The organism is Paenibacillus ginsengihumi DSM 21568, from assembly GCF_000380965.1.
Taxonomy (GTDB): domain Bacteria; phylum Bacillota; class Bacilli; order Paenibacillales; family NBRC-103111; genus Paenibacillus_G; species Paenibacillus_G ginsengihumi.
In genome coordinates this window covers 1-57,671 of sequence record NZ_KB905567.1, presented here as the reverse complement: position 1 = coordinate 57,671, position 57,671 = coordinate 1, and the positions used below count along the sequence as shown (strand labels likewise).

Genomic DNA, 57,671 nt, shown 5'->3' with positions numbered 1-57,671 from the left:
GACGCTGGCAACGATTACGCTGCAGAACTACTTCCGGATGTACCGCAAACTGGCCGGCATGACCGGCACAGCCAAGACGGAAGAGGAGGAGTTCAAGAAAATCTACGGCCTGGACGTCATCGTCGTTCCGACGAACAAACCGATGATCCGGCAAGATTTGCCCGATGTCGTATACAAATCGATCGGCAGCAAATTCCGCGCGGTCGTAAACGAGATCGTCGAGCGGCATAAGAAGGGTCAGCCGGTGCTCGTCGGTACGGTATCGATCGAGAACTCCGAACGCCTGTCCGATATGCTGAAGAAGAAAGGCATTCCGCACAAGGTATTGAACGCGAAGTATCACGCCGAAGAAGCGGAGATTATATCCCGCGCGGGGCAGCGCGGAGCGGTGACGATCGCGACCAACATGGCCGGACGCGGTACGGACATTATGCTGGGCGAAGGGGTCGCGGAACTCGGCGGGCTGCATATTATAGGTACGGAGCGGCATGAGAGCCGCCGGATCGATAACCAGCTGCGCGGCCGTGCCGGCCGGCAAGGGGACCCGGGCTCGTCGCAATTCTATCTTTCCCTTGAGGACGAATTGATGCGCCGTTTCGGGGCCGAGAACATCATGGGCATGATGGACCGTCTCGGCTTCGAAGAGGATCAGGAGATCGAGAGCAAGCTCATTACCAAAGCGATCGAATCGGCCCAGAAGCGGGTGGAAGGCAACAACTTTGACGTGCGGAAGATCGTCCTGCAGTACGACGACGTGATGAACCAGCAGCGGGAGATCATTTACAAGCAGCGCAAAGAGGTTATCGAGTCGGAGAACATCCGCGATATCGTGCTTGGCATGATTTTGCCGGTTGTGGAACGGATTGTGACGGCTCACTGTCCGGACGATCTCGTACCGGAAGAATGGGATTTGCAGGCGATCGTCGATTACGCCAACCGCACGTTCCTGCGCGACGGCCAATTGACTGTCGAAGAGATCGAGCGCAAGGAAAAGGACGAGATCATCAATTATCTCCAGGATCTGGTCCGGAACCTGTACGAAGAGCGCGAGAAGCAGATTGGCGAGCCGTTCATGCGGGAATTCGAGAAGGTCGTGCTGCTGCGGGCCGTCGATTCCAAATGGATGGATCATATCGATGCGATGGATCAGCTTCGCCAAGGCATTCACCTTCGCGCATACGGCGGTACCGATCCGCTTCGCGAATATCAGTTCGAGGGCTATGAGATGTTCCAGGAGATGGTTCAGAGCATCCAGGAAGAAGTGGCCACTTATGTCATGAGGGCGCATGTGGAAACCAATCTCGTTCGCGAATCGGTAACGGATAATCAGGCGATTACCACCAACGGCGAACCGGCGCCGAAGCGGCCGGTGCAAGCCAAGGAGCAGATCGGCCGCAACGATCTGTGCCCGTGCGGCAGCGGCAAGAAGTATAAGCTATGCCACGGCGGTCAAGGGTAATAATTGTTCAATCTGAAAATATATCGACGAGGTGTATAAGACATGTTGGATCCAGAAGTAAAGCGCGATTTGCAAGAAACGGCCAAGCGTTTGGCTGAGCTTAGGGGGTCTCTTTGACTTAGATCTGAAGCTGGAGCAGATTGCGGATTTCGACGAGAAAATGGCGGCTCCCGATTTCTGGGACGACAATGAACGGGCCCAGAAGGTGATTGCCGAAGCCAATGCGGTCAAGAGCGTCGTCGACCAATTCCAAAGTCTGCAATCGGAGTACGACGATCTCGAGGTGATGGTCGAGCTCATGCAGGAGGAGCAGGATGAGAGCATGTCCGGCGAGATCGCAGGCGGCATCAAAGCGCTCGTCTCGAAGCTCGAATCCTTCGAGCTGCAGCTGCTGCTCAACCAGCCGTACGACCGGCTCAACGCCATTCTGGAGCTGCACCCGGGCGCTGGCGGCACCGAGTCCCAGGACTGGGCCGAAATGCTGCTGCGCATGTACCGCCGCTGGGCAGAGCAGCATGATTATAAAGTCGAGGTGCTCGACTACTTGCCGGGCGACGAAGCCGGAGTCAAGAGCGTTACCCTCTCGATCAAAGGCTACAACGCTTACGGTTATTTGAAGGCGGAGAAGGGCGTGCACCGCTTGGTGCGCATCTCCCCGTTCGACGCCTCGGGCCGCAGACATACGTCGTTCGTCTCGTGCGACGTCATGCCGGAGATTGACGACGATGTGGAGATCGAGATCCGCACCGAGGATCTGAAGATCGATACTTACCGTTCCAGCGGCGCCGGCGGCCAGCACATCAATACGACCGATTCGGCCGTGCGGATTACCCACATTCCGACCGGCGTCGTCGTCAGCTGTCAGACGGAGCGTTCCCAGATCAAAAACCGGGAGCGTGCGATGAAGATGCTCCGCTCCAAGCTCTACGAGAGGAAGATCGAGGAACAGCAGAAGCATCTGGCCGAAATCCGCGGCGAAGTATCCGATATCGCTTGGGGGAACCAGATTCGCTCTTACGTCTTCCATCCATACAGCATGGTGAAGGATCATCGCACGAACGCCGAGACGGGCAACATCAGCGCTGTGATGGACGGAGATCTGGATATGTTTATCGATGCCTATTTGAGAGCCCAGGTAGCCAAACCTGCGCAGAACAAGGAAGCCTGATTCGTCCGCTCGCGTCGCCGCCCAAATAATTTCAAGGCGCTAAGCTCATCCTACATTTGACGGTGTTGTACGGACCCGGCAAGTGTAGGATTTTTTTGTGGGAGAGGCGGATGGATGATGAAGGAAGCGGCGCTCGGCAAGCGACGAGGCAAGGCGGCGGCAAGGCGCGGGACGACTGCCAGAGGAAGCGGGAGAAAGGCAGGGAGTAATGCGGCAATCGAGTATGGACTGCTTCTGCTCGGTTCGCTGCTTGTGGCGATCAGCTTCAATATATTCCTCAACCCGAACGAGGTGGCGTCCGGAGGCGTGTCCGGCATCAGCATTATTGTCCGGCAGCTGCTGGGGATTGAACCGGCCGTTACCCAATGGGCGCTGAATATACCGCTGTTTATCGCCGGAACGTGGCTGCTTGGCAAACATTTCGGCATCAAGACGCTGATCGGCTCGATCGTATTGCCGCTGTTCGTATGGTTCACGCGCGGACTGCCGCCATTGACGGACAACTTGCTGCTGGCGAGTATTTACGGGGGAATGCTGATCGGCCTCGGGCTCGGCCTCGTTTTTCGCGGGAGAGGATCGACCGGCGGACTGGACTTGGCCGCGCAAATCGTCCATAAATACACGGGAATCAGCCTTGGCTTATGCGTCGCCATGCTTGACGGGATGGTCATCTTGACGGCGGCATTCGTGTTCTCGCCGGAGAAGGCGCTGTTCGCGCTGATCGGGTTGTTCGTCACGAGCAAGACGATCAATATCGTCCAGCTCGGAATGGCCTATTCGAAGGTGGCTTTTATTATATCGGATCGGGCCGAGGCGATTCGCGAGGTCATTTTGTACGAGCTGGACCGCGGCTTGACGTCGCTGCGCGCCACCGGCGGCTTCACCGGCGAAGACCGGACAGTGCTGATGGTCGTCGTAGGGCAAACGGAAGTCAGCCGGTTAAAAGACTTGGTGCGGCGCACCGATCCCGGAGCGTTCGTCATCCTGAGCGATACGAACGAGGTGCTGGGCGAAGGCTTCAAGCGATACGGAACCGCATAAAAGCGCATCGCGCGCCGATTCGTCGCCTCATGTGCCGGGAGAGGGCCAGCATGAACGCCGGAGCTCAGAGACCGGCTAAAAAAAGATTGAATTCAAGCCGCGTTTTAGGTACATTCAAGACGACGGCATTTATCAAGATGAAGCAGTGAATCGGGCGGCTGGCCGGCGGCCCTTGAGACAGCGCGGCGACAGACTGCGGGGCCGGTTCCGAAGCAGCGCCCGGGCGGCGGGAATATCGGAAATATTCGGACAGGCCAGGACGGCCTGGGGAAAAATCCATTGAATTAATATACCGTCAGATGTATAATAATGCATAGTTTCATGTGGAGGGACGGCTATGTCTACGAAAATAAGAGCGGCCATTATCGGCTCAACGGGCTACGGCGGGGTGGAGTTGATCCGCCTTCTGCTGACGCATCCGCAGGTGGAGATTGCATCTGTCGTATCTTCATCCAGCGCAGGGGCGCCGATCGCCGCAGGTTTTCCGCATTTGAATCAGATCGTTACGGACCGCCTGGATGGGGTCGATGTCGGCCTGCTGAAGGAGAAGGCAGATGTCGTATTTTTGGCGACGCCTCACGGCGTCAGCGCCGAGATGGCGCCGAAGCTGCTCGATGCCGGTCTGAAGGTGATCGATCTGTCCGGCGATTTCCGGTTAAGCAGCGGAGAGGTATACGAACAATGGTATAAGCATAAGCCGGCTGATGCCGCCTATTTGAATAAAGCCGTATACGGGCTCGCCGAGGTATTCGGAGATGAAGTGCGAGGACGCGATTTTATCTCCAACCCCGGCTGCTATCCGACCGCAACGCTGCTCGGCCTGGTGCCGATGCTGGCGAGCGGCTGGGCCGATCCGAAATCGATCATCGTCGATGCCAAATCGGGTGTATCCGGTGCGGGACGGGGACTCAGCCTGACGAGCCATTATGCGGAGATCAACGAGAACTTTAAGGCTTACAAGGTCAACAAGCACCAGCATACGCCGGAAATCGAGCAGGTGCTTAGCCGGGTAGCGGGGCAGGATGTGGTCGTGACGTTCACCACGCATCTGGTGCCGATGACGCGCGGCATCCTGTGCACGATGTATATGAATCTGCAGGAAGCCCGCAGCGAGGAAGAGATTTGGGGCGCTTACCGCTCGTACTATGAAGGACGCCGCTTCGTGCGGATTCGCGAGCGCGGCGTCTATCCGGCGACGAAGGAAGTGTACGGCTCCAACTATTGCGACATCGGTCTCTCTCTCGATGAGAGAACCGGCCGTCTGACGGTGATTTCGGTCATCGACAATCTGGTTAAGGGCGCCGCCGGGCAAGCGGTGCAAAATTTGAATCTGATGATGGGCTGGGATGAAGCGGCAGGGCTGGCCTTCAGCCCGGTGTATCCCTGATTATGCGAGCGGAAGGAACGGGTGAGGTTGACGATGACGGCCTTGGGGAATGAAGGGTATGTAGTAGTGGAGGGCGGTTCGGTAACGACGCCAGCGGGATTTCGGGCCGGCGGCTTGCACTGCGGCTTGAAAAAGACGGAGCGGCACGATCTCGGCGTCATCGTCTGCGACGTTCCGGCCCAGGCGGCGGGCGTATATACGCTGAACCAATTCCAGGCAGCGCCGCTGGCCGTGACGAAGGAAAGCATCGGCGCGGAAGGCAAGCTGCAGGTTATGCTAGTTAACAGCGGCAACGCCAACGCCTGCACGGGAAAGCAGGGAGAGGACGACGCGCGGGCGATGCGGGCTGCGGCGGCGCGCGCTTTCGGAGTAGCAGAGCATTATGTCGGCGTCACCTCGACGGGCGTCATCGGCGAGCTGCTCCCGATGGAGAAGGTGCTCTCCGGCATCGAGCGGCTGCCGGCCGAGGTGAGCAGCGAAGGCGGGGATGACTTCTGCCAGGCGATTTTGACGACAGACCTGGTCAAGAAGGAAGTATGCGTCCGTCTGAATGTGAACGGCCGCCCCGTACATATCGCCGGCGCAGCCAAAGGTTCGGGGATGATTCACCCGAACATGGCGACGATGCTCGGCTTTATGACGACGGATGCCGATATCGAGAGCTCCGTGCTGCAAGGGCTGCTGAACGAAGTAACCGACTCGACGTTCAATATGATCACTGTCGATGGCGATACGAGCACCAACGATATGGTCGTCGCGATGGCCAGCGGCTTGGCCGGCAGCGGCCGTCTGACGCCCGAGCATGCGGACTGGGGCTCCTTCCGCGCGGCGTTCGCGTATGTGGCCGAATATTTGGCCAAGGCGATCGCCCGGGACGGGGAAGGCGCCACCAAGCTGATCGAGGTGACGGTAGCCGGCGCGGCGTCGCGCGAAGCGGCGAGGGCCATCGCCAAGACGGTGATCGGCTCGAGCTTGGTCAAGTCGGCCTGCTTCGGCGCCGATGCGAACTGGGGGCGGATTATTGCCGCCGTCGGCCGCGCGGGTCATCCGGTGCAAACGGAGACGGTCGATATCCGGCTAGGCGACATCGTTACGCTGCAGCAGTCCCGGCCGGTCCGCTTCGACGAAGATCAGGCGGCGGCGTACTTGAAGGGCGACTTCGTGCAGATTCATATCGACCTTCATATGGGCGAGGAGACTGCCACTGCCTGGGGATGCGACCTGACGTATGATTATGTGCGCATTAATGCGGCTTACCGGACGTAAGACACAGGGCGGTTAGGCGGCAACAGGCCCGCCGGCCGCCATCCGGTCGAAATGTGAGAAATTGGGGCAAAGGGGACGCGGGCGAACGATGAATGGCCAATGTTTTGTGATGAAATGCGGCGGCAGCACGCTGGCGGCGCTGCCGGATGCGTTCTTCGACGATCTGAAGCGGCTGCAGGATGAAGGAACGATTCCGGTGATCGTTCACGGGGGAGGGCCTGCTATCTCGGACACGCTCGCCAAGCTCGGCATCGAGACGGAATTCGTGAATGGGCTGCGAAAGACGAACGAAGCGGTGCTGGATGTGGTAGAGATGGTGCTGGCCGGGCAGATCAACAAGGAGATCGTCCGAAAAATTCAGCGGAGCGGCGCCCGGGCCATCGGCTTGTCCGGCATCGACGGCCGGCTGATCGTAGCGGAGCCGGTAGCCAATGCGCATGAGGTCGGCCTCGTAGGGGATGTATCCCGCGTGAACGCCGAGCTGGTGCAGGGCGTCGTCGATATGGGCTATATCCCGGTCATTGCTCCGGTGGGCATTGACGCCGGCGGCTCTCAGCGCTACAACATTAACGCCGATACGGCGGCGGGAGCGGTAGCCTCGCAGATCGGCGTCGAACGAATGATCGTCGTGACCGACGTGCCGGGCATTTTGAAGACGGTGGACGGCCGGAAGACCGTGCTGCCTTCCGTGACCGTTAACGATATCGAACGGATGATCGCTAGCGGCGAAATTTACGGAGGCATGATTCCGAAGGTTCGCGCAGCGATCCAATGCATTCAGGGCCGTGTCCGCGAAGTCGTCATTGTCGACGGCGCGGAGCCGGGGGTGCTGAGCAAGGCGATCAAGGGGGCCGGCATCGGCACCCGGATTATCAAGGAACCATCATCGAACATATAAGGGAGTGAATGGCATGGGAGAGTCCGGCAACGCTTTGTTTCCGACATACGCGCGGTATCCGCTTCGCTTTGTGAAAGGGGAGGGCAGCCGGCTGTGGGACGACAGCGGCAAGGAATATCTGGATCTGATGTGCGGACTGGCCGTTACTAATCTTGGCCACGCGCCGAAGCGGGTCGCCGAGAAGCTGAAGCAGCAGGTCGACACGCTGTGGCATACGAGCAACCTGTTTCACATCCCCGATCAGGAGAAGCTGGCGCAGCTGCTGGTCCGCAACAGCTGCGCGGACGCCGTCTTTTTCTGCAACAGCGGCGCAGAAGCGAATGAAGCGGCCATCAAGCTGGCGCGCAGGTATTATAAGCAGGTCTTGAATCAACCCGAACGTTATGAAATTATTACCTTCCACATGTCGTTCCACGGGCGGACGCTCGCTACGTTGACGGCCACGGGCCAGGACAAAGTGAAGGATGGCTTTGCGCCGCTGCCCGAAGGCTTCGTCTATGCTCCGTACAACGATGCGGAAGCGCTGGAGCAGGCGATCGGACCGAAAACATGCGCTATTATGCTGGAGATGGTTCAAGGCGAGGGCGGCGTCAATCCGGCCGATCCGGCATTCGTTGCCAAAGCGAGAGAGCTGTGCGACCGGCACGGCCTGCTCCTCATCGTCGACGAAATTCAGACAGGCATGGGACGGACCGGCAAGCTGTTCGCTTACGAGCATTACGGCATCGAGCCGGACATCTTCACCTTGGCCAAAGGGCTTGGCAGCGGCATTCCGATCGGCGCGATGCTCGGCAAGGAGAAGCTGCGCGCCGCCTTCGGGGCGGGGAGTCACGGCTCGACGTTCGGAGGCAATTACTTGTCCGCGGCGGCGGGCATAGCGACGCTGGAGATTATGCTGGAGGAGAAGGTGGCGGAGCGCGCGGCGGAGCTGGGCAATTACATCGTCGAATCGCTGCGCAGCCGCCTTGCAGACAATCCGCTCGTATCGCAGGTGCGCGGGCTCGGCCTGCTGCTCGGCATCGAATGCAAGCAGCCGGTTGCGGAGATGATCCGGCAGCTGCAGGAGCGGGGCGTGCTTGTCGTAGCGGCAGGCCTGAACGTCATCCGGCTTGCACCGAGCCTGCTGATTGCGAAGGAAGACGTCGACCGGGGATTGGAAGCAATCTGCGCCGTTCTGGCGCAGCAAGCCGCAACCGCGGTATAATATATTCGCAAAGCTGAAATATCGATGAACGGGGACAGACGGCAGAGGCAGCGCCGGAGCACAACGCGGCGCAGGATCTTTTTGCCGTCCTCCCTTATTTGAAAGGAGCCGGTTTCATGGCGCAGACGATGCAGGATATGGAGCTTCAGCTCAAAGGACGCGACTTTATCGGTTTGGTCGACTACACTCCCGAAGAAATTCGATATTTGATCGATTTGGCCATCGAACTGAAGAAGAAGCAGCAGGCAGGAGAGACGTACCAGCCGCTCAAAGGCAAGACGCTCGGGATGATTTTCGAGAAATCGTCGACGCGTACGCGCGTTTCCTTCGAGGTAGGCATGTTCCAATTGGGCGGACACGCGCTCTTCTTGAGCAAAAACGATATTCAACTGGGCCGCGGCGAAACGGTCTGGGATACGGCGCAGACGTTGTCGCGTTACTTGGACGGCATCATGATCCGCACATTCGCGCACCGGACGGTGATCGAGCTGGCCCGCGGAGCGACGGTGCCGGTCATCAACGGTCTGACCGATTTCTCCCATCCGTGCCAGGCGCTGGCCGATTATCAGACGATTTTGGAGAAAAAAGGCCGTCTGGAAGGGCTGAAGGTGGCGTTTATCGGAGACGGCAACAATATGGTACACTCATTGATGATGGGCGCTTCCAAGCTGGGAGTTCATTTCGCCGTGGCGACGCCGAAGGGCTACGAGCCGGACAGCGAAGTGATTCAATTGTCCACGGAGGCTGCCAAGCAGAACGGCTCGACGATCTATGTCGGTTACGATGTCAAAGAGGCGGTCGCCGATGCGGATGTCATATACACGGACGTCTGGGCCAGCATGGGTCAGGAAGCCGAGCAGCGGGAGCGGGAGATCGCATTTGCTGGCTATCAGGTGAACGAGGAGCTCGTCCGCTACGCGAAGAAAGATTATTTGTTCATGCACTGCCTGCCGGCTCACCGCGGCGAGGAAGTGTCCGAGGGCGTCATCGACGGACCGAATTCGATTATTTTCGATCAGGCCGAGAACCGGCTGCACGCCCAGAAAGCGATCATGGCCGCCATCATGTAGCCTTCAGCGGGCATGAGGCGGGTCGGCGCGATTCGAAGACAAGGAGAGGAACACCCAATGGCAAAGCAAAAAATCGTCCTGGCGTATTCGGGCGGTCTCGATACGTCCATCATTCTAAAATGGCTCAAGGAAACGTACGATGCCGAGATTATCGCTTTCACGGCGGATATCGGCCAGAAGGAGGAGCTGAACGGCCTGGAGGAAAAGGCACTGGCGACCGGCGCCTCCAAAATTTACATCGACGACCTGCGCGAGGAATTCGCCCGCGACTTTATCTTCCCGATGTTCCAGGCCGGCGCGCTGTATGAAGGACAGTACCTGCTCGGAACGAGCATCGCCCGCCCGCTGATCGCCAAGCGGATGGTGGACATCGCCCGGGCCGAAGGCGCTACGGCGATCGCACACGGCGCGACCGGCAAAGGCAACGACCAGGTGCGCTTCGAGCTGACGGCTGCCGCCCTCGCTCCGGAGATCAACGTGATTGCACCTTGGCGGCTCGATGAATTCCGCGAGCAGTTCCCGGGACGCGCGGAGATGATCGCCTACGCCGAGAAGCACGGCATTCCGGTGCAGGCGTCGGCCGCCAAGCCGTACTCGATGGACCGCAACCTGCTGCATATCAGCTTCGAGAGCGGCATGCTCGAGGATCCGTGGTTCGATGCGAGCGCTCCGTCCAACAAAGACATGTACGTGCTCAGCGTCGATCCGGAGGACGCTCCGGACCAAGCGGAATATGTCGAGCTCGAGTTCGAAAAGGGCGAGTGCGTCGGCGTGAACGGCGACCGCATGTCCCCGCTGCAGGTAATGGAGAAGCTGAACGAGCTCGGCGGCAAGCACGGCATCGGCCGTGTCGACATGGTCGAGAACCGCTTTGTCGGCATGAAGAGCCGCGGCGTATACGAGACGCCGGGCGGCACCATTCTGTTCACCGCTCACCGCAAGATGGAGTCGCTCACGATGGACCGCGAAGTGATGCATCTGCGCGATTCGCTCATTCCGCGTTACGCGTCGCTGGTCTACAACGGCTTCTGGTTCGCGCCGGAGCGTCTGGCGCTGCAGGCGCTTGTCACCGAGAGCCAGAAGAACGTAACCGGCACCGTGCGCCTCAAGCTCTACAAAGGCAACGTCATCGGCGCCGGCGTCAAAAGCCCGGTCAGCTTGTACAACCCGGACATTGCGACGATGGAAGCCGATCCGACGCAAGCGTACAATCAAGGGGACGCGACCGGCTTCATCCGTCTGAACGCGCTGCGTCTGCGCGTCGGCTCGGGCGTGCAGCAGAACGCGCAGCGATAAAGCTGCTGTATAGGAATGCCGAACGGGGGGCGTTCGGCCAAGGCAGGGTTTCCCTACACGGGGAAGCCCTTCTCGCCTGTTAGGACGAATGTAACGGACCAGCGAGATCGATGGTCATCTATCTGCCGCCTGACGACCTTTCACCGAGGATGAGTAAGAACCAGGCGCAGCAGCGGCATAGCCAAGGAATCCGGTTCGCTCTCTGCGCAGGTGCGTGGATTGAAACCCACGTGCGTCGTGGATTGAAACCCATATGCGTGGACTGAAACTAGGAGCGCGGATAGAAAGGAATGCGGGTCGCTCCTCTGGCGGGAGCGTGGACAGGAAGGGAATGCGTCGCTCCTCTGGCGGGAGCGTGGACAGGAAGGGAATGCGTCGCTCCTCTCGCAGGAGCGTGGACAGGAGGAGTCTATAACGTGTCAAAGCTTTGGGGTGGCAGATTTACGAAAAAAACGGATCAGCTCGTGGAGGAATATACAGCGTCGATCCTGTTCGACAAGGAGCTTGCGGAAGAGGACATTCAGGGCAGCCTGGCGCATGTGACGATGCTGGGCAAATGCGGCATTTTGTCCGCCGACGATGTGGACAAGATCAAGGACGGGCTGCACCACGTGCAGGGGATGATACGCCGCGGCGAGCTGGAGTACAACGTGTCCGACGAGGACATTCACATGAACATCGAGAAGGCGCTGATCGACGAGGTCGGCCCGGTCGGCGGCAAGCTTCATACCGGACGCAGCCGCAACGATCAGGTGGCAACGGACATGCATCTGTGGCTGCGCAAGCGGGTCGTCGAATTCGTCGGGCTGCTGGCCAAGCTGCAGGAAGCGCTGATTGGGCAGGCCAAAAACAACCTGGACACCATCGTGCCGGGATATACGCATCTGCAGCGGGCGCAGCCGATCCTGTTCGCCCATCACCTGATGGCGTACGTCGCCATGTTCCAGCGCGACATCGAACGGCTTCAGGACAGCTACAAGCGCATCAACGTGCTGCCGCTCGGCGCGGGGGCGCTGGCCGGAACGACGTTCCCGATCGACCGCCATTTTGTCGCTGAGCAGCTCGGATTCGACGGCGTGTACGAGAATTCGCTCGATGCGGTAAGCGACCGCGATTTCATCGTGGAGTTTCTCGCCAACGCCTCGCTGATCATGACGCATCTGTCGCGGCTTAGCGAGGAATTTGTGTTGTGGTCCAGCACCGAGTTCCATTTCATCGAGCTGGACGACGCGTTCTGCACAGGCAGCAGCATTATGCCGCAGAAGAAAAATCCCGACGTCGCCGAGCTGGTGCGCGGCAAGACCGGCCGCGTGTACGGCAATCTGATCGGCCTCCTCACCGTGCTGAAGTCGCTGCCGCTCGCCTATAACAAGGATATGCAGGAAGACAAAGAAGGCATGTTCGATACGGTGCGGACGCTGCAGGGCGCACTCCAGCTGTATGCGCCGATGGTCGCCACGATGAAGGTGAACAAGGACCGGATGCGCCAGGCCGTCAATCAGGACTTCTCTAACGCGACGGATATCGCCGATTACTTGGTGAACAAAGGACTGCCGTTCCGCCAAGCGCACGAAGTCATCGGCAAAACCGTGCTGTATTGCATCCAGAACGGCAAATTTTTGCTTGATCTCAAGCTGGAGGAATTCCATCAATTCTCGAAGCTGTTTGACAAGGATATCTATGAAGTGCTTCAGCCGGAGCATGTCGTCGACGCGCGCAACGTCTACGGCGGCACGGCGGCGCCGCAGGTTGCGGCTGCCATCGACCGGGCGGAAGCGAAGCTGCAGGAGACGAACGGCTGGTTCGAGGAGTATTTCGAAAAGAGCCGTTAACTGTCCCATATAGAGTCGTGAAAGAAGCCCCGCGCTGCCTCATGCAGCTGCGGGGCTTCTTTAGCATATCGCGGCAACCGAGCATCGCCGGCATTCGCGGTTGACGGATCGAGCTGCCGGCAATGGATCGCTCGCTTCGCCAGCCATCGCCTGGTGTCCAAGCTTCAGCCTAACGCTAGCCACAGAGCTTATTTCACTCGAAACGGTCGTTTTGCCATTCTAACGCTTGTGGGTGATCTTATTCCTCATTTTTGGCTGCCAGATTCAGCGGTTCAGGCCAAATAGCGCTGCTCAGTTTCGTTACATTTTAAAAAGGGTTCGATTCATCCAAATAGCGTTTGTCGCTAGCGTTAGAAATGATAATGTGGGCGAAACATACGGAAAATGTCGCATTTTTGGCAGGATTTGTAGAGCCTCATGCCCTGGGGAGGGGCCGCGTTAACGCGGAGCTCGCAGCGCTAACGCGAAGTTTCGGGGCCGCCGGCTGAGTATCTCCTGCAGTTATCGAACCTTGGCGGCTCCGCCTTCGGCGTGACGTTGTCATGAAAGGTATGACGCCGTTAACGGAAAGTCGGTCCTTTCAGGCCGTCCTCCACGAGCGGCTTGCTCGGGGAAGGCGGGGGCTGATCGGAGCGGCCGTCCTTCCCGTCGCCGACATTGCTGGCCATTATGGTCGGCTGGGCGGCGTAGGTGTCGCGGGAGATGAGCTCAGTCGCCACGCGGACTCCGTTTTGCTTTTTGTGGCGGTACGTTTCGACGACATACCCGGGCTTGCCCCGGGTGATGAGCTGCTGCTTGCCTTGGGGCAGCTTCGGATTTCTGACGTATTTGACGGGCGGCTGCAGCGTTTCCAGCGTCTTCGACTCGATCTCGTACGCAACGTCCTGCGGCGCTTGGCCGAACAGCTTCACTGTCAGCTTCGTATCGTCGGCGTAGGTGCGGATCAGCAAGTGATGCTCCGTGCTGTTGCGGAACTTGAAATTGATGTGACCGCTGGCGAACGTCGCATCCAGCCCTAGCGGCACATAGCTGACCGGCAGCGAGTGATTGCGCCGCTCGACGACGGCGAGTCCGGCGCGCAGCACGGCATTGTACAAGGTGGAGGACACCTGGCAGATGCCGCCGCCGATGCCCGGAACGAGCTTGCCGTTCAGGATGACGGGCGCTTCCCGGAAGCCGAAGCGCTTCTCTGTCTGCTCGATGAAGGTTGCGTAGTCGAACAATTCGCCGGGCTTCAGCACGACATCCTGAATGGAAGCCGCGGTAGACTTCACGTTATGCAGCCGTCCGGCGGAGCCTGAGGCGGGTAGCGCGCTGGGCGGATAGCGGGTCGTATACTCCGCCAGCTTGCGTTCGATGCCTTGCGCTTTCAGTGTCTCTACAGTAACCGGGGGCTGCACCAGCCGCAGCGGCACGGCGACTGCGATCACCCCGCCGTCGGCGTCAGCGTCGGCCGTGTCGGAGCTGCCGGAGCTGGCAGCCTGAACCGCTTCGCCGGCGGGCGAGCCGCCATCCGGGCCGGCTTCGCCCCGGCCGAGCGGCAACCCGGCCGTCCACTCCATGGTCCCCCACCCCGGCAGCAGCCGCTCCAGCTCGCGCAGCAGCGCGGCTTCGTCGATCCGCACGGCAGGCACCTCGGGGATATAGCGAATGGTGTCGTTGGCTTCGACGACCCGCCGCGCATCGACCGGCTCCCGGGCGTACAGCGGCGCGAAAGCTTCGCGCAGCGCGGCGGCGAGCTTCGCCTCGGCGAAGCGGGCCGGCGGCGTCCAGTCGGCGCCGCGCTGTCCCCAGCGGTATATCGCCCGGCGGAGCGGCGAGCCTTCGCGCAGCGGAGCGAGCTTGGACAGCAGCTCCTGGCTCGCCAATTCGAGCCCGAGCTGTTCCAGCGTTCGCTCCGCGGTCAGCGTCTGCGGGGCGGCGGCCGGCCCGCTGACGCTTGCGGGAGCGGCGCTCAGCCGGACGCGCTCAGCCATCAGCAGCCGCTGCTTGGCGGCCAGCTGCCGCTCGAACTCGTCGATCGGCAGGCCGCCGACCGCCCAGTCGCCGACGGTGATCCCGGCCGGCAGCGTCGGCCTCGTCCCGTACCAGGCGACGGACAGCATGGCCGCTGCCGCCATGACAAGCGCTAACGCCGCCGCACGAACCCATCGGATATGTAGCTGTGGCATGGCCGAAACTCCTTTTCCGAGTAAGCTTGCGCTTTTTTCCATATATATGCGGTTTGGACGCGCATATGCAGGTTTGTCCGGAAACCGGCGAAATGTGAAAACTGTGTAGAAATTGACGGATCGATAAAGGAATTTCTTTCTTTATGTCGAAGTTATAAAGGCTAAGTCGCAGCATGCGCCTTTGCACGCGTCCCTTGCGCTGCAGTTCGCCAACATGCGACGAAGGACGGCGAAGGCGGCGGAAAATGTCGGAAATCGGTATGTCAGGCGGCAAGCACCGCTTCGATCCAAGGCTTTTTTCAACGACGATTCAGGATGTGATAATGTGATCGAAATGCAGGACGTGTGGAAGACATATGCCGACGGCACACATGCGCTGAGAGGAATCAGCGTCAAGGTAGACCGCAATGAATTCGTATATGTCGTGGGCCCGTCCGGAGCCGGCAAATCAACGTTTATGAAGCTTATGTACCGAGAGGAGCGCCCGACCAAGGGCAGCATCTTTGTGAACGGATTTAATCTGGAAAAGCTCAGGCAGCGCAAAATCCCCTATGTGCGCCGCAATATCGGCGTCATATTTCAAGATTACCGGCTGCTTCCGAAGCTGACGGTGTTCGAGAACGTCGCTTTTGCCATGGAGGTCATCGAGGCTCCGAAGAAGATCATCCGCAAGCGGGTGATGGAAGTGTTGGAGCTGGTCCGCCTGCAGGATAAGATCCATTCCTTGCCGACGCAGCTGTCCGGCGGTGAGCAGCAGCGGGTCGCCATTGCCAGAGCCATCGTCAACAATCCGTCCGTCATCGTGGCGGACGAGCCGACCGGCAATCTGGACCCGGATACGTCGTGGGAGATCATGAAGCTGATGGAAGAGATCAACTTCCGGGGCACGACGATCGTCATGGCGACGCACAACAAAGAAATCGTCAACACGATGCGCAAAAGAGTGCTGGCCATCGAGCAGGGGCAGATCACGCGCGACGAATGGAGAGGGGATTACGGCTATGAGGATTAGCACGGGAATCCGCCATCTCCGGGAAGGCAGCAAGAGCGTTATCCGCAACGGCTGGATGTCCTTTGCCTCCATCAGCTCCATTATGATTTCGCTGTTTATCCTCGGCGTCTTTCTGCTGTTGTCGCTGAATGTGAACTACCTGGCGCAGCAGATCGAGAATCAGGTGGAGATTCGCGTCTATCTGGAGCTGGGTACGACGGAAGAGATGATCGCGCAGCTGAATGGCGAGATTGCCGCCATTCCGAACGTCAAGAAGGTGCAGTTCGTCTCCAAGGAAGAGGGGCTCGTCTATTTGCGCGAGAAGCTTGGGGAGAGCGGACATGACCTGCTGGAAGGTTTCGACGGGGACAACAACCCCTTGAACGATTCGTTCACGATCGAAGTCACGGAGCCGAGAGAGGTGGCGGCCGTCGCCCAGAAGATCGGCCAGCTCAATGACGGCAAAGATCCGAAGCCGATCTATCGGGTCAGTTATGGGCAAGGAACGGTCGAGTCGATGTTCAAGGCGACGGCCATCGTGCGCAATGTCGCCTTGGTGCTTGTCGCCGGGCTGGCGCTGACGGCGATGTTCCTGATCGCCAACACCATCAAGCTGACGATCATCGCGCGCCGCAGGGAAATTTCCATCATGAAGCTCGTCGGAGCGACCAATTCATTCATTCGCTGGCCGTTCTTCATCGAAGGGGCGCTGCTGGGCATTTTCGGGTCCATCGTCCCCGTTGCGGTGCTGCTGTACGGCTACTGGCAGCTCATGCGGTCGATTCAGATCGACCTGAACCTGATGCTCATCCAGCTGCTGCCGTTCGAGGCCATCGGACTGAAGGTCGGCGGACTTTTGATCGGAATCGGCGTCATCATCGGAATTTGGGGAAGCGTGCTTTCCGTGCGCAAATTTTTGCGAGTCTGACTGTCGTTCATGCCGTTTGATTGTATAGCCACGAGCCTAGAGGAGGAACCACGTGTTGAAAAAGTCTGTTTTGCCCGTTGTATTGACCGCAGTTCTCCTGGCGACGCTGCTTGTGCCGCAGCAGGGACTGGCGCTCAGCGAATCGCAGCGAATCCAGCAGGAGCTAAGCCGGCTGAAAAATTCGGAAGCCCAGCTGAAGAAGAAGAACGCCCAGACCGAGCAGGAGCTTAACCGCATACAACAAGAAAAGCAGCAAGTGACGAACGATATCAACACGATCCTGCAGCAAATCGACACGACGAACCAAAAGCTGACTCAGCTGAATGAGCAGATCGAGAGCGAAACCGCCAATCTGGAGCAAAACGCCATTCAGCTGGAGGAAGCGGAGGAGCGGGTCGCTGCCCGCGATCAGCTGCTGCGCTCCAGAATTCGTCTGATGTACATGAACGGCGTCGTGTCCTACGCCGACGTGTTGTTCAGCTCGACGAGCTTCAGCGACTTCCTGGACCGCCTGAATGCGCTCAAGTCGATCGTTGGACAAGACAAGAAGATTTTGGAAGACAACAAGAAGGACCGCAATCTGATTGCGGAGAAGCGGGTGCAGATCGAACAGCAGCTCGAGCTGGTGAAGAATCTGTACGCCCAGACCTCCGCGATTAAGCAAGAGCTGCTGGTGAAGGAGAAGGAGAAGGAAGTCAAGATCGCCAGCCTCTCCGAACAGGAGAAGCAGCTGGAGCTTCTCAGCGAGGAAGAGGACAAGCAGTTGATGAAGCTCGCCCGCGAAACCGCGGCGGCGCAGCAGCGGCTTCGCGCGGCGAAGCAGGCGGAGGCGGCCCAAGCGGCCCGGGCGAGCGGCAAGGGCAGCAGCTCCGCTCAGCCGACAGTAGCCTTCAGCGGCGGGAAATTCGCTTACCCGCTGCCGAAAGTCGTCAATATGTCATCGGATTTCGGCAAACGTCGCGATCCTTTCACAGGCAAGACGTCAAGCCATTCCGGCATCGACCTGCCTTCGCCGGCGGGCACGGACATTTTGGCCGCGGAGGACGGATATGTGATTTTGGCCCAGTGGTGGAGCGGATACGGCAACGCCGTCATTATCGACCACGGCAACAATGTTTGGACGTTATACGGACATATCCGCAACGACGGCATCAAAGTGAAGAAAGGCGATTACGTGAAGCGGGGCCAGAAGATCGCGGAGGTCGGTTCCACAGGACGCTCCACTGGCAACCATCTTCACTTCGAAGTGCGCGTTAATGAAACTCCCGTCGATCCGAAGCCGTATCTCCGCTAAACTGCCTGTTCATATTTTCCAACGGCTTGTCGTATACTATAGAGACAAGTCTTTCAGAGTCGTGAAGAGCAGCAAAGGCGGTGTGGAATGTTTAAAGGTCGTACGGTACTGGCATTTGTGTTGTTATCGATGTTTGCCAGCAGCATTTTGACGCTGACCCTGGTGAACCCGTCCATTCTGGCGGCGGTCGGAGGAAGGGATCAGGCAGGCTCGGTCAAGTCGGGCCTGTCCAGCAAGGATTTGAACAAGATTGCCATGACCTACTCGCTTATCGAGAACAATTTTTTAACGCAGGTGGACAAGGACAAGATCGTGAACGGCGCGATCAACGGCATGCTGGCTACGTTGGACGACCCGTATACCGTCTATATGGACCAGCGGGAGGCCGAGCAGTTTAACGAAAATATCACGTCTTCGTTCCAAGGCATCGGAGCCGAGGTGACTTCGGAGGACGGCAAGGTGGTCATCGTCGCCCCGATTAAAGGATCGCCGGCGGAGAAAGCTGGCCTGCATGCCAATGACGTCATCCTGTCCGTGAACGGGGAGAAGCTCGAGGGCTTAACGCTGAACCAGGCGATCATGAAAATTCGCGGTCCGAAAGGCACGCAGGCGAAGCTGGAGGTGCTCAGGGCCGGCACGACAGAGCCGATCGAGGTGATCGTCGTCCGGGACGATATCGATGTGGAGACGGTCTATGCCGAGATGCTGCAAGGGCAAATCGGCAAAATCGAGATTCGCCAGTTCGCGAGCAATACGGCCGAGCGCTTTGCGGAGGAGCTGCAATCGCTTGAGTCGCAAGGGATGAAGGGGCTGATTATCGATGTCCGGAACGATCCGGGAGGACTGCTTCAAGAGGTCGTCGAGATCGTCGAGCCGTTCATTGCCAAGGGCAAGGGCATCGTGCAGATCGAGAACCGCCAAGGCAAGAAGGAAATGACGCCTTCGAACGGCACCGGCAAGCCGTATCCGGTCTCGGTGCTGATCAACAAAGGCAGCGCCAGCGCATCGGAGATTTTGGCCGGAGCCCTGCGCGATTCGGCGGGCAGCAAGCTGATCGGCGAGACGACGTTCGGCAAAGGCACGGTGCAGGTCACCTTCGCCAAAGAGATGGGCGACGGCAGCAATATCAAGTTGACCGTCTACAAGTGGCTCACTCCGAACGGCACATGGATCCACAAGACGGGGATCGAGCCGGACATGAAGGTGGAGCAGCCGGCTTATTTCAAAGTGGCTCCGCTCACCAAGAAGGAGACGCTGAAGCCGGATACGTCCAGCGAGGACATAAAGAACCTGCAGATTATGCTGCAGGGCCTGGGATTGCAGGTCGATCGGACGGACGGATATTTCAGTGCGCAGACTGCCAAGGCGGTCAAGGCGTTCCAGCAGGCGAATGACCTGCCCGTCACCGGAGAGGTCGACAAGGATACGGCGGCCAAGGTGGAGAAGGCGATCGTGGAAGCCATCCGCGATCCGAAGAACGATCTTCAGCTCAAAGCGGCGCTTGAATATATGCTCAGCGTAACGGGCAAGTAAGCTGCGCTGCCGCTTGGCAATTTAAGGCGTACGGCAGGAGTTTGGCCGGCCGGCGTCGAATTCAATGAGAAGGCATCACCGCCGCCCTGCGCGGGCATGCGGAAGACGCCTTCTCATTTTTGATTGTCGAAGGAGTACGCCATGAGCGCGGTTATGGAGATTGCAGCCCAGGGAGGCAGGGCCTTCCTGCACATGCTGCTGCATCCTTATTATTATGTCGGAATTCTCTTCATCCTGCTGCATTATCGGCGGCAGATCGCCTTCGAACGGAGGCTGTACGCGACCAAGCTGCACTCTCTGCCCGGGGAGACGGGCCGCACGGTGCTTTGGGGCCTGGCAGGAGGCCTCGTAGCTTCAGCGGTGATGGGGGGGGTCGGAGCGACGCTGCAGCCGGAAGCCGTATGGCTGATCTGGGGGGTGTCGCTGCTGCTGATCCTTATTCGAGTGCGATTTTTGTGCTCGGCTTATGCGGTCGGAACGATCGGCGTTCTGCAGGCGGTGTTCGGCTCCGTACCGATGCTTGGCGAATGGGCGCCGCTCGCTTGGCTCAGCAAGCCTCTGCTCGGCCTTCATATGCCCGCCATGCTGGCATTGGTTGCGATTCTCCATTTGATAGAGTCGCTGTTCGTCCGGTTTCAGGGCTCGCGCTTCGGCACGCCTATGTTCTACGAAAGCAAGCGGGGGAAGATCGTAGGCGGCTACCAGCTGCAGGGGTTCTGGCCGGTTCCGCTTGTTTTGCTCGTCCCGTATGCCGGGGGGGAGGCGCTTCCATGGACGCCTCTCTTGGGAGGCGATGGTTGGCAGCACGGCTGGGCGCTGCTCGGGCTTCCGGTGATGATCGGCTTTACCGAGTTGACGATGTCCCGGCTGCCGGCGGAGAAGGTGCGCATCAGCTCCAATCTGCTGATGGTGTATGCGGCGGCGATGCTGCTCTTCGCCTGGCTTGCCCATCTGGCGGCGGCGCTGACGCTGACCGCATCGCTAATGTGCGTGCTGCTTCATGAGGGCATTATTTGGTACAGCCGCTGGGATGAGTCCAGAAGGTCGCCGATTTACGTGCATGGCGGGAATGGGCTGAAAATATTAGGCGTGCTGCCGGGCAGTCCGGCTGAGGAGCTCGGACTTGTCGCGGGAGAAGCGATCCGCAAGGTGAACGGCGTGGCGGTGCGGACGAAGCAGGAAATGTATGAGGCGATGCAACTGAACGCCGCTTATTGCAAGCTGGAGGTCGTCAACCTTGCCGGCGAGAGCAAATTTTTGAAGCGAGCCCTGTTTTCGGGCGAGCATCATCAACTGGGCATCATTTTGGCTCCGGACGAGAATGCCCTATACTACGCGGAGTCCAGGCCGCTATCGATCTTCGCATATGTGCGCCGCCGGCTGGTAGGACTTGTGGCCAACAAACGCTCGCAGGAATCGGAAAAAGCCGCCCCCTGACCGATCAGGGGACGGCTTTTCGGGTATCGTCCATGATTTCGCGCAGCACGACGATTTCCACGCGCCGGTTTTTTTGCCGGTTGGCGTCGGAATCGTTGGGGGCAATCGGCCGGGTGTCCGCGTAGGCGGTAGATACGAACTTGTTCGGATCAAGCCCCGCGTCGTCCACGAAGTATCTCAGAACGGACAAGGAGCGGGCCTGGGACAAGCCCCAGTTGTCTTTGAAGGGCGAACCGGTCAGCACCGGCAAGTTATCCGTATGCCCTTCGATGCTGATCGAGGCGTTCAGCGTCGGGAATAGCGTAGCCAGCTGATTCAAGATCGGATACGCCTCCGGCTTCAGCTCCGCCTTGCCCAGGTCGAACAGGAACAGATCGTTCAGCGATACGGCGACCCCTCGGGGCGTGTCGCCGACCGATACGTGCCCCTGCAGGTTGTTTTGCTCGATATAGGCTTGCACCTTCTCGAGCAAATTCTCCAGCTGCCTCTCGCGTTCCAACGCCTCCTGGTCTCTGGCCGCATCCGGAGCTGTCGGCTCTGGGATCGGGCGGAGCCGATCCATAATGCCCGATCCTTGCGGCATAACGGTGTCCGCGCTCTGGAACTGGAACTTCAACGATTGCGCCAGCTCTTCGTATTTGGATTGATCGAGCTTGCTCATGGCATACATGATAATAAAGAAAATGAGCAAGAGCGTAATCAGGTCGGCATACGTGATGAGCCAGCGCTCGTGGTTGTCTGGAGTCTCCGTTCGTTTCCTACGCCTTGGCAACGGCTTCACCCGCTCCCTCCGTTGGTTTACGCTCCTGATGCAGGAAGGAATGCAGCTTTTTCTTGATCAGCTGGGGGTTCTCGCCGGCCTGAAGGGCGAGAATGCCCTCGAGCATGAGCTCCATTTCGGCGACTTGCTCTTTGCTGCGGATCTTGATCTTGCTGGCGATCGGCAAATAGATGACGTTCGCCGTACTTACGCCGTACAAGGTGGCGCAGAACGCAACGGCAATCGCCGGCCCGAGGCCCTCGGGATCGGTCAAGTTGCCCAGTACGTGAATGAGGCCCATTACCGTCCCGATGATGCCCATCGTCGGGGCGAACCCTCCGGCGGCCTCGAAGATCTTGGCCCAGCCTTCATGGTGGCGCTCCATGGAGTCTATCTCAAGCTCGAGGATTTGACGGGTTAGCTCCGGATCGGTGCCGTCGACCACCATCATCAGGCCGTCCCGGAGGAACGGGTTCGGGTGCTCCAGCGCCCGCTGCTCCAGCGCGAGCACGCCTTCCCGCCGGGCGACGGTGGCCATGTCTACAATCTCATCGATCGTTGCCCCTTGATCGCGCTTCGGCTCCTTGAAGGCCATGCTCAGCGCCTTGCCGATCTCCTTCAGCCGGGCCATCGGGAAGCTGACGATGACGGCGCCGATCGTCCCGCCGACTACAATCAGCAGAGCGGACGGCACGAACAGCGCCTCAAGGTGGCCGCCATCCCACAGGTAACCGCCGACCAAGGCGGCAATGCCTGCGATGATACCGATAATTGTTGTGATATCCACTAACGTTCCCCCTCTGAGTAATGTTGTCGATTCACTAACGGTCCCTGTATATCTGCAAAGGTAGTCCACCAAATAGAAATAAAAGGAATCTATTTGCAACGAACGGAGAAAAAAGGTATAATGGATGGGAACATTTATTCCTATGCATAACCATGCTGAAACAGCAGCGACGCGACCTCGGACGCCTATTTATTTAATCGGATTCCGAAGGGCGAAAGTTTAGAATAACGCGATCTTTTTCGGAAACGGGTGATAGGATGAACGAAGTGATCGTCAGCGACAGGAAATTCGAGCTGGTATCGGATTACAAGCCTCAGGGGGATCAGCCCCAGGCAATCGACAAGCTGGTGCAGGGCGTTCTTGCCGGCAAGAAGCATCAGACGCTGCTGGGGGCGACGGGGACAGGCAAGACGTTTACGGCGGCTCAGGTGATTGCTCGCCTGAATCGTCCGACGCTTGTGATCGCCCACAACAAGACGCTGGCCGCTCAGCTGTGCAGCGAGCTGAAGGAATTTTTTCCGAACAATGCGGTCTCGTACTTCGTAAGCTACTACGATTATTATCAGCCGGAGGCGTATATACCGTCTTCGGATACTTATATTGAGAAGGATTCCAGCATTAACGACGAGATCGATAAGCTGCGCCACTCCGCCACCAGCTCGCTGTTCGAGCGGAGGGACGTCATTATCGTCGCCAGCGTATCGTGCATCTACGGTCTCGGTTCTCCATCGGAATACCGCGATCTGGTGTTGTCGCTGCGTGTCGGCATGGAGCGCTCGCGCAACGAGATTCTCCATCGGCTGGTCGATATCCAGTATCAGCGCAACGATATCAACTTCACCCGGGGCACGTTCCGCGTGCGCGGCGACGTTGTGGAAATTTTTCCGGCCTCGCACGGGGAGCATGCGATTCGGGTCGAGCTGTTCGGCGATGAGATCGAGCGTATTACGGAGATCGATGTGCTGACCGGGGAAATTCTCGCAGAGCGGGAGCATGCGGCGATCTTCCCGGCGTCCCACTTCGTCACGCACGAGGAGAAGATGAAGCGGGCGCTGGTCAACATCGAGAGGGAGCTGGAGGAGCGGCTGGCCGAGCTGAGGGCCGAAGGCAAGCTGCTGGAGGCGCAGCGGCTCGAGCAGCGCACGCGCTATGATATCGAGATGATGCAGGAGATGGGCTTCTGCTCCGGCATCGAGAACTACTCGGGGCCGCTGACGTTCCGCGAGCGGGGCGCGACGCCTTATACGCTGTTCGATTATTTTCCGGACGATATGCTGGTGATTGTGGACGAATCCCATGCGACGCTGCCGCAAATACGCGCCATGTACAACGGCGACCGAGCTCGCAAGGAGGTGCTGGTCAACCACGGCTTTCGCCTGCCGTCAGCGCTGGATAACCGCCCTCTCCGCTTCGAGGAGTTCGAGCAGAAGATCAAGCAGATCATCTATATTTCGGCGACGCCGGGCCCTTATGAATTGGAGAAATGTCCGGAGGTCGTCGAGCAGATTATCCGTCCTACGGGGCTTGTCGATCCGGAGATCGACGTGCGGCCGACCAAAGGGCAGATCGATGACTTGCTGGCGGAGATTCAGGACCGCATCGCCAAAGACGAGCGCGTCCTGGTGACGACGCTGACCAAGAAGATGGCTGAAGATTTGACCGATTATTTCAAGGACGTTGGCATCAAGGTCCGCTATTTGCATTCGGACATCAAGACGCTGGAGCGAATGCAGATTTTGCGGGATCTTCGGCTGGGCACCTTCCACGTGCTGGTCGGGATCAACCTGCTGAGGGAAGGGCTCGACTTGCCGGAGGTATCGCTGGTCGCCATTCTGGATGCCGATAAAGAAGGCTTTCTGCGGGCCGAACGCTCGCTCATTCAGACGATCGGGCGGGCAGCGCGCAATGCGAACGGCAAGGTCATTCTGTACGCCGACAAGGTCACTGAATCGATGGACAAGGCGATCAAGGAGACGTACCGCCGCCGCGCCATCCAGATCGCTTACAACGAGAAGCACGGCATCACGCCGCAGACGATACGCAAGAAGGTGCGCGACGTCATCGAGGCGACGAAGGTCGCCGAGCAGAAGGCCGAGTATTTGGCCGAGGCGAAGATGGCGAAGATGTCGAAGAAGGACCGCTTGTCCCTGATCGAGCGGCTGGAGCAGGAGATGAAGGAAGCGGCCAAACATTTGCAGTTCGAACGCGCGGCGGAGCTGCGTGACGCGATTATGGAGCTCAAGGCAGAGCTGTAACGAAAGGAAGGTATTCCTTGTGGGCAGAGACCACATCGTCATCAAAGGCGCGAGAGCGCACAATCTGAAAAATGTCGACGTCACCATTCCCCGCGACAAATTCGTTGTCTTGACGGGGCTGAGCGGGTCGGGCAAGTCGTCCCTGGCCTTCGATACGATCTATGCCGAAGGGCAGCGGCGCTACGTGGAGTCGCTGTCTGCCTATGCCAGACAGTTTCTCGGGCAAATGGATAAGCCGGACGTCGATTCCATCGAGGGGCTGTCGCCGGCGATCTCCATCGATCAGAAGACGACGAGCCGCAACCCGCGGTCGACCGTCGGCACCGTCACGGAAATCTACGACTATCTGAGGCTGCTGTTTGCCCGCATCGGACGCCCGCACTGTCCGGAGCACAAAATCGAGATCACCTCGCAGACCGTCGAACAGATGGTAGATCGGATTATGGAATATCCCGAGCGTACGAGGCTGCAAATTTTGGCTCCCGTCGTATCCGGCCGCAAGGGAGAGCATTCGAAGCTGCTTGCCGATATCGCCAAGCAGGGTTTCGTGCGCGTGCGCGTCAACGGCGAGCTGCGCGAGCTGTCTGAGCAGATCGAGCTGGAGAAGAACAAGAAGCATAATATCGAGGTCGTTGTCGACCGGATCGTCGTCAAGAGCGATGTGGAGGCGCGGCTGGCCGATTCGCTGGAGACGGCGCTGAAGCTTGGCGAAGGCCGCGTGATCGTCGATATCATCGACCGGGAGGAGCTGCTGTTCAGCCAAAATCTGGCTTGTCCCGAATGCGGCTTCAGCATGGAGGAGCTGGCTCCCCGCATGTTTTCGTTCAACAGTCCGTTCGGCGCTTGTCCCGAATGCGACGGCCTCGGCAGCAAGATGATCGTCGACCCGGACCTGCTCGTGCCGAACCCGGGCAAGAGTATTCAGGCAGGCGCCTTTGAAGCCTGGGCCGGAAGCACGTCGAACTACTACCCGCAATTTTTGGCCGCGGTCTGCGAGCATTACGGCATCCCGCAGGACGTGCCGGTGTCCGAGCTGAGCAAGGAGCAGATGAACAAGCTGCTCTACGGTACAGGCGGGGAAAAGGTCCGGTTCAAATATGAGAACGACTTCGGCCAGCGCAAGGAAGCGATGGTCGCTTTCGAAGGCATCGTGCACAACCTGGAACGCCGATACCGAGAGACATTTTCGGACGGCATCCGCGAGCATATCGAACAGTTTATGAGCGCCAAGCCTTGCGGAAAGTGTAAAGGGCATCGGCTGAAGCCCGAGACGCTGGCCGTTACGATCGGCGACCGCAACATTGCGGATGTCACGGCGCTTTCGATCGGAGAAGCTGCGGAATGGTCGGAATCGCTGCAGCTCAGCGATCGGGAGATGCAGATCGCGCATCTGATCTTGAAAGAAATCCGGGCCCGTCTCGGCTTCCTGGTCAACGTCGGCCTCGATTACTTGACGTTAAGCCGCGCAGCGGGGACGCTGTCCGGCGGCGAAGCGCAGCGGATTCGGCTGGCGACGCAGATTGGCTCGAGTCTGATGGGCGTGCTTTATATTTTGGACGAGCCGAGCATCGGCCTGCATCAGCGGGATAACGACCGGCTGATCAAGACGCTCGAGCATATGCGCGATCTGGGCAATACGCTCATTGTCGTCGAGCATGACGAGGACACGATGCTGGCAGCCGATTATATTATCGATATCGGCCCGGGCGCAGGCATTCACGGCGGCCAGGTTGTTTCCCAGGGAACGCCTCAGGAGATCATGGCGGACGAGAAGTCGCTCACCGGCCAATATTTGAGCGGCAGGAAGTTCATTCCGATCGCGCCGGAGCGGCGCAAGCCGAACGGCAAGTGGCTGGAGATTCGCGGAGCGAAGGAGAATAACCTGCGCAACGTCAATGTGAAGATTCCGCTCGGCGTCTTCACCTGCGTGACCGGGGTGTCCGGTTCCGGCAAAAGCACGCTGATCAACGAAATTTTGTACAAGACGTTGGCCAAGGAGCTGAACGGAGCGAAGACGCGGCCGGGTCAGTTCAAGGAGATCAAAGGGCTGGAGCACGTCGATAAGGTCATTGACATCGACCAGTCGCCGATCGGCCGGACGCCGCGCTCCAATCCGGCTACCTATACCGGCGTATTCGACGATATTCGCGACGTGTTTTCCGCGACGAACGAAGCGAAGGTACGCGGCTACAAGAAAGGCCGGTTTAGCTTCAACGTCAAAGGCGGACGGTGCGAGGCATGCCGGGGCGACGGGATCATCAAGATCGAGATGCACTTCCTGCCGGACGTGTATGTGCCTTGCGAAGTATGTAAGGGCAAGCGCTACAACCGGGAGACGCTGGAAGTAAAGTATAAAGGCAAGAACATCTCGGAAGTGCTCGAGATGACGATTGAGGACGCTACCGAGTTCTTCAAGAACATTCCCCGCATCCACCGCAAGCTGCAGACGCTGATGGATGTAGGCCTCAGCTATATGAACCTGGGGCAGCCTGCCACGACGCTGTCCGGGGGCGAAGCGCAGCGGGTGAAGCTGGCGGCCGAACTGTATCGCCGCAGCACAGGCAAGACGATCTATATATTGGATGAGCCGACGACCGGTCTGCACATCGACGATATCGACCGGCTGCTGAAGGTGCTACACCGATTGGTGGACAATGGCGATACCGTATTGGTGATCGAGCATAATCTGGATGTGATCAAGACGGCCGACTACATTATCGACCTCGGACCGGAAGGCGGCCGCAAGGGTGGCACGATCGTCGCTTGCGGCAAGCCGGAGGACATCGTCAATGTGGAGGCTTCCTATACCGGCCGTTATCTGAAACCGATTCTGGAGCGGGATACGAAGCGTTCGCAGGATTATGCCATGAGATTGCGGGAACTGGAAGGGACAGCCGAGTCGGAAGCGAGTTCCGAGGTTGAGAACGCGGCGGTGTGATATCGTTGCAGCCACCAGTGACGAAACCTGCTTCGTCATCGGCCTGGCAGCGATTCGCGATTCAACGCTCAATGCTTCGGCCGAAAGGATGCTTAACATATTCAGGGATAAGACTTGCCTGGTGCTGCAGGAAGGTTCAATGAATGCCGGGCAGCGAACGACGAGCCTCCGCCCTCCAAGCGTATTGCGGCGGAGGCTCTTTCTATGCCGCGGTCGCGGGCATCTTCGCATTAGCGGATGCTTATGCCGGACAGGACAATGCAGCATGTAAGGCAAGGTTATAAATATTGGAGCAATGGGGCATTTTATAGAACAATCGGTGCGGTTCATACGGAGCAAGCTTCCAAAAATCCTTCTTGGTAATGGTGACAAAGTTGTTACACTTAAAATGAACCGCTTGCACTTGAGCTTGTTGAAAGATATGATAAATAATAGCATTTTCGTATACTGAAGGAGGTCTCTCCATGTTTTTGGCCGAAGAAGCAGCTGCCGAAGCGAGTAAATTTAACGGATTTGACGTATTCGTGATTTTGTTCACGATTCTTATAGCTATCGGAGTGGTTCGCCAATTGGCGGCTCCGAAGAAGAATCCGTTTGCGATTGCTTTCGGCTTGGTCAGCTTGATCGTCTTTCTGATTCTGGATTTTGTCATGGTCAGAGGATGGATGAGCTGACGGAAGCGGATGGGACTTTCGCGAATTTCTAAATGGGAAAGAGAGAACAAGAAGCCCCGAGAATTCTGCTCAGGAATTTTCGGGGCTTTTCGTTGTGCGGCAGAGCGAGCCTCCCGAGCCTCCATAAGAGGTTCGTTATTGAGGCCGAATTAGACCCACCACATCTCGCCGAGCGGCTCGCGGATCAGCACCTGTTTAAGGTTTTGCACCGCTTTGGAGAAGCCTTCCTCTACCGACATGAGACCGTCCTCGTGCTCGATGCTGACGACGTAGTCATATCCTACCAGACGGAGTGCGCTGATGATGTCCGCCCACGTTTTCAAATCGTGACCAAAGCCGACGCTGCGGAACTGCCATGCGCGGTCCAGCATATTCGTGTAAGGCTGCATATCGGTCAAACCATGCTTGTGCACATTGACCGGATCGATCGTCGTATCTTTGGCGTGGAAATGATGAATCGCCCCTGCGCGGCCGAGAATCTGCACAGCCTGGACCGGATCGATTCCTTGCCACCACATATGGCTGGGGTCCAGGTTGGCGCCGATGACCTCGCCGACCGCTTCGCGTAGCCGCAGCAAGGTGGCCGGCGTATGTACCGAGAAGCCCCCGTGCAGCTCCAGGCCGATCTTCACGCCGCGCTCTTCGGCATATTTGCCCGTCTCCTTCCAATACGGAATCACCTTGTTTTCCCACTGCCAGTTGAGAATTTCCTGGAAGTCCGGCGGCCAAGGAGCGACCGGCCAGTTCGGATATTTGGCGTCCTCGGAATCGCCGGGGCATCCGGAGAACGTATTGACTACCGGAATGTCCAGCTTGGCGGCCAGATCGATCGTTTTGATGATCGTATCGTGATGCGCTTTAGCGATATGCTTTTGCGGATGCAGAGGGTTGCCATGGCAGCTAAGCGCGCTGATCATAAGGCCGCGGGATTCCACCGCCTGCTTGAACGCCTTCCGCTTGCCTTCGTCCGCGAGCAGTTCGTCCGGCTTGCAGTGGGCGTCGCCCGGCCAACCGCCGGTTCCGATTTCTACAGCCTCCAAGCCCTTCGAAGCGATGTAATCCAGCGCTTCCTCGAATGGCTTGTTCTGAAACAGCACCGTAAAAATTCCTAATTTCATGAGGCACCTCCGTATAATGATTTCCGAAATGAACGCGTGTACAAACACGCTCACCCAAATTATAGCACTGTTTTGGAGCTTCTCAAAGGGAAGTATTTTGCTAAGAAAATGACTTATTTTTTGACAGTTTGGGACTTGTGCACCTTAACTCTTTATGTTAGATTTTATTGGTACTAATGGACTACTGTACTAGGAGCAAGGGGATATGATACTCATGAGGAAATGGAAGGAGAAGCTGAAATCGATTCGCTGGACCGTCGGGAGAAAGCTGCTCGCCGCTTTTTTGGCCGTCGTGCTCATTTCGGTGGCGATGGGCTTGTTTGCGTTTGACAGGATGAGGGTCATCCAAGCGGAGACGCAGATGATCACGCAAAAGTGGATGCCGGGGATGCAAGCGATCAACGACTTCAACTATTTGACCGAGCATGTTATGAATCTCGAGTTCAAGCTGCTGATCGAGCCGGATCAGGCGATCGCCGAGCAGATCGAATTGGAGATGCAGCAACATTTCGACAAGATCAATGACGCGATCAGCCGATACGCCAAGCTGATTGACGGAGAAGAAGAGAGGGAAATCTTCGATAAAATGCTTGACCAATGGCTCGCATTTTTCGATTTCCACTCCGAGTTCTCCGAATTGTCCGAGGAAGTAAACTTGCTGCAGGGTGCCGGAAATCATATGATCGAGGTGAATACGCTGCTGAACACGGCGACGCAAACTTTTGAAGTGATGCGGTCGCATACCAACGAGCTGATTGAGTTCAATAAAGCCGGAGCGGCTCAAAGCACATTGGCACGCGAGCAGGTGTTTAAATCCGCCCGGACCAGCGTGATCGTCTTCATCGGCGTAGCGATCATTCTGAGCGTCGCGCTTGCTTGGATCACGACACGGTACATCTCGGGGGCGGTCGGGAAAGTATCCCGCGTCCTCAAGCAGATGGCCGAAGGCGATATTAGCGAGCAGCAGATACATACTCGCGCCAACGATGAAATTGCCGATCTCGCCGCCAACTTGAACCATATGCAGGCCAATTTGCGGGTGTTGATCAGGCAAATTCAGGATAACGCTGCGCAAGTCGCCGCATCGTCCGAGCAGCTGCTCGCTTCCTCGGAGCAAACGTCGGAGGCAGCTGCCCAAGTCGCCAAGGCGATGGAGGAAGTAGCGAGCGGGGCGGACAATCAAGTGAGCGGTGCGGAAGAAACGAGCCGCGCAATGGAAGAGATGTCTTCGGGTGTGCAGCGCATCGCCGAGGCGTCTTCCGATGTGTCCGAAGCGTCCTCTGACGCGGCCAAGCTGGCCGGACAAGGGAATGCTTCCATGAACAAGGTTACCGAAGGGATGGAGCAGCTCCATCAAGCGTTCGAGAACGTCAATCAAGAGGTACACGAGCTTGCCGCACATTCCGACAACATCGGACTCGTTGTGCAGATGATTGCCGACATTGCCGACCAGACGAATCTGTTGGCGCTGAATGCGGCGATCGAGGCAGCGCGGGCAGGCGAACACGGGCAAGGCTTTGCTGTGGTAGCGGGCGAGGTTAGAAAGCTGTCCGAGCAGTCGGCCGAATCCGCCAAGCGTATCAAGCAATTGATCGCACAAATTCAGCAAGGTATCGAGCGTGTCCAAAGTAGCATGGCGACGAGCGCAGGCCACGTGCAGTCGGGGCTGCAGTCGGTCGACGAGGCGGATCACATTTTCCGGCAAATCGTCAACTCGACGGGAGAGGTTGCCTCCAAGATTCAGGAGGTGGCAGCCGCCGCGCAGCAAATGGCAGCAAGCTCCGAGGAAGTGTCGGCTTCCATTGCCGAGATGAGCGGCATCGCGCGGCAGGCTTCGGCCCATGCCCAGACAGTTGCGGCATCCGGCGAAGAGCAGCTGGCTTCACTGCAGGAGATCTCGGCATCGACCGTCTCGCTCACGACCATCGCTCAGGAGCTGAACGCAGCGGCGATGAAATTCAAGCTATAATGAGACGATATGGAAATGCCAGCAATGCAAGGCCGTCCTCTTTAGGGGGACGGCCTCTTTGGGTTTGCGAGAACGCAAGCCGGGGCATGACGAAAAGGACCGCGCCGATGACGGGCGGTCCTTTAGACCAAACCGCCGCGCTAGCCTACCAAGGCCAGTTCAGCAGTCCTCGGTAGATTTTCTCCACCGTTTCGGCCGTCCCGCCGTAGACGATGACCGCCGCTGTGACGAACAATTGGACAAGGGCGCAGCGGAACCAGAAATAAGCGCGCGACACTTTGCGCTTGTTGACTGTCGTCTTGCCGAGCAAATTTTCCAGCGCGAGCAAGATGCCGTGATAGACGCCCCAGGCCAGATACAGCCAGGTGAAGCCGTGCCACAGTCCGATAAGCACCATAATCAGCACGGACAGGCCGGCGGCCGTCCATTTGGTCGGCGTTTGCCGGGAGAAGAAGATGAAGATATGGTCGCGGAACCAGTCGCCGAGCGTGGCGTGCCAATTGCGCCAATACTGCGTCAGCGTCGGCGATTGGAACGGCTTCTTGAAATTTTCCGGGATATTGTAGCCCATCAGCCGGCCGAAGCCGACCGCGATATCCGAATAACCGGAAAAGTCGAAATAAATGAGCGCATAAAACCAGATCATCAGAAACAGCGATTCGTGCGTGTGCAGTCCCCCTGCCAGGACATCATCGAATACCTCCGTCATCCAGGCGACGACGACGATTTTTTTGAACATGCCGAGGATGATCCGTTTGATGCTTGCCTCCGTCTGCTGGGCGTCCACTTGGTACGGCTGCTTCGCATCGGCCATAAAATCGCGAAACTTCAGGATCGGTCCCGAAGTGAACGTAGGAATAAACAAAATGTAGTTGAAATAGTCCAGCACCCGCGCCCGCGCCTCCGTACCGAAGAAATAGGCGAAATACAGCGCATCGATGACCTTCAGCACATTATAGATCAGTCCGAGCGTTATGACGGCGTCAAAGGCCGGATGTGTCCACACCTCCATGCCGAGCAGGCGAAGCGACGAGACGGCAGCTACATTCGCCGCGATCAGCCCAATGAACAGCGGCTTGCGCATTCGCTTCGCATAGCTTAGCCACAGGAAAGCGAGGTAATTGAGCGCCGTATAGCCGAGATAGAAGGCGAACAGCTTCTGACTAAACAGCAGCAGAAAGCACAGATTGAACGCGAGCATGAGCCAGCGCTTGTTGCTCTGCCACCGCCGGGTCAGGCCGAGGACGATGGCGATACCGGCCATCGCCATCACCGCGTTCATGTTCAAATACCACATAACCGATTGCTCCCTTGCAGGTTCAAGGCATTAGAAGCCTTCGTAGATGAAGAGCCCTTTGCCGGTAAAATAAATGAGCACCATGATCAGCATGGCCAAGTACAGAATCACTTCGAAGAGCTTGCGAGCGAAGCGAGCCATGCGTCCACCTCCTTCGTGAACAGGGGCGCGCCATCCTCCCGGTTCAGGTGAACCAGGTCGTGCATATATTTCGGATCATAGGCGGTGAGCTTGTCAAGTACCGGAATCCCGTATGCCTCCAGCCGGCGATCCACCTCTTCCCGAAGACCAGGCATGTAACGGGGAAGCTCGTAATCGCGATTCCATGGCATCCAGACGACTCGCAGCGGCAAGCCGCGTTCCTGGCAGTAAGCCAAAATCCAATCGAGCGCCTGCAAATTATCCTGGTATTCCCGGGGAGAAGCCCAATTGAAACGCTGCTCGTACTCATGCCACTTTTTGTTCAGGTCCTCGCCTGTCATGCGCCCGAAGTACAGCAGCTTGTCGATCCAGCGAGGCTCATAGGCCAGGCTGCGCTTGAGCAGCAGGTTGCGCACGAATTCCGTTCCCGAATCGCGGAAATAATCGCGGTAAAAGTATACGTACGGCTGGTACCAAGGCTTGAACCAGCGGTAGGTGGGGTCGGTCGGCAGGATGTCGAGCATCGTATGCACGTCGATGCCGATGACCAGCTGCTGTTCCGGCCGGAACAAGTCCTGCTCCAAAATGGCTTTCAGATCGGTCAGCTTGCCGTAGGACAGACCCATCTCGATCAAGCCGGACGTCGACTGCTCCTCGATATAAGCGCCGGTCACGGCGGAGTTGCCGTAGAACGTCGGGCCGCTGGTTCGCCAGTCGTGATGGTATAACGTTTTGGTGAAATCGTCCTTATAGAAGCGCCGCGACGTCACCATCGGGTCCCACATCGTTATCAGAACATCCGACACGACGAACGCGGCGAGCAGGAGCAGCACAAAGCTGCTTTTGCGGATAAAAGCGATCATGATCGGTTAAAACCACACTTTATAGGGAGATTGAACCGGTGCGGCTTGCCGCCGGCGGCAGGGCCCCTCCCGGTTACAGCGCTTTTTGCTGCCATGCCCGGTATTGCTCGCGGAACGATGCCGGCCACTGCTCCTCGTCCAAACCGTATTGTGCCAAAAAAGCGAACGTCCAGCGCTCGATGCCGAAGCCGACGCAGCCGGTTACCGCTGGCCGTTTGCCGACCTTGATGTTAAAGGCATTGCCGAACGTATTGCTGTGGAAATTGACAGAGCTGCAGGCAATCGACTTCTTGAGATGCGGGATCGACAGGCGCAGCTCGTACTTCATCTCCTGGTTGCGCTGGAACGAAGCCTTCACCTGAAAATCGTTGGTGAAGAACGGGTCGTTGGCGATTTCGAGCAGGCTGTCCACGTTCCATTCGGCGGCCAGCTCCTTCAAATACTCGATCGCCTGCAGGCGGTTCTCCTTCACAAAGTCGGGCTTGCCGACGAAAATAATCTCGCGCATGCTGAAATCGAGCAGCCGGCCAAAATCGGCATGGTTCCTCGACTCGAAGCGGTGGCATTTGGCGATGGCGCTGACGATCAGGCCGTCGGTGTCGAGCGTCTCGTTCTGCAATCCTTCATAGCAGTGATAGCAGGTGGACGGATTCATCGTAAAACGCGGCTTCGGCATATTCGCGTTCAGATCGAGCGGCGCGTCCTCTTTCCAGCCGCCGGCCTCGCGGACCGATTGCGAGAACGCCTCGATGACGTCGAGATCCTCACGCAGATGCGACAGGAAATGAATGTGCTCGGGGAACGAAGTGAAATGATTCGTCTTATCCAGCGTCGTACAGTGAATGACGGCCGGGTAGGACTCCTCCTTCACGCCCTCGAAGCGGCTGGCGATCTTCGTTACGAACGAGTAATCGAAGAAACGCATCAGGCTGCTGAACGGCTCGCGGAAAATGAACAGGCCGGGCTCCAGCACCTTGATGATTTTGCGTTCGATCAGCTCGGCGACAATGTCGCCTTCGTACGGCGTCTGCACGCGGTGCTCGAACAGCACGTTCTCCTTGAAGCCGAAATCGCCGTGGGAAAAGCGCTCGATCAGCCGCTGCACACGCTCGCGGATCGCCTCGTCGCCCTTGGGCGATTGGTGCGCGATATGAATATGGCCATCCTCGATGCGGATGTCCTGAATATGTTCGTCAACGAAGGCCGCAGCATATTTCAATTGGCCGTACTGGCCGGGGTCGAGACCCTCCAGGGAAATAACACAGTCCATGGCAGTTACCTCGCAGTTCTTCGGATTGGGATAGACGCCTATGACGAGCGATTCCTTCGCCATCGGTCGTCACCTGCGGTATTGAAAAATCAGCTTGTAGATAAAGCTGATTTTTCCAGATGGACGCCTATGACGAACAACTCCTGCCGTCATCGGTCGTCACCTTCGGCGTTGAAAAATTCGCCGGAGGATTCCGTCCAATTTTTCAAGATAGACGCCCATGCGGCTTGCGCAGCACCATCAGATGGTGAAAATTGGGCCGCGGGCCCTGGGCGCTATTTTCAAGATAGGGAAGGGCAGCGAAATGCCGCCCTCGCCGTTATCGCTTCTTCTGGATGAAGTCGGCGATTTCGCGAACGGTATTCAAGGGGTACAGCATCAGATCCTGGTTGGTCACCTGGATGCCGTACGTTTTCTCGATATGGGCGATCAGCGCCGTGGCGCCGATGGAATCGATATACCCGTAATCGAACAAATGCACGTCCGGCGTAAATTCATCGTCGTCCTCGTCAATCTCGTAACGGGCGCGGATATGCGCCTCCAGTTCCTGGAGAATGTCTGCCATCAATCATTTCCTCCTTGCTCTGCAGCCTTTGCAGCGATTGCGAACCTCAGTATCGTTATAAAATAAGTGACGTTGTCAAAATAAGGAAGGCCGCAGCCCGGGCCGTACGTGGAACGAGCCTTGTGCTGCGGACCTTACAAAATCGATCGTCCGGTTACGGTTACGGGCCGAAGCGGAGCGTCAAGGAAGCCGCGTCGCCGTAGCGGGTAAATGTATAGAGATGCTCTTCTTCGTCATATTCCGTCTTCCATTCCGAGCCTTCCGCGGTGACGGTGCGGCGGCTGTACACTTGCAGCTGCTGCATGCCGGCAGACTGCAACTCCAGCTTCCATACGTCCGTCTTCCGATCCAGCCGGTAAGGGACGTTAATGCGCGTCAGATGCGGCTTGTCCGCCGCAGCTTGTCCGCCCGCGGGGTTGCCGCCTTCCGAAGGAGCGGCAAATCGAACGTTAATGCTAGCCGGAGCCCCGAAGTACAGCTTGCCGCCGCGCAGATCGTAGACGCTGCCGTCCGCAACCGGCTGCCGCGCGGCGTACGGGATGCCCGGCTCCACGACCAGGCCGAGCGTGCCCTTGTATTCCGCGGCTTGCGCCGGCACCCGCGACGTATCGGGCTTGACCACGAAGGACGGCTCGACGGCGAGGCCGAAGGCTTTGCGCAATCGTTCGGATACGACCGCCCGCCACGGACGGTACAGCTTGACGTCTGTCGTCAGCGTATTCAGGAAGCTGCGGGCCATCTGCGGTTCGGTCATGAAATTGTAGCTGTACGTATCGCGGATTTCGTCCATGTATCGGACGAAGTTCAGCAGCTCGCCGACTCGCGACGGAAAATGATATTCGATATGCTCGAAATAATCGATCGGCATATCGAGCCGGGCATAGGCGGTAAAGATGTCTTTGGTGGAATAGATCGGGTCCGTCCGCAGCACCGGCGCCGGTGTATGCAGCACCATCGGCTTGTCGAGCTGCGGCTCGCCCGTACTGTCCGTCAGCAGGAACGGCAGGCCCCAGTTGTATTCGAGCCCGAGCCGCGGCTCGTTCGGATCGTATGGCGGCCGGAAGCCGAAGTTGAACCAGATGCCGGCATCGCGCTCGTTGTTCAGCGTCTGCATCCGGTCTCCGTGGCTGACCCGCCACGTATGCTGGTTCGTTCCCGTCATGCCCCACGGGATGCCCAGCTTGTCGAACGCCGCGCGATGCAGGGCGATCTCCTGCTTCTCCTGCTCGTCGCTTCTGTAATTATGAAAGAACAGATGCGGATACAGCTCAAGATGATGCTCTTTGGCGTATTGAATAAATTCGTTCAATTCGTCGGCATAAGCGAAGTGCGGGCTGTCGAGCGGTGTCGGCAGGCCGAATTCCAGCTGGCCGACGATCAGGTCGTCCTTGCCGTCATGGTTCAGATCGTACCAGAGCGGCACGCTGTTGTGACCGCCGACGAGGGCGTGATTGCCGACCTGATTCAAGCTGGCGCCTTCGATCACGCCGGCCTCTTCCCAGCCTCCGGATTCGGTCTGCACATAAATGCGCAGGTCGCCCTCGAGGTTGCCGACGACCAGATCCGCTCGTCCGTCCCCGTTCATGTCGCGGACGGACGGAGCGGCGTAAGGCACAGGCAGCCGAAACAGCAGGCGCCCGGCCTCCCAAGCGGCCGCGCCGGAGCCCGCCTCTGCCGCCGGCCGGACGCCGCGGTACAGCGTCACCCCGCCGCTGGCATCCCCGACCACGAGGTCGGGGATGCCGTCTCCGGTGACGTCGCCTACGGTCGGCGCCAGAGGAGCGGCGCCGCGGATCGGCTGCCCGCCGGCTGTAAGCGGCACCGGCGCGGCGAACGTGCCGCCGGCCTGGCCATAGGCCACCGCCAGCGTGCCGTCCTCGCGCCCGAGCAGCAGATCCGGCCGGCCGTCGCCGTTCAGATCGTACGCCGCCACGCTGGCGTACGATCCGGCGGCCAGCGGCTCGCCGCTGGCCAGGCGCAGCGGCTCCCGCTTGCCGAAGGCGTCGGGCGGCGCCGCGTTTGCCGGCAGCTGCTGGTCGCCGTAGGCTGCGGCCGATGCGCCGAGATTGCGGTAGGCATAAATGAAGCCGTCCGCCGAGCCGACGATCAGCTCCGGCTTGCCGTCGCCGTCCAGATCGGCCAGCGCCGGGTAAGCGCGGTACGGCAGCTGGACGGGATCGCCGAGCGATAAGGACTGGCCGTAATCGGCTCCCTGCACCGGCCCGTCCTCGGCCATAATCCGTATGCCGCTGGAATAGAACGAATTCGGCGTCTCGCCCTGGAACGAAGGCTTCTCGTTCGTTCCTTCATTCAGATGGACGACCGCCGATTCGGTCCAGCGGCCCCAGCGGTAGGTGGCGCGAACGAGCGAGAACGAAGGAATCTGATCGTATTCCCGCAGCAGCTCCGCCCACTGGATGCCCTCCTTGTCCCGGATCGCCTCCAGCGCCTCGAAGTGGTTCTGGTAAGCCATCGCCGGCCGGCCGTAGGGGCCGAGCACTTTCGCGACGCTGTAGCCGAGCTTCTCTTTCGAGACGAAGGCCGCATATTCGCTGCGGAACATCGCGCTGCCGGCGGCAAAGGTGAAGTTGAAATAAGGCTCGACCGGCAGCTTGTTGCGGTTGAAATAGACCGAACCTTGTTCCGGCTTGCGCTTCTCGTTGATTGCTGCGGCCAGCCGCTCGAAGCCGAGCTGCGGGTCGATGCCGCTCGCGAGATCGTATCCCGTAATATGGTACCGGTTTGGCAGCAGCATTCCGCTGAAGAAGACGGTCCCTTCGCCATATCGGTTCAACGCATACAGCGCGACCGGCTGGGACGCGTCTCGCAGGCCGACGACCGTCTGGGCGGTGGACGGCACGAGCCCGTGGCCCCACTCGAAGCTGCGCAGGCTTCCATCGAGGTCATGCTTCATATAGTTGTCCATAAACTGCGCGAACAGCTCCTGCAAGCCTTGCAGGTGCAGCCCGGCTTCAGGATAGACGAAAGCCAGCTCGGATACGCGGGACAAGCCCGGCGGCAGGCCGCCGGCCGGCACTGTCAGCGTCTCCGGCGGGGAGACGGGCACGACCGACTGCGCGCCGAGAAATTCGGGTTCGAAGTCGTTGGCAAAACCATTTTCAAGGAACAGATGCCCGCCCTGGGCGACGAAGGCTTCCAGCCGCTGACGCAGCTCCGGCGTCAGCGCCCCCTGCAGGGACGGGTCCAAATATACCGTGTCGTACCGGCCGAGCTGCTGCGCGCTGACATCCTCCAGCGGCTTGCGCTCCAGCTTGAGTCCGGCGATGCCGGCTTGCGCCAGGTGGCCGTAAGCGGCCGCATCGAACTGGTCGCCCGATGTGGCGTACAGCATGCGAACCGACAGCTCCCGGCCTCCGGCGAGCAAGACGGCAAGCGCCGCCGCCAGCAGCATCCCAAGCACAAGCAGGATCGCGCCGGTCTTGCGGCGTGATATTCGATTCAAAACCATCCCTCAATTATAAACGATTCGTCCGACCAGACGCGAGAAAACGACCGAAGCTGTATGGCATCGGACGCCATCGGCGGCGGATGAAAAATTTGCCCGAAACGGGTGGTCACGAGCTCAAGATCGGACTCCTAGCAATTATAGCACGGATGATTAGCTTTGTTAACTTTTGCCCGAGATGGCGCGGTCGGCCTCCTTTCTGGTACACTAGGAAGGATTAAGATCGTTTGCGAGCGGAGGAATTTAACCGATATGCATAAACCGAACAAAGCCGATATCGAGCTGCTGGCGCCGGCGGGCGATTGGGACTGCCTGCGGGCGGCGGTGGCCTGCGGCGCGGATGCCGTCTTCTTCGGCGTGGAAAAGTTCAACGCCCGGGTGCGGGCAAGCAACTTTCGGATGGACGAGCTGAAGGACGTCATGGCGTTTCTTCATTTATATGGAGTCAAGGGGTTCGTTACGTTCAATATTTTAGTGTTCGAGGATGAGCTGGAGGATGCGCGTCGTCTGGTGGAAGCCTGTATCGACGCGGGCGTGGACGCGCTGATCGTGCAGGATCTGGGGCTGGTCCGGCTGATTCGCGAAATATCGCCCGATTTTCCGATCCACGGCTCGACGCAGATGACGATTACTTCCCCCGAGGCGGTCGAGTTCACGAAGCCGTTCGACATCGAACGCGTCGTCCTGGGCCGGGAGAACAATCTGAAGCAAATCAGGCAGATCGGCGAGCAGGCGAAGCTGCCGATGGAGGTGTTCGTGCACGGCGCGCTGTGCGTCTCCTACTCCGGGCAGTGCCTCACCTCCGAGATGTGGGGCGGGCGTTCGGCGAACCGCGGCGAATGCGCCCAGGCGTGCCGGCTGCCTTACGATATGATCGTCGACGGCGTGGAGAAGCCGATGGGGGACGTCGCCTATCTGTTGTCGCCCAAAGATTTGGCGGCAATCGAACTGGTGCCGGAGCTGATCGAGGCCGGCGTGACTTCGTTCAAGATCGAAGGAAGGCTGAAGAGCCCTGAATATGTGGCGAACGTCGTAAGCAAATATCGGAAGGCGATTGACCGGTATTTCGAAGGCAAAGATCCGACGCCGAGCAAGGAGGAGCTGAGGGAGCTCCAGCAGAGCTTCTCGCGCGGCTTCACGTACGGTTTTCTGAAAGGAACGAACAACAAGCAGCTGGTGGACGGCACCTTTCCGAAAAGCCGCGGCGTCTACCTCGGCCGGGTGAAGCAGGTGCTGCGCGACGCGGTGCTGTGCGAGCTGGAGGCGCCGCTGAAGCGGGGAGACGGCATTTGCTTCGACGCCGGCGATCCGACGAAGAAGGAAGAAGGCGGCCGCGTATACGATCTGCGCCGCAAGGGAGCGAAGCTGGAAGGCGAGGCGCAGGGCGGCCTGGTCGAGATCGTGCCGGGCCGCAACGACGTTGACCTTGGCAGGGTGCACGTCGGCGACCGGATATGGAAGACGAACGACCCGCATCTGGACAAGCGGCTTCGCCAGACGTTCGAGATCGACCGTCCGTACCGGGTGTTCCCGGTGCGGGTGAAGGTGACCGGCGTCGAAGGGCAGCCGCTGAAGAGCATCTGGACCGATACGGTGGCCGGACATACCGTGACGGTGGCTTCGGAGCTGCCGCTCGTCAGGGCCGAGAAGCGGCCGATGGATCAGGCGCTGTTCGAGGAGCAGCTTGGCCGCCTCGGCGGCACGATCTTCGAGCTCGAGTCGGTGGAGGCGCATCTGAAGGGCGAACTGATCGTGCCGATGCGCGAGCTGAATCAGATGCGCCGCCGCGCCGTGCAGCTGCTCGAAGAAGCGCGCCAGCGGCCGCGCGTGTACATGAAGCGCGCCGTCGACGTATATGCGGACGCGGCGCCGCCGGCATCTGCCGCCGGGACCGCGCAGCTTACTGTGCTGTGCCGCACGATGGATCAGGTGCGGGCGGCCTGCGAGGCGAACGTCGGCCTGATCTATGCCGACTTCGAGTTCATCAAGCAGTTTCCGGCCGCCATCGACGCCGCCCGCGCCGCAGGCAAGCGGATTGCGCTGGCGACGCCGCGCATTCATATGCCGGGAGAGACGGGATATTTCAAAAACATCCTGAAGCTGGCCCCGGACGCCGTGCTCGTGCGCAATACCGGCGCGGTGTACTGGTTCCTCCGCCACCGGGCGGACCATCCGGGCGAGCGTTGTCCGGAGCTGATCGGCGACTTCTCGCTGAATGCGGCCAACCATAAGACGGTGAACCTGTTCCTGGACGCGGGCCTGAGCAGGGTGACGCCGTCATACGACTTGAATATTCAGCAAATGGTCGATCTGCTCGGACGGGCGGACGCTGCCCGGCTGGAGGTCGTCATTCATCAGCATTTGCCGATGTTCCATACGGAGCACTGCGTATACTGCACCTTCCTGAGCGAAGGCACCGATTATACGAACTGCGGTCGCCCTTGCGAGCAGCACCGCGTTTCGCTGAGAGACCGCGTCGGTTTCTCCCATCCGGTGCGGGTGGATGAAGGCTGCCGCAATACGGTTTATAATGCGATCGAGCAATCCGGGGCGGAATATTTGCCGGAGTTCCAGGGGCTGGGCGTGCGCACGTACCGCGTGGAGTTTTTGGAGGAGACGCCGCAGCAGGTGCGCCGGGTGCTCTCCCTGTACGAGCAGGCGCTGCGCGGCGAAGTGAGCGGGACGCATGTTTGGCGCACGTTGAAGGCGACGAACCAGCTCGGCGTGACGCGCGGCCAATTGGTGAAGTAAACGAGTTGTCCCAGAGCCTGTCCATATGACGGATGATAGACGCCTAAGACGAACGATTCCTATCGTCATCGGTCGTCATCTGCGGTGTTGAAAATTGGGCGTGTGGATACCGCTGAATTTTCAAGGGTGTCAGCAAATGTTGTATTTTGTACAACAAAAACGGGGAAATGCCCCGCATTCGCGGCTCAATGTTGTAGAATGTGCAACAATTCGGGCGATGTTCCTTGATCTGAGGCCAATTGTCCCTAAATTGTTGCACGAAATACAACATTCTCCTTCCCCTTGTACGAAGGCTGCCGAAAATGTTGCATTTTTTGCAGGATTTGTCGCCTTATGTGCCCAGGGAGGGGCCGTGCTAATGCGGAGCTGGCACGCTAAAAGCGGGTTTCGGGGGCCGCGGCTGAGCATCTCCGTCGCAGTAAAGTGTAGATTTGCACTATAGAGGGCCATTCCGAAGGCAACATGCGTATTTTGGCAGTGAATAATGTCGAATTTCGTGCTTACTTATTGGTTTCTCCGCCAAAGAGAGGGAGAGGGCAGCGGTCGAACGGGATGCGGCATGTCCGGTTTCCGCTGTTTGCCATCCCATAAACTTGACTTGCTGTTTTGGTATACACTACAATGGGTAGTGCGAGGTGTTTGCGTCATGAAAATACACAAATTCAAATATAACGAGAGGGGGCTGAACCGTTTTTTCGGACCCTTGGAAGCCAAGATCATGAACGTGCTGTGGGAGAGCCGCGACAGCGAGGGCAGCATCCGCGACGTGCAGGCGAAGCTGGAGAAAGAGAAGGATCTCAGCTTCAATACCGTCATGACGGTGATGAATCGTCTCGTGGACAAAGGCTTTCTGACCAAGCGGCTCCAGGGGAGAACCTCTTTGTTTCGGCCGGTGCTTCCGAAGGAGCAGTTTCTGGAGGAGCAGTCCAAGGAATTGACGCATGAATTGATGGAGGAATTCGGCCCGCTGGTCGTCAGCCATATGCTCGATGAACTGGAGGAGGCGGACCCCGAGCTGATGAAGAAGCTGGAACAAAAAATCAAGGATTTAAAGGAACGTTGACCCATGCGGAAAAATCGTTCAAGCCTGCTGTTTGCCTCATGTCTTGCGATTGCAGGCATTCTGCTGGTGCAAATGGCGATGTATGTATTGCATGTCATGCTGGGCTTTCAGCTTCGCTTTAATCTGTTTGAGGTTTGCACCATATGGCTGGAATCGCTCGGCTTCGATTCGCTCATTTACCCGATGAACGGCTTAGTATTCTACACCTTGGCCGGCGCCGCCGCGCTGACCTTCCGGCAACTGTGGCTGTCCCGCAGCATGGCCCGCAAGCTGGCTTCCCTGCGTGACGACCGCCTGACGGAAGAGTTAAACCGGCGCTACCCGGAAGGGCAAGCTGATCTGACGGTCATTGCGCATCGGGAACCGATGGCTTTCACGATGGGCTTTGTCGCGCCGAGAATTGTCTTGTCCACCGGTTTGCTCGAGCTTTTGGACGAACGGGAGACGGAGGCGGTCATTCATCACGAGCGTTTCCACAAGCGGCACAGAGACCCGCTGCGGATGTATGTGCTCTCCTTGATCGCCGTGTTGATGTGGTATTTGCCGATTCTGAAGTGGCTGCATCGGAACTATAAGCTGACGCGAGAACTGCTGGCTGACGATCACGCCATCTCTGCCATGGGCTCGTCGGCGTTCATCGGCAGCGCATTGCTGAAGCTGCTGAAGCGGGTGTCCGGCCGCAGGGAGCGCAAGATGTTGGCGCTCGCGCACGTATCTTTTGCGGATACGTCTGTCAACTGCCGCATCCGGAGAATTCTCGATCCGCAGGAAACGGTTCCCCTCGAGTGGCCCATTACGCCGCTGATGGTTTCCCTGCATGTGCTGGCGCTGCTGACAGCGATGTTTTTTATCGGGCTGATTATGTAATGATAGAAATAACGAACGCAAAAAATTTTAACTATATACACTACATTGTGTAGTGTTTTGTGAATTTTGTTAATTAATCTCTTTGAAGCAGGAGGAATGAACATGTCTGATAAAATGCAAATCGGATCTTTTCTGATACGGGTCACGCTGGGGCTGATCTTTTTCGTGCACGGACTGATGAAGTTTCAAGGCGGCGTCGCCAATACCGGGAAGTTTTTCGAAAGCGTCGGAATTCCGGCTCCCGATATCATGGCGATGATCGTAGCGGCGGCGGAGCTCGCGGGCGGCATTTTTATGCTGGTCGGGCTTGGAACGCGCATCATTTCCGCCATATTTGCCGTTATTATGCTGGTGGCCATCTTCACTGTGAAGCTGCCGAGCGGATTTGCCGGAGGCTATGAGTTCGAGCTCGCACTGCTCATTATGGCCGTGCATCTGCTGCTTGGCGGAAGCCGCTTGCTGGCCGCCGACCGGGTCTTTGCCCGCGACACATCCCAAACGGGACGACCGACCGACGCCTAATGGAACATCCGAATAAGTACCGACTCCAAAGCTGTCCGATGCCGGGCAGCTTTTTTTTCGAGATAGGCCCCTATGACGAGCTATTCTATTCGTCATCGGTCGTCGCCTTCGGTGTTGAAAATTCGGCGAAGGACTTCGTCAAATTTTCAAAATAGACCCCCATGCCGCTGGCGCAGCACCATCAGAAGATGAAAATGTGCCGCGCACCTCGGGCTATTTTCAAGAGAGTCCGCAAATGTTGTATTTTGTACAACAAAAACGGGCAATCCACCCTATTTGCGGATCAATGTTGTAAAATGTGTTATAAAATGCAACATTCCCCTTGATTTCGATGCGGAGAATACGGGAAATGTTGCATTTTTTGCAGGATTTGTGGCTTAAATGCGCCTGAGGAGGGGCGTACAATTTGATAATCGGGGAGCAGATCGCTCCATGCGCCCGTTGTTCACAATTTAGACACAATATTTTCACCTTATTTTAATATTTGTTTAAGGTGCGTTTATCCTTTCATGGGTATATTGTGTTTGGTTATTTATGAATAAAAATGGCAATGAGTGTATCCAGCGATTGAATCGACGATGACGATGGGAGGTTATGAAGTGCTGGAGGTCAAACAGGTCAGCAAATTGTACGAGAACCAGAGAGGGGTCCACGATATCGATTTCTCGATGAGCCGCGGCGAAATCGTCGGTTTCCTCGGGCCCAACGGCGCCGGCAAGACGACGACGATGCGGATGATTACCGGATATTTGAATCCGACCCGCGGTTCCATCTCGATCGACGGGCTGTCGATGGCGGAGCATCCGAGGAAGGCACGCCAAAAAATCGGCTATTTGCCGGAGACGCCGCCGCTCTATCACGAGATGACGGTCACCAGCTATCTCAAGTTCATTGCCGATCTACGAGGCATTCCCGCACGGGAGCAAAAGAAGCGCATTGAAGAAGTGATCTCCCGGCTTGGGCTGCAGGGCCGCGAAAAGCAGATCATCCGCAGCCTGTCCAAAGGCTACAAGCAGCGGATGGGCCTGGCGCAGGCGATCCTTCATAACCCCGATCTGCTCATACTGGACGAGCCGACCTCAGGCCTCGATCCGAAGCAAATTATCGAGATTCGCCAGCTGATCCGGGAGCTTGGGGAAAATCATACGGTGCTGCTCAGCACGCACATTTTGCCGGAAATCAATGCGCTGTGCAACCGGGTGCTGATTATTAACCAGGGGCGCATCGTGATGGACGGACATCCGGACCAGCTCGCCCATTCGATGGACGAGACGTTCGAGGTATCGCTGGAGGTCAAAGGGCCGCGCGACGAGGTGATCGCCGAGCTGCGAAGCATGAGCGAGGTCGGGGAAGTAAAGGAACAGCAAACCGAAAGCGTGTCCACGGAAGCGGATGCGGCTTCGGCTCCGGCGGGCGATGCCGCGAATGCGGCGGTTTCTTCCGAGAACTATGCTGCGCCGGAAAAGAAAGGGGCAGGCCAGACGGTACGACTCATTGTGACGGCGAAGGACCGGACGGATATTCGCGAAGCGTTGTTCTATCGAATGGCCGAGCGGCGCTACCCGATCTTGTCCATGAAGAAGGAAAGCATGAGCCTCGAGGACATCTTCCTGAAGCTGACGACAGACGAACGGCTGGAGGTCGTGGCAGACGAAGAAGGCTCCGAATCTGCCGGGGAGGTGAAGACCGGTGCGTAGAACGTGGGCAATCGCGAGAAAAGAGCTGCAGCTGTATTTTTATTCTCCGACCGCGTACGCGGCGTTCGCTTTCTTTTTCCTGATTACCGGGTATTTCTTCTCGGCCGACTTCCTTTATCCGCCGTATATTGTCGATGTGCGGCCCGTGGTCGGTTCGATTTCCTTCGTGTACCTGCTGGTCATTCCGCTGCTGACGATGCGGCTGATGTCCGACGAGCTGCGGCAAGGAACGGACGAGCTGCTGTTGACCTCGCCGGCCAGCATTACGGAGATTGTGACGGGCAAGTTCATCGCGGCGCTGATCGTGCAGCTGATGCTGGTCGTCGGCAGCCTGATCTACCCGCTGATCTTGAGCGCCTACGGAACCTTGGAGATGCCCGTGCTGTGGCTGTCCTACTTCTCGCTGTTTCTCGTCGGCGGAGCCATGATGGCCGTCGGCCTGTTTGCTTCCTCGCTGTCTGCGCATCAGATGGTAGCGGGAATTTCCGCGTTTGCCATCCTTCTCGTATTTTGGACGATTGAATGGCTCGGCGATACGGTTGGGGGCAAGGTCAAAGATTTTCTCGGCATGTTCTCGATTATCGGACGGGCGCTCGATCTGCAAAAGGGCGTGCTGGATGTCGCCGACGTGCTGTTCTACGTGATGCTTATGGGCGTGTTCGTCCTGCTGAGCATCCAGGTGCTGGAACGCAAACGCTGGAGATAAACCTTATAGCGCCCTAGCGCGGCGTACAAGCGAAGAAGGGAGATACGGGCTTTGAACAAGTGGATTCGCGGAACGAACGCGGTCGTGCTATCGCTGGCGGCCATCGGTATATTTATTGTTCTGACGATTTTTCTGAATTCGGCCAAAAACCTGCAGTTTGACTTGACGCAAAACAAGAAATTCAGCCTGGCGGAGCAGACGCTCGAAACGCTGAAGACGCTCGATCAGGACGTGCGCATCCTGTCGCTGACCAGCGACAGGACCGACCCGTATATTAAACGGCAGGTGGTCGAGCTGGCGCAGGAATACAAGAAGCGCAACGGGAAAATTACGTTCGAGGAATACGATATCGTCAGGCAGCCGGCGGTGGCGAATCAATACGATGTCGATCCGGCCGGCACACTGGTCGTGGAGAGCGGTTCGCAGAAGAAGACGATCTATTACTACGAAATGTTCCTGCCCGGCATGCAGCCCGGCGAGTACCGCTTCAGCGGCGAGGAGAAGCTGACGCAGGCGCTCGTCAATTTGAGCAGCAAGGAGAAGCGCAAGCTCTATTTCCTCTCCGGGCACAACGAAATTCCGCTCCATCAGATGAGCCTGTGGCGCAGCGGGCTGGAGGGCGAGAACTACGAGGTCAGCGAGCTGAATCTGCTGCGCGAGGGCAAAATTCCGGACGACGCCGAGGCGCTGTTCATCATCGGCGCGCAGAGCGATATCAGCGACAAGGAAGCCGAGCTGATCAAGGCGTATTTGAAGGACAAAGGCAAGCTGTATATGGCGCTCGGATTTTCCATGAACATGAAGGACGGCTGGAAAAATATCGATAGCCTGATGGCCGATTACGGCATCCAGAACCAGCACGCCGTGGCCATCGAGCCGAAGCAGAGCGTGCTGTTCGATCCGCTGACGATCATTCCGGAATATGGATTCCATGATATTACAAGCAAGCTGCAGGAATACAACCTGCTGACGGTCATGACGCTGGGCGTAACGTTGGGCAGCAGCTCGGAGCAGACGGATTATACGACGACGCCGATTTTGAAGACGACGAGCAAAGCTTACGGCGAAACCGACCTGAAGCTGCTGGCCGAGCAAAGCAGCAGCTCGAAGGACGACAGCGATATTGCCGGCCCGCTCAATCTCGCCTATGTCGTAGAGGATAAGGATAAAAATCCGAAAGCCGTCGTGCTCGGCGGATCGACCTTCCTGCTCGACCAGTTCATCTCGCAGCAGGGCAACCGCGACTTTGCGCTCAACAGCGTAGGCTGGCTGCAGGAGAATAAGAATCAGGTCACGATCCGGCCGCGCGAGGGCGACGCGCTGCAGCAAGCGCTGTTGACCGGCGATCAAGCCAATATGATTTTCTACGGAACGGTATTGCTGTTCCCGCTGCTCTTCCTGATCGTTGGCGGCACGATCTGGTGGAGGAGGAGAAAAGGATGAAGCGTCTCATTCCAACGCTTGTGCTGGTGATCGTCTGCATCGCCGCGTTCTGGTACGCTTCGAGCAAAAACTTCTTTCAGGAGCAGCCGGAAACGGGAACGAAGCTGGTGACGATCAGCAAGGAGGATGTCTCCGGCTATACGATCAAGACGCCGGATGGGGAGATCGAGCTGCAGAAGGGAGACGGCGGCTGGCAAATGATCAAGCCGTCGGCGCTGCCGCTAAACAACTACTCTCCGGACAGCTGGGTCGATTCGTTCACGGGCCTGATGAAGGAGAGCACGGTGGAGGCCGAGCCGTCCGACCTGGCGCAGTTCGGGCTGGATCAGCCGACCCAGGAATTTACGGTGAAGCTGAAGGACGGCTCGTCTCAGACGCTGGCGGTCGGCGCCGCGGTGCCGATTCAAGGCTACCGATACGCTAGGTACAGTGGCTCGCCGGAGGTGTTCCAGATCAGCGATTCTGCGGTAACCTCGCTGGCGAAGCAGCCGTTCGACTTCATGGAGACAAGTCCGCTTCAGATGAAGTACGACCAGGTGCAGAGCCTGAGCGTAGCTTGGAAGGGAGCCAAGTGGACCTTGTCCCGCAATGAAGCGGACAAGGACAAGAAGGCGTATGAAGCTGCCTGGAAGCTCGGCGACAAGGAAGTGAAGGGAGCTGATGCGGGCAATTTCCTCGACAATGCGCTGTTTATGTCCACGAACCGTCTGGTCGAACCGGCGGCCCAGATCCAGGGGCTCGACCAGCCCGAGCTTGTCATCGAGCTGAAGGAGCTGGAGAACGGGCAGGAGAAGTCGGCCGTCTACGCGGGCAAAATCAAGGGCAGCGATGTGTGGATCGCCCGGCAAGGCGGCGAATGGGCATATGCGATTCCCGTTGACCGGGTGCAGGAGCTGTTCGACAAGGCCAAGGATTGGGAGCAAAAGCAACAGGAGGCGCAGCAAGCGCAAGAACAGCAGGAGCAGGCGCAGCAAGCGCAAGAGCAGCAGGGGCTGGATCAGGAGCAGCGGGAGCAGGATCAGCCGGCGGACGATCAGGCCGAGTCGGCGTCTCCGGATTCAGCGGAAGACTCCGCCAACTAGCGGCTGAATACAAGGGTAACAGGGTTGGGCAGAGAAGATCTGTTCAACCCTTTTCGTTTCACGGCACATATTTTTCCAAGCCGCGGGCATCCTACTTTGTGAATTTACCAAAAGGAGGGTGTATTTCCCATGTTTACCGGCCAGCCGATGCCGCAGGGCGCGAACGCGCACAACGTCAGCTCGAAAGAATTGGCCTACATATCCGATTGCCTGAAAAATGAAGAGCTCATCGCCAAGCTGGCGGCGGAAGGGGCGGCGAACAGCTCGTCGCCGCAGTTGAAGCAGAAGCTCGCCCAGATCGCCCGCGATCGCTTAAGCGGCGCCGAACGGCTGCTTCATACCTTGCAGCAGCAGACTCGCACGATGCATTGATGGAATGACACGGAGGTGCTTGATATGTACTCTCAGCAAACCTATGGCCCGATCCGGCAGCAGTCCGGCGAAATCGTTCATATGAAGGAACAGGATTGGGGCAATCTTGTGCTGTCCGAGCTGAAGCGCGCGGCGCGGGAATATACGACGGCGGCGCTGGAGGCGACCCATCCGGCCGTCCGGCAAACCTTCGCGGGCCTTGCGCAAAAAACGATGAGCGACCAGGCGGAGCTGTACGATCTGTTGGCGCAAATGAACGGCTACGGTTCCGTACGGGCGGCGCAGGCTCATGAAGTCGATCAGGAGCTGCGGCATATGCAGCAAAAAACGGAGGAGCTCCGTCTGATGGCCCAGCGGCTTGCGGAAGCGGGCCATGCGGCAAGCGCCGCGTATCCGCAGACGTTCGATCCGGCTTATGCGCAGCCGCTTCACGGTTACGCGGTTCATCCGTCCCTGGCGCCGGCGCCAGGGATTTCCTCCCTGCCGCCGTCCGGCAACCTTCCGTCCGCTGGCTATGGAGCCGGAACGTCTGAGCCTTCCCGGCTGCCGTACGGCGCCGGCTCAAGCCAGGGCTACGGGCTGGCCGGCAATCCGGGCCACAGCATAAGCTATGCGCAGCACGACGGCCGGGAGGCGCGGCCGAGCTACGGCATGGGCCAACATCCTGCGGCGTACGCCCCGGCGAATGCCGCAAGCTACGCATATGGCGCAGGCCAAAGCTACCGCGAGCAAGAGCAAGGGGCGGCCGGAAGCGCGCACGCTCCCTCCGTCTCCGGCGCCAGCGAGGTTTCCTCCGATTTGACGGAGGCGTCCTTTCCATCGTCCGTGGCTGGCACCGATTCCTTGCACTCAGGCCATCGGCATGAGCCAGCGGCTTCGTCCAAGCTTGACCAGAGCCAAAGCCAGAGCCAAAGCCAGAGCCAAAGCTTCGTCTTGCCGTCGAAGCCTAACTCCGACTACGGCGTGCTAGGCTCAACACAGGAGCCGGCCAAAAGCGGCACTTCGGAGCAGACCCGCGCGCAAGGCGCCGCTTCGGTTCGTTCGGGCTCGTCTCCGTACAGCCACGGCCACGGCATGGCGGCGCGAACCAACGAAACGCCGGGCGCCAAGCCGTCGTCCGTCTCGACCTCGCCGGAAAACCGCAGCCATTGACGCCAATTTCATGTAACGGCCTGCGCGAGCCGCTCCTCCCCAGCGCGGCTCGCGCCATGGCCGGCCGCGCGGCGGTGAAGCTTCTGCATACTTTTGTCCGAATTTACCCATAATAAGCAAAAAAACGTACAAAAGCCAAAGCAGGAGGGCCTTATGAAACGGATCATCGGGATCGCCGCAGCGGCTGTTTTGCTGCTGGCAGGCTGCGGGCACAACACTCAGGATCAGCAATTGAACATGAAAACGTTGCAGAAGACGGTAGGCAAGGAGCGCATTATGCAAACGCTCGACCAGCTTCCTCCGCCTCCCATGAATAAGAGCATCATGCAGCAAGCCGATGCCGACATCATTGCCTGGATCAAGCGGGTGGACGAGTGGACCCACCAGGTGCTGTCAGCTCCGGTGACGGGCGAGATGGACGAATACGCCGCGCAGGAGATGCGCAATCGGCTGCGCCAAGTATACTCTTACGACATGGCCGATCAGCTGATCGCTTACTTCTATCGCCGCGACGATACGACCCGGACGTATCAGGCGTTCAGCTCGCGGGCGATGCTGGGCTTGCGCAGCGAGTGGCAGGAATATTTTTTGCGCAAGGAACAGCCTTCGCCGGAACAATACATGATTCAACTGACAGGCACGAACAATCGTTCCGTGCCCCGGCTGCAGCATCGCTCCGTCTATCAAGTGTCGGGGGACAATCTAATCATCACCCGGTTTGAAACGAGCTCCTGACATAAAAAATCGCAGTTTGTCCGGATAACGGCGGGTCTTGCGGGACCCGTCTTTTTTTGGCATTTACAGGCGAACGAATGATCGGTTATGCTAGTCGTACAGCCTTTATATCGCGACGATTCATCGGCCTCGGCCGCGGCGCCGCAACCTTGCCGCTTAAGGACGGCGATGCCGTTTTCTCCGGTTTGACACGCTTCCCGGGGTAGCATAGACTTAGGGGAGAATAACTGTCCGGCGGGCCTCTCGGCACCGCCTTGCCAGGCGTCGTCCCGGCGGCATTCGGGCGACGAATCATACGGGAGGAATCAGCTTGACAGACGCTTTCGCACATTGGAGACATGTATTTAAGCTCGATCCGGACAAGGAGCTTTCGGACGAAGCGCTCGAGCGCATTTGCTTGTCCGGCACTGACGCCGTCGTGGTCGGCGGCTCGACCGGGGTCACCTTCGACAATACGGTCGATCTGCTGGCGCGCATTCGCCGTTACGAAGTGTCCTGCGCGCTGGAGATCTCGTCGAGGGAGGCGATCGTCCCCGGCTTCGACCTGTACTTCGTGCCCGTCGCGCTGAACGCGCAGGATGCGGAATGGATCGTCGGCCAGCATCACCAGGCGCTGAAGGAATACGGCCCGCTGCTGGATTGGACGCGCGTTGCGGCGGAAGGCTACATCATCATGAATGCCGATTCCGCGGTGGCCCGTCTGACGAGCGCGAATACGCAGCTGGACGATAAAGATGCGGAAGCGTATGCGCGGCTGGCGGAGCAATTGTTCTCCATGCCGATCGTCTACTTGGAATATAGCGGAACGTTCGGCGACATGGAGCGGGTGTCCCGCATCCGGGGACTGCTTCGGAAAGCCCGTTTGTTCTACGGAGGCGGCATCGACAGCAGGGACAAAGCCCGCCAGGCAGCCGCCTGCGCGGATACGATCGTTGTCGGCAACGCATTGTATGAGCGGCTGGACGATGCGCTGGCTACCGTCGAGGCGGTCAAATCGGCCGGCTCATAGTCCGGATTGGGGAGATTTTGATATAGAAAGGTTTTGTTGTCATGATCAATCAGCCTGCAGATATATTTCAAGCGGTGGAGAAGCTGAATGCGCAGCAGCGGAAAGCGGTCGAATCGGTAAGCGGGCCGCTGCTCATCATGGCCGGAGCGGGAAGCGGCAAGACGCGGGTGCTGACGCACCGGATCGCCTATTTGATCGCCACCCGCAAGGCGGCCCCGTGGAGCATTCTGGCGATCACCTTCACCAATAAGGCGGCGCGGGAGATGCAGGAGCGGGTCAGCGCGCTTGTCGGTCCCCAGGGAAGCGACATTTGGGTGTCGACGTTCCACTCCATGTGCGTGCGGATTTTGCGCAGGGACATCTCGCGGATCGGATTTTCCTCGAATTTCACCATTCTCGATTCCGGCGACCAGCTTTCGGTCATCAAGTCCTGCATGAAAGACCTCAACATCGATACGAAGAAGTTCGAGCCGAAGGCGGTTCAAGCCGCTATCAGCAACGCCAAAAACGAGCTGCTCAGTCCCGAGAAGTTCGAGCGCCGGATCGGCGACTACTTCGACGGCATCGTGGCCAAGGTATATACGATGTACCAGAAGAAGCTGAAGGCCAACAACTCGCTCGATTTCGACGATTTGATTATGACGACGATCGATTTGTTTGTCCAAGAGCCGGAAGTTCTCGATTTCTACCAGAACAAATTTCAATATATTCACGTCGACGAATACCAGGACACGAACCGGGCACAGTACATGCTATGCAAAATGCTCGCGGACAAGCATAAGCGCATCTGCGTCGTCGGCGACAGCGACCAGTCCATCTATCGCTGGCGCGGCGCCGACATCGGCAATATTCTCGATTTCGAGAAGGATTATCCGGACGCGGAGACGATTTTGCTGGAGCAAAACTACCGGTCCACAGGCAATATTTTGCAGGCCGCCAACCGCGTTATCGCCAACAATGCCGGCAGAAAGCCCAAAAATTTGTGGACCGACAAGCAAGCGGGACACAAAATCCGGCTGTACCAGGCCGATTCGGAGCATGAGGAAGGCTACTTTATCGCTGGCCAAATCAACAAAAATATCGCCGCGGGCCGGCGGTACAGCGATCACGCGATCCTGTACCGGACCAATGCGCAGTCCCGGGTGATCGAGGAAATTTTGATCAAATCCGATATCCCGTATCAAATTGTCGGCGGCATCAAATTCTATGACCGTAAAGAGATCAAGGACATTCTGGCATACTTGCGGCTCGTATCCAATCCGGACGACGATATCAGCTTCGCCCGCGTCGTCAACGTGCCGAAGCGCGGCATCGGCGACACGACCGTCGAACGGCTGGCGGAAGCCGCAGGCCGCTTTGGCGTCTCGATGTTCGCCATGCTGGAGAATGTCCACATGCTGGAGATCAATGCGAAAGCGCGCAACAGCCTCTCCAGCTTCCGCGATATGATCGATAATCTGCATCGGATGCTCGATTATTTGTCGGTCACGGAGTTGACCGAAGAAGTGCTGAACCGCACCGGTTACCGGGAAGAGCTGAAGCGGGAAAATACGATCGAAGCGCACGCGCGGCTGGAGAACATCGACGAGTTCCTGTCGGTGACGCTCGATTTCGAGAAGCGTAACGAGGATAAGTCGCTCGTGGCTTTCCTGACGGACCTTGCCCTGATCGCCGATATCGATTCGATGAACGACGATCCGGAGGAAGCCGGCAACAACGGCATCGTACTGATGACGATGCACAGCGCCAAAGGGCTGGAGTTCCCTGTCGTGTTCATCGTCGGCATGGAGGAAGGCGTCTTCCCCCATACGCGGGCGCTAAGCGACAACGAAGAGCTGGAGGAGGAGCGTCGTCTTGCATACGTAGGCATTACCCGCGCCGAGGAGGAGCTGTACCTTACGTGCGCGCGGATGCGCACGCTGTTCGGCCGCTCGCAGATGAACGCGCCGTCGCGCTTCCTCAGCGAAATTCCGGCGGAGCTGATCGAGCCGATGCACCTTGACGGCAGCCGCGGGTACGGCTTTGGCAGCGGCGGCTCCGGCGAACGGCGCTTCGGCAGCGCCGGCGGCTTCGGCGCAGCGGGCCAGGCCAGGGCTGCGGCTGCAGGCCGCGGGCCGGTCAGCTTCCGCGGGCCGGGCGCTGCCGCGGCGGGCTCCGCTGCCGGAAGCTCCGCTGCCGGAAGCTCCGGCGCCGGTACGGCTGGCGGCTCCAGGCCGCTCGACTACGCCGTCGGCGACAAAGTGTCGCACGGCAAGTGGGGCACGGGCGTCGTCGTCGCGGTCAAAGGCAGCGGCGACGATACCGAGCTGCAGATCGCTTTTCCGGCGCCTGTCGGCGTCAAGCGGCTGCTGGCCAAATTCGCCCCGATCACCAAGCAATAATTTCACTATGCGAGAGGATGGACCTTCCGATGTCAAGGCCGGATCCTATGGAAACCATGAAAACCCTCATCGAGGAAATCGACAAGCATAATTATTTGTACTATACCCTCGACCAGCCGGGCTTAAACGACGCTGAATACGACGCGCTGTACGACAAGCTGGTGGAGCTGGAACGGGAAACGGGCGTCGTGCTGCCTGGTTCTCCTACGCAGCGGGTTGGCGGGGAACTGCTCAAAGGGTTTGAGCCGCATCGTCATCGGGCCAGGCTGTGGAGCCTGGACAAGGCGCAAAACCAGGAAGACCTTATGGCATGGTACAACCGCGCTCAAAAGCTCGTCGGCGATTACAACGCCAATCATCCGGACGATCCGCTGCCCCCGCTGTCTTTTGTCGTGGAGCTGAAATTTGACGGGCTCACGCTGAATTTGACCTACGAGAACGGCGAGCTGGTGCAAGCGGCTACCCGCGGCAACGGCACGGTCGGCGAAGGCATTTTGGCGCAGGTAAAGACGATCAAATCGATTCCGCTGCAAATCCCGTTCCGGGACGGGATCATTGAGGTGCAGGGCGAAGGGATCATGAACTTGTCCGTCCTCGAGGAGTATAATAAAACCGCGGCCGAGCCGCTGAAGAACGCCCGCAATGCGGCGGCGGGAGCGCTTCGCAACCTGAATCCGAAAATTACGGCCGAACGGAAGCTGAACGCTTATTTTTATAATGTCGGTTATGCCGAAGGCGTCCGTTTTAAGGACCACCGGGATATGGTCGAATTTTTGAAAGAAAACCGGCTTAAGGTAAGCCCGCATGTGCATTTCTTCGACAGCATCGAGGACGTCGAGGCAGAGCTTCAGCGAGTGGCGGAGCTGCGCGATTCGCTCGACTTTCTGATCGACGGCATCGTCGTCAAAATTACGGACATGCGCACGCGGGAGGTGCTCGGGTATACGGACAAGTTCCCGCGCTGGGCGGTGGCTTACAAGTTCGAAGCCGAGGAAGCTGTCACGACACTGCTGTCGGTCCAGTGGAACGTCGGAAGAACCGGCAAGGTCACCCCTGTGGCCAAGGTCGAGCCGGTCGATTTGGCCGGAGTAACGGTGCAGAATTGCACCTTGAACAACATGGACGATATCGAACGCAAAAATTTGAAGCATGCGCTGGGCAGCCTTGTCTTCATTCGCCGCTCCAACGACGTCATTCCCGAAATTCTCGGCAAAGTAACGGAGGAGCCGGACGGAGAGGAAATTGCTGCGCCGACGCACTGTCCTTCATGCGGTCACGAGCTGGAGCTGCGCGGCGCGCATTGGTTTTGCCCCAACCGATACGAGTGTCGTCCGCAGCTGATCGGGCGCATCACTCATTTTGCTTCGCGCGATGCAATGGATATCGAGACATTCAGCGAAAAAACGGCCGAGCTGCTTTACGATGAATTGGGAGTTCGCGACCCGTCCGATTTGTTTTATTTGTCCTTCGACGATTTGATTAAGCTGGAGCGGTTCGGCACGAAAAAAGCCGAAAATTTGCTGGCGGCCATCGAGAAATGCAAGCAGCGGGATTTGGCGTCCTTCCTGTTCGCGCTGGGCATCCCCAATACCGGGAAAACGACGACCAAGGAGCTCGCCGATCATTACCGCAGTTTGGACAAACTAAGGGAAGCGACGGCGGAGGAGCTGATCGAGCTTCCCGACATCGGCGGGATTGTGGCTGAAAGCATCGTTGGCTTTTTCCGCGATCCGGCGATGCAGCGCAGCATCGAAAGAATGCTGGCATCTGGCGTCTCGCCGGCGGTTAGCGAGCAGCCGCAAGCTCCTGCCGACGAGAATCATCCGTTCTACGGCAAGACGATCGTGCTGACCGGCACGCTGTCTTCTATGAGCCGGGACGAGGCTGCCCGCAAGCTGGAGGCGCTCGGTGCGAAGGTGACCGGCAGCGTATCGAAGAAGACGGATATTGTCATCGCCGGCGACAATGCGGGGAGCAAGCTGACCAAAGCGAGAGATCTCGGAATTCAGGTGATTGATGACGAGGAGGAGCTGCTTCGATTGCTTGGATGATTCGTTTAGCTTGAAAATAGCCCGGGGCGCGCGGCCCATTCTCATCTTCTGGTGGTGCCTTGCAAGCGGCATGGCGGCTTTGGCGGTGTGCGCCGACGAAATTCCAACACCGCAGGTAACCGGCCGATGCCGAAGGGCGCTCGTTATAGGCGTGCATTTAGAAACGAAGAGAGGCTGGCCAGATCGGCAGCTCTTTTCGTTTCTTGTTCTTTTGTCAGAAGGTTTTGCGGGCTTCAAACAAATTTTCCGCGTCATGCAGAAAAAGACAGTTGCAATTGCCTCTTGTTTTGTGATACATTATTGCTTGTCGCCGCGAGGCTGGTTCGAACGAACGGGAGCGTGGGCGGCCAAGAGATTTGAAAAAAGTTGTTGCTTTTTGTCGGAAAAGATGATAAGATGTGATCTTGTCACGACAAAATACAAGTGACACAAGAAAGCTCCTTGAAAACTGAACAACGAGCAAGTGTTTGTGCGACTTTAAGCAAGGCAAAGCCATGAGCTGAATCAGCATCCAATCCCCTTTCCGGGGTAAAAGCAATATTTATTGGAGAGTTTGATCCTGGCTCAGGACGAACGCTGGCGGCGTGCCTAATACATGCAAGTCGAGCGCTGGATGGTTTCCTTCGGGGAATTATCCGGAGCGGCGGACGGGTGAGTAACACGTAGGCAACCTGCCCGGAAGACCGGGATAACTACCGGAAACGGTAGCTAATACCGGATAGGTGGCTTCTTCGCATGGGGGAGCCAAGAAACGCGGAGCAA

At 58.2% G+C, this 57,671-nt stretch carries 43 protein-coding genes and 1 rRNA gene (1 of these 44 running past the window's edge); 35 read left to right on the top strand and 9 right to left on the bottom strand.

The annotated features are described in order from the left end of the window. From secA to argH, 10 genes are all read left to right on the top strand, one after another. Nucleotides 1–1,459, top strand: partial view of a preprotein translocase subunit SecA gene (gene secA, locus F591_RS0112180; RefSeq protein ID WP_019534881.1) — the 3' portion only. Its footprint begins 1,052 nt before the window's first position; only the last 1,459 of its 2,511 coding nucleotides appear in the window; its start codon lies off the left edge, out of view; the stop codon is at nucleotides 1,457–1,459. 42 nt (nucleotides 1,460–1,501) lie between these two features. Beyond that, nucleotides 1,502–2,627, top strand: a protein-coding gene (gene prfB, locus F591_RS0112175; protein ID WP_156829539.1) for a peptide chain release factor 2 whose coding sequence is annotated in 2 segments (ribosomal slippage) — nucleotides 1,502–1,573 and nucleotides 1,575–2,627 — 1,125 coding nt in all. Because the reading frame shifts where the segments join, the coding sequence is not laid out codon by codon here. 114 nt (nucleotides 2,628–2,741) lie between these two features. After that, nucleotides 2,742–3,668, top strand: a complete 927-nt coding sequence (locus F591_RS0112170; protein ID WP_019534879.1) for a YitT family protein — start codon at nucleotides 2,742–2,744, stop codon at nucleotides 3,666–3,668. Between the two features lie 337 nt (nucleotides 3,669–4,005). Next, a complete protein-coding gene (gene argC, locus F591_RS0112165) occupies nucleotides 4,006–5,055 on the top strand; it encodes an N-acetyl-gamma-glutamyl-phosphate reductase (RefSeq protein WP_019534878.1) in 1,050 nt (349 codons plus the stop codon). Nucleotides 5,056–5,088: 33 nt separating this feature from the next. Next, nucleotides 5,089–6,321, top strand: a complete 1,233-nt coding sequence (gene argJ / locus F591_RS0112160) for a bifunctional glutamate N-acetyltransferase/amino-acid acetyltransferase ArgJ (protein ID WP_040741588.1) — start codon at nucleotides 5,089–5,091, stop codon at nucleotides 6,319–6,321. 88 nt (nucleotides 6,322–6,409) lie between these two features. Beyond that, nucleotides 6,410–7,219, top strand: a complete 810-nt coding sequence (gene argB, locus F591_RS0112155) for an acetylglutamate kinase (RefSeq protein ID WP_019534876.1) — start codon at nucleotides 6,410–6,412, stop codon at nucleotides 7,217–7,219. Nucleotides 7,220–7,232: 13 nt separating this feature from the next. Next, on the top strand, nucleotides 7,233–8,423 hold the full coding sequence (locus F591_RS0112150) for an acetylornithine transaminase (RefSeq protein ID WP_019534875.1): 1,191 nt from the start codon (nucleotides 7,233–7,235) through the stop codon (nucleotides 8,421–8,423). A 116-nt stretch (nucleotides 8,424–8,539) separates the two neighbouring features. Next, nucleotides 8,540–9,493, top strand: coding sequence for an ornithine carbamoyltransferase (gene argF / locus F591_RS0112145; protein ID WP_019534874.1), 954 nt, complete (start codon nucleotides 8,540–8,542; stop codon nucleotides 9,491–9,493). A gap of 57 nt (nucleotides 9,494–9,550) precedes the next feature. Continuing rightward, nucleotides 9,551–10,789 (top strand): argininosuccinate synthase, encoded by a 1,239-nt coding sequence (locus F591_RS0112140; protein ID WP_019534873.1) that lies wholly within the window; start codon nucleotides 9,551–9,553, stop codon nucleotides 10,787–10,789. Nucleotides 10,790–11,205: 416 nt separating this feature from the next. After that, a complete protein-coding gene (gene argH / locus F591_RS0112135) occupies nucleotides 11,206–12,621 on the top strand; it encodes an argininosuccinate lyase (RefSeq protein WP_019534872.1) in 1,416 nt (471 codons plus the stop codon). A gap of 560 nt (nucleotides 12,622–13,181) precedes the next feature. Here the strand turns inward: argH and F591_RS0112130 are convergent. Then, nucleotides 13,182–14,792 carry a VanW family protein gene (locus F591_RS0112130; RefSeq protein WP_019534871.1) on the bottom strand — a complete coding sequence of 537 codons (1,611 nt, stop codon included), beginning with the start codon at nucleotides 14,790–14,792 and terminating at the stop codon, nucleotides 13,182–13,184. Nucleotides 14,793–15,117: 325 nt separating this feature from the next. On the opposite strand from F591_RS0112130, the gene ftsE reads away from it, so the two are divergent. The 5 genes from ftsE to F591_RS0112100 all read left to right on the top strand — a co-directional run bounded on the left by ftsE (nucleotide 15,118) and on the right by F591_RS0112100 (nucleotide 20,975). Further along, nucleotides 15,118–15,804: a cell division ATP-binding protein FtsE gene (gene ftsE, locus F591_RS0112120; protein WP_019534870.1), complete on the top strand. Its 687-nt coding sequence runs from the start codon at nucleotides 15,118–15,120 to the stop codon at nucleotides 15,802–15,804. After that, nucleotides 15,794–16,711 (top strand): permease-like cell division protein FtsX, encoded by a 918-nt coding sequence (gene ftsX, locus F591_RS0112115; protein ID WP_019534869.1) that lies wholly within the window; start codon nucleotides 15,794–15,796, stop codon nucleotides 16,709–16,711. The genes ftsE and ftsX overlap by 11 nt, the downstream gene beginning before the upstream one ends. A gap of 52 nt (nucleotides 16,712–16,763) precedes the next feature. Further along, nucleotides 16,764–18,005 carry a murein hydrolase activator EnvC family protein gene (locus F591_RS0112110; protein ID WP_245581030.1) on the top strand — a complete coding sequence of 414 codons (1,242 nt, stop codon included), beginning with the start codon at nucleotides 16,764–16,766 and terminating at the stop codon, nucleotides 18,003–18,005. Between the two features lie 87 nt (nucleotides 18,006–18,092). After that, nucleotides 18,093–19,538, top strand: a complete 1,446-nt coding sequence (locus F591_RS0112105) for a S41 family peptidase (RefSeq protein WP_019534867.1) — start codon at nucleotides 18,093–18,095, stop codon at nucleotides 19,536–19,538. Between the two features lie 141 nt (nucleotides 19,539–19,679). Continuing rightward, nucleotides 19,680–20,975: a PDZ domain-containing protein gene (locus F591_RS0112100; RefSeq protein WP_019534866.1), complete on the top strand. Its 1,296-nt coding sequence runs from the start codon at nucleotides 19,680–19,682 to the stop codon at nucleotides 20,973–20,975. Between the two features lie 4 nt (nucleotides 20,976–20,979). On the opposite strand, the gene F591_RS0112095 is transcribed toward F591_RS0112100, so the two are convergent. Together F591_RS0112095 and F591_RS0112090 are read right to left on the bottom strand one after the other, a co-directional pair. Next, complete coding sequence (locus F591_RS0112095; protein WP_019534865.1) at nucleotides 20,980–21,756, bottom strand: flagellar motor protein MotB; 777 nt, start codon at nucleotides 21,754–21,756, stop codon at nucleotides 20,980–20,982. Further along, complete coding sequence (locus tag F591_RS0112090) at nucleotides 21,734–22,522, bottom strand: flagellar motor protein (RefSeq protein WP_019534864.1); 789 nt, start codon at nucleotides 22,520–22,522, stop codon at nucleotides 21,734–21,736. Before F591_RS0112090 ends, F591_RS0112095 begins: the two co-directional genes overlap by 23 nt. Nucleotides 22,523–22,779: 257 nt before the next feature. Between F591_RS0112090 and uvrB the strand changes: the two genes are divergently transcribed. The 3 genes from uvrB (at nucleotide 22,780) to F591_RS0112075 (ending at nucleotide 28,389) form a co-directional block, all read left to right on the top strand. Beyond that, the gene (gene uvrB / locus F591_RS0112085; protein ID WP_019534863.1) at nucleotides 22,780–24,777 is read left to right on the top strand and encodes an excinuclease ABC subunit UvrB; all 1,998 of its coding nucleotides are present in this window, start codon (nucleotides 22,780–22,782) and stop codon (nucleotides 24,775–24,777) included. 19 nt (nucleotides 24,778–24,796) lie between these two features. Then, on the top strand, nucleotides 24,797–27,715 hold the full coding sequence (uvrA, locus tag F591_RS0112080) for an excinuclease ABC subunit UvrA (protein WP_019534862.1): 2,919 nt from the start codon (nucleotides 24,797–24,799) through the stop codon (nucleotides 27,713–27,715). Between the two features lie 464 nt (nucleotides 27,716–28,179). Then, nucleotides 28,180–28,389 carry a hypothetical protein gene (locus tag F591_RS0112075; protein ID WP_019534861.1) on the top strand — a complete coding sequence of 70 codons (210 nt, stop codon included), beginning with the start codon at nucleotides 28,180–28,182 and terminating at the stop codon, nucleotides 28,387–28,389. Nucleotides 28,390–28,538: 149 nt separating this feature from the next. Here the strand turns inward: F591_RS0112075 and F591_RS0112070 are convergent, their stop codons facing one another. Continuing rightward, nucleotides 28,539–29,507 (bottom strand): sugar phosphate isomerase/epimerase family protein, encoded by a 969-nt coding sequence (locus F591_RS0112070; protein WP_019534860.1) that lies wholly within the window; start codon nucleotides 29,505–29,507, stop codon nucleotides 28,539–28,541. Nucleotides 29,508–29,721: 214 nt separating this feature from the next. Between F591_RS0112070 and F591_RS0112065 the strand changes: the two genes are divergently transcribed. Further along, complete coding sequence (locus F591_RS0112065) at nucleotides 29,722–31,476, top strand: methyl-accepting chemotaxis protein (protein WP_019534859.1); 1,755 nt, start codon at nucleotides 29,722–29,724, stop codon at nucleotides 31,474–31,476. A gap of 145 nt (nucleotides 31,477–31,621) precedes the next feature. Here F591_RS0112065 and F591_RS0112060 read toward each other — a convergent pair whose 3' ends face one another. From F591_RS0112060 to F591_RS0112035, 5 genes are all read right to left on the bottom strand, one after another. Beyond that, a complete protein-coding gene (locus F591_RS0112060) occupies nucleotides 31,622–32,773 on the bottom strand; it encodes an MBOAT family O-acyltransferase (RefSeq protein ID WP_019534858.1) in 1,152 nt (383 codons plus the stop codon). 107 nt (nucleotides 32,774–32,880) lie between these two features. After that, nucleotides 32,881–33,777 carry an SGNH/GDSL hydrolase family protein gene (locus F591_RS0112050; RefSeq protein ID WP_019534856.1) on the bottom strand — a complete coding sequence of 299 codons (897 nt, stop codon included), beginning with the start codon at nucleotides 33,775–33,777 and terminating at the stop codon, nucleotides 32,881–32,883. A 73-nt stretch (nucleotides 33,778–33,850) separates the two neighbouring features. Beyond that, nucleotides 33,851–35,047: a class-II aminoacyl-tRNA synthetase family protein gene (locus tag F591_RS0112045; RefSeq protein ID WP_026326558.1), complete on the bottom strand. Its 1,197-nt coding sequence runs from the start codon at nucleotides 35,045–35,047 to the stop codon at nucleotides 33,851–33,853. A gap of 319 nt (nucleotides 35,048–35,366) precedes the next feature. Next, complete coding sequence (locus F591_RS0112040; RefSeq protein ID WP_019534854.1) at nucleotides 35,367–35,612, bottom strand: acyl carrier protein; 246 nt, start codon at nucleotides 35,610–35,612, stop codon at nucleotides 35,367–35,369. A gap of 160 nt (nucleotides 35,613–35,772) precedes the next feature. After that, nucleotides 35,773–39,081: an FG-GAP-like repeat-containing protein gene (locus F591_RS0112035; RefSeq protein WP_040741583.1), complete on the bottom strand. Its 3,309-nt coding sequence runs from the start codon at nucleotides 39,079–39,081 to the stop codon at nucleotides 35,773–35,775. A 249-nt stretch (nucleotides 39,082–39,330) separates the two neighbouring features. On the opposite strand from F591_RS0112035, the gene F591_RS0112030 reads away from it, so the two are divergent. The 16 genes from F591_RS0112030 to F591_RS0111955 all read left to right on the top strand — a co-directional run. After that, complete coding sequence (locus F591_RS0112030; RefSeq protein WP_019534852.1) at nucleotides 39,331–41,829, top strand: U32 family peptidase; 2,499 nt, start codon at nucleotides 39,331–39,333, stop codon at nucleotides 41,827–41,829. 646 nt (nucleotides 41,830–42,475) lie between these two features. Next, complete coding sequence (locus F591_RS0112025; protein WP_019534851.1) at nucleotides 42,476–42,892, top strand: BlaI/MecI/CopY family transcriptional regulator; 417 nt, start codon at nucleotides 42,476–42,478, stop codon at nucleotides 42,890–42,892. Between the two features lie 3 nt (nucleotides 42,893–42,895). Continuing rightward, a complete protein-coding gene (locus F591_RS0112020; protein WP_019534850.1) occupies nucleotides 42,896–43,759 on the top strand; it encodes a M56 family metallopeptidase in 864 nt (287 codons plus the stop codon). Nucleotides 43,760–43,861: 102 nt separating this feature from the next. Further along, the gene (locus F591_RS0112015) at nucleotides 43,862–44,281 is read left to right on the top strand and encodes a DoxX family protein (protein ID WP_019534849.1); all 420 of its coding nucleotides are present in this window, start codon (nucleotides 43,862–43,864) and stop codon (nucleotides 44,279–44,281) included. 599 nt (nucleotides 44,282–44,880) lie between these two features. Next, complete coding sequence (locus F591_RS0112010; protein ID WP_019534847.1) at nucleotides 44,881–45,978, top strand: ABC transporter ATP-binding protein; 1,098 nt, start codon at nucleotides 44,881–44,883, stop codon at nucleotides 45,976–45,978. Next, a complete protein-coding gene (locus F591_RS0112005; RefSeq protein ID WP_019534846.1) occupies nucleotides 45,971–46,684 on the top strand; it encodes an ABC transporter permease in 714 nt (237 codons plus the stop codon). Before F591_RS0112010 ends, F591_RS0112005 begins: the two co-directional genes overlap by 8 nt. A gap of 51 nt (nucleotides 46,685–46,735) precedes the next feature. Further along, complete coding sequence (locus tag F591_RS0112000; RefSeq protein ID WP_019534845.1) at nucleotides 46,736–48,127, top strand: GldG family protein; 1,392 nt, start codon at nucleotides 46,736–46,738, stop codon at nucleotides 48,125–48,127. After that, the gene (locus tag F591_RS0111995) at nucleotides 48,124–49,209 is read left to right on the top strand and encodes a DUF4340 domain-containing protein (RefSeq protein WP_019534844.1); all 1,086 of its coding nucleotides are present in this window, start codon (nucleotides 48,124–48,126) and stop codon (nucleotides 49,207–49,209) included. Before F591_RS0112000 ends, F591_RS0111995 begins: the two co-directional genes overlap by 4 nt. A gap of 129 nt (nucleotides 49,210–49,338) precedes the next feature. Beyond that, nucleotides 49,339–49,581: a hypothetical protein gene (locus F591_RS0111990; RefSeq protein WP_019534843.1), complete on the top strand. Its 243-nt coding sequence runs from the start codon at nucleotides 49,339–49,341 to the stop codon at nucleotides 49,579–49,581. Nucleotides 49,582–49,605: 24 nt separating this feature from the next. Continuing rightward, nucleotides 49,606–50,733, top strand: coding sequence for a spore coat protein (locus F591_RS29575; protein ID WP_019534842.1), 1,128 nt, complete (start codon nucleotides 49,606–49,608; stop codon nucleotides 50,731–50,733). Nucleotides 50,734–50,886: 153 nt separating this feature from the next. Then, complete coding sequence (locus F591_RS0111980) at nucleotides 50,887–51,468, top strand: hypothetical protein (RefSeq protein WP_019534841.1); 582 nt, start codon at nucleotides 50,887–50,889, stop codon at nucleotides 51,466–51,468. A 310-nt stretch (nucleotides 51,469–51,778) separates the two neighbouring features. Continuing rightward, entirely contained in the window at nucleotides 51,779–52,477 is a 699-nt protein-coding gene (gene pcrB / locus F591_RS0111975) for a heptaprenylglyceryl phosphate synthase (RefSeq protein ID WP_019534840.1), read from the top strand. A gap of 41 nt (nucleotides 52,478–52,518) precedes the next feature. Further along, nucleotides 52,519–54,858, top strand: a complete 2,340-nt coding sequence (pcrA, locus tag F591_RS0111970) for a DNA helicase PcrA (RefSeq protein ID WP_019534839.1) — start codon at nucleotides 52,519–52,521, stop codon at nucleotides 54,856–54,858. A gap of 47 nt (nucleotides 54,859–54,905) precedes the next feature. Continuing rightward, nucleotides 54,906–56,909, top strand: a complete 2,004-nt coding sequence (ligA, locus tag F591_RS0111965; RefSeq protein ID WP_019534838.1) for an NAD-dependent DNA ligase LigA — start codon at nucleotides 54,906–54,908, stop codon at nucleotides 56,907–56,909. After that, complete coding sequence (locus F591_RS0111960; RefSeq protein ID WP_019534837.1) at nucleotides 56,902–57,336, top strand: hypothetical protein; 435 nt, start codon at nucleotides 56,902–56,904, stop codon at nucleotides 57,334–57,336. Before ligA ends, F591_RS0111960 begins: the two co-directional genes overlap by 8 nt. A gap of 114 nt (nucleotides 57,337–57,450) precedes the next feature. After that, nucleotides 57,451–57,671 (top strand): 16S ribosomal RNA (locus tag F591_RS0111955); the annotation flags it as partial.

Coding starts and splice junctions, on each gene's coding strand:
- F591_RS0112170 (WP_019534879.1), top strand. CDS start 2,742: ATGATGAAGGAAGCGGCGCTCGGCAAGCGACGAGGCAAGGCGGCGGCA.
- argC (WP_019534878.1), top strand. CDS start 4,006: ATGTCTACGAAAATAAGAGCGGCCATTATCGGCTCAACGGGCTACGGC.
- argJ (WP_040741588.1), top strand. CDS start 5,089: ATGACGGCCTTGGGGAATGAAGGGTATGTAGTAGTGGAGGGCGGTTCG.
- argB (WP_019534876.1), top strand. CDS start 6,410: ATGAATGGCCAATGTTTTGTGATGAAATGCGGCGGCAGCACGCTGGCG.
- F591_RS0112150 (WP_019534875.1), top strand. CDS start 7,233: ATGGGAGAGTCCGGCAACGCTTTGTTTCCGACATACGCGCGGTATCCG.
- argF (WP_019534874.1), top strand. CDS start 8,540: ATGGCGCAGACGATGCAGGATATGGAGCTTCAGCTCAAAGGACGCGAC.
- F591_RS0112140 (WP_019534873.1), top strand. CDS start 9,551: ATGGCAAAGCAAAAAATCGTCCTGGCGTATTCGGGCGGTCTCGATACG.
- F591_RS0112130 (WP_019534871.1), bottom strand. CDS start 14,792: ATGCCACAGCTACATATCCGATGGGTTCGTGCGGCGGCGTTAGCGCTT.
- ftsX (WP_019534869.1), top strand. CDS start 15,794: ATGAGGATTAGCACGGGAATCCGCCATCTCCGGGAAGGCAGCAAGAGC.
- F591_RS0112105 (WP_019534867.1), top strand. CDS start 18,093: ATGTTTAAAGGTCGTACGGTACTGGCATTTGTGTTGTTATCGATGTTT.
- F591_RS0112100 (WP_019534866.1), top strand. CDS start 19,680: ATGAGCGCGGTTATGGAGATTGCAGCCCAGGGAGGCAGGGCCTTCCTG.
- uvrB (WP_019534863.1), top strand. CDS start 22,780: ATGAACGAAGTGATCGTCAGCGACAGGAAATTCGAGCTGGTATCGGAT.
- F591_RS0112075 (WP_019534861.1), top strand. CDS start 28,180: ATGTTTTTGGCCGAAGAAGCAGCTGCCGAAGCGAGTAAATTTAACGGA.
- F591_RS0112070 (WP_019534860.1), bottom strand. CDS start 29,507: ATGAAATTAGGAATTTTTACGGTGCTGTTTCAGAACAAGCCATTCGAG.
- F591_RS0112065 (WP_019534859.1), top strand. CDS start 29,722: ATGAGGAAATGGAAGGAGAAGCTGAAATCGATTCGCTGGACCGTCGGG.
- F591_RS0112060 (WP_019534858.1), bottom strand. CDS start 32,773: ATGTGGTATTTGAACATGAACGCGGTGATGGCGATGGCCGGTATCGCC.
- F591_RS0112050 (WP_019534856.1), bottom strand. CDS start 33,777: ATGATCGCTTTTATCCGCAAAAGCAGCTTTGTGCTGCTCCTGCTCGCC.
- F591_RS0112045 (WP_026326558.1), bottom strand. CDS start 35,047: ATGGACTGTGTTATTTCCCTGGAGGGTCTCGACCCCGGCCAGTACGGC.
- F591_RS0112040 (WP_019534854.1), bottom strand. CDS start 35,612: ATGGCAGACATTCTCCAGGAACTGGAGGCGCATATCCGCGCCCGTTAC.
- F591_RS0112035 (WP_040741583.1), bottom strand. CDS start 39,081: ATGGTTTTGAATCGAATATCACGCCGCAAGACCGGCGCGATCCTGCTT.
- F591_RS0112030 (WP_019534852.1), top strand. CDS start 39,331: ATGCATAAACCGAACAAAGCCGATATCGAGCTGCTGGCGCCGGCGGGC.
- F591_RS0112025 (WP_019534851.1), top strand. CDS start 42,476: ATGAAAATACACAAATTCAAATATAACGAGAGGGGGCTGAACCGTTTT.
- F591_RS0112020 (WP_019534850.1), top strand. CDS start 42,896: ATGCGGAAAAATCGTTCAAGCCTGCTGTTTGCCTCATGTCTTGCGATT.
- F591_RS0112015 (WP_019534849.1), top strand. CDS start 43,862: ATGTCTGATAAAATGCAAATCGGATCTTTTCTGATACGGGTCACGCTG.
- F591_RS0111995 (WP_019534844.1), top strand. CDS start 48,124: ATGAAGCGTCTCATTCCAACGCTTGTGCTGGTGATCGTCTGCATCGCC.
- F591_RS0111990 (WP_019534843.1), top strand. CDS start 49,339: ATGTTTACCGGCCAGCCGATGCCGCAGGGCGCGAACGCGCACAACGTC.
- F591_RS29575 (WP_019534842.1), top strand. CDS start 49,606: ATGTACTCTCAGCAAACCTATGGCCCGATCCGGCAGCAGTCCGGCGAA.
- F591_RS0111980 (WP_019534841.1), top strand. CDS start 50,887: ATGAAACGGATCATCGGGATCGCCGCAGCGGCTGTTTTGCTGCTGGCA.
- pcrA (WP_019534839.1), top strand. CDS start 52,519: ATGATCAATCAGCCTGCAGATATATTTCAAGCGGTGGAGAAGCTGAAT.
- ligA (WP_019534838.1), top strand. CDS start 54,906: ATGGAAACCATGAAAACCCTCATCGAGGAAATCGACAAGCATAATTAT.